The 50,864-nt window shown below is 67.5% G+C and carries 42 protein-coding genes, 1 rRNA gene and 3 pseudogenes (1 of these 46 running past the window's edge); 34 read left to right on the top strand and 12 right to left on the bottom strand.

What is annotated here, in order from left to right; translation table 11 throughout:
* The first annotated feature begins 8 nt into the window (after positions 1–8).
* The 4 genes and pseudogenes from rrf (at position 9) to NRB20_RS37475 (ending at position 3,961) form a co-directional block, all read left to right on the top strand.
* A 5S ribosomal RNA gene (rrf, locus tag NRB20_RS03920) occupies positions 9–125 on the top strand.
* Between the two features lie 1,011 nt (positions 126–1,136).
* Positions 1,137–2,144 (top strand): annotated as a pseudogene (locus tag NRB20_RS03910) (hypothetical protein); the annotation flags it as partial.
* A 476-nt stretch (positions 2,145–2,620) separates the two neighbouring features.
* Positions 2,621–3,514 carry an HAD-IIA family hydrolase gene (locus tag NRB20_RS03905; RefSeq protein ID WP_319944422.1) on the top strand — a complete coding sequence of 298 codons (894 nt, stop codon included), beginning with the start codon at positions 2,621–2,623 and terminating at the stop codon, positions 3,512–3,514.
* A gap of 303 nt (positions 3,515–3,817) precedes the next feature.
* Positions 3,818–3,961: a hypothetical protein gene (locus NRB20_RS37475; protein ID WP_194289710.1), complete on the top strand. Its 144-nt coding sequence runs from the start codon at positions 3,818–3,820 to the stop codon at positions 3,959–3,961.
* 122 nt (positions 3,962–4,083) lie between these two features.
* Here NRB20_RS37475 and NRB20_RS03900 read toward each other — a convergent pair whose 3' ends face one another.
* Positions 4,084–4,746 carry a YdcF family protein gene (locus tag NRB20_RS03900; protein WP_227833126.1) on the bottom strand — a complete coding sequence of 221 codons (663 nt, stop codon included), beginning with the start codon at positions 4,744–4,746 and terminating at the stop codon, positions 4,084–4,086.
* A 104-nt stretch (positions 4,747–4,850) separates the two neighbouring features.
* On the bottom strand, positions 4,851–5,627 hold the full coding sequence (locus tag NRB20_RS03895) for an alpha/beta fold hydrolase (RefSeq protein ID WP_153407696.1): 777 nt from the start codon (positions 5,625–5,627) through the stop codon (positions 4,851–4,853).
* 48 nt (positions 5,628–5,675) lie between these two features.
* Here NRB20_RS03895 and NRB20_RS03890 point away from each other — a divergent pair, with 48 nt between their 5' ends.
* The 4 genes from NRB20_RS03890 to recN are packed head-to-tail and all read left to right on the top strand — an operon-like array spanning position 5,676 to position 9,531.
* The gene (locus tag NRB20_RS03890) at positions 5,676–5,963 is read left to right on the top strand and encodes a hypothetical protein (protein WP_227833125.1); all 288 of its coding nucleotides are present in this window, start codon (positions 5,676–5,678) and stop codon (positions 5,961–5,963) included.
* Between the two features lies 1 nt (position 5,964).
* Positions 5,965–6,789 carry a TlyA family RNA methyltransferase gene (locus NRB20_RS03885; RefSeq protein WP_319944421.1) on the top strand — a complete coding sequence of 275 codons (825 nt, stop codon included), beginning with the start codon at positions 5,965–5,967 and terminating at the stop codon, positions 6,787–6,789.
* Positions 6,786–7,772, top strand: a complete 987-nt coding sequence (locus NRB20_RS03880; protein WP_319944420.1) for an NAD kinase — start codon at positions 6,786–6,788, stop codon at positions 7,770–7,772. Before NRB20_RS03885 ends, NRB20_RS03880 begins: the two co-directional genes overlap by 4 nt.
* Positions 7,750–9,531, top strand: coding sequence for a DNA repair protein RecN (gene recN, locus NRB20_RS03875; protein WP_319944419.1), 1,782 nt, complete (start codon positions 7,750–7,752; stop codon positions 9,529–9,531). The genes NRB20_RS03880 and recN overlap by 23 nt, the downstream gene beginning before the upstream one ends.
* Before the next feature lie 7 nt (positions 9,532–9,538).
* Here recN and NRB20_RS03870 read toward each other — a convergent pair whose 3' ends face one another.
* Positions 9,539–9,961: an SRPBCC family protein gene (locus NRB20_RS03870; protein WP_153407695.1), complete on the bottom strand. Its 423-nt coding sequence runs from the start codon at positions 9,959–9,961 to the stop codon at positions 9,539–9,541.
* 229 nt (positions 9,962–10,190) lie between these two features.
* On the opposite strand from NRB20_RS03870, the gene steA reads away from it, so the two are divergent.
* The 11 genes from steA to der all read left to right on the top strand — a co-directional run bounded on the left by steA (position 10,191) and on the right by der (position 22,755).
* On the top strand, positions 10,191–11,411 hold the full coding sequence (gene steA / locus NRB20_RS03865; RefSeq protein WP_153407694.1) for a putative cytokinetic ring protein SteA: 1,221 nt from the start codon (positions 10,191–10,193) through the stop codon (positions 11,409–11,411).
* 10 nt (positions 11,412–11,421) lie between these two features.
* Complete coding sequence (locus NRB20_RS03860) at positions 11,422–12,345, top strand: copper transporter (protein ID WP_319944418.1); 924 nt, start codon at positions 11,422–11,424, stop codon at positions 12,343–12,345.
* A 197-nt stretch (positions 12,346–12,542) separates the two neighbouring features.
* On the top strand, positions 12,543–14,270 hold the full coding sequence (locus tag NRB20_RS03855; RefSeq protein WP_319944417.1) for a CTP synthase: 1,728 nt from the start codon (positions 12,543–12,545) through the stop codon (positions 14,268–14,270).
* A complete protein-coding gene (locus NRB20_RS03850; protein WP_319944416.1) occupies positions 14,267–14,944 on the top strand; it encodes an NUDIX hydrolase in 678 nt (225 codons plus the stop codon). The genes NRB20_RS03855 and NRB20_RS03850 overlap by 4 nt, the downstream gene beginning before the upstream one ends.
* 57 nt (positions 14,945–15,001) lie before the next feature.
* Entirely contained in the window at positions 15,002–15,928 is a 927-nt protein-coding gene (gene xerD, locus NRB20_RS03845) for a site-specific tyrosine recombinase XerD (RefSeq protein WP_319944415.1), read from the top strand.
* Between the two features lie 304 nt (positions 15,929–16,232).
* Positions 16,233–17,204 carry a ParA family protein gene (locus NRB20_RS03840; RefSeq protein WP_406603775.1) on the top strand — a complete coding sequence of 324 codons (972 nt, stop codon included), beginning with the start codon at positions 16,233–16,235 and terminating at the stop codon, positions 17,202–17,204.
* On the top strand, positions 17,201–18,124 hold the full coding sequence (locus NRB20_RS03835; RefSeq protein WP_406603774.1) for a segregation and condensation protein A: 924 nt from the start codon (positions 17,201–17,203) through the stop codon (positions 18,122–18,124). Before NRB20_RS03840 ends, NRB20_RS03835 begins: the two co-directional genes overlap by 4 nt.
* 2 nt (positions 18,125–18,126) lie before the next feature.
* On the top strand, positions 18,127–18,813 hold the full coding sequence (gene scpB / locus NRB20_RS03830; protein WP_319944441.1) for an SMC-Scp complex subunit ScpB: 687 nt from the start codon (positions 18,127–18,129) through the stop codon (positions 18,811–18,813).
* 959 nt (positions 18,814–19,772) lie between these two features.
* A complete protein-coding gene (locus tag NRB20_RS03825) occupies positions 19,773–20,585 on the top strand; it encodes a pseudouridine synthase (RefSeq protein ID WP_319944414.1) in 813 nt (270 codons plus the stop codon).
* An 11-nt stretch (positions 20,586–20,596) separates the two neighbouring features.
* A complete protein-coding gene (gene cmk, locus NRB20_RS03820) occupies positions 20,597–21,319 on the top strand; it encodes a (d)CMP kinase (RefSeq protein WP_406603773.1) in 723 nt (240 codons plus the stop codon).
* A complete protein-coding gene (der, locus tag NRB20_RS03815; protein ID WP_153407692.1) occupies positions 21,316–22,755 on the top strand; it encodes a ribosome biogenesis GTPase Der in 1,440 nt (479 codons plus the stop codon). The genes cmk and der overlap by 4 nt, the downstream gene beginning before the upstream one ends.
* Positions 22,756–23,485: 730 nt before the next feature.
* On the opposite strand, the gene NRB20_RS03810 is transcribed toward der, so the two are convergent.
* Positions 23,486–23,767 (bottom strand): YggT family protein, encoded by a 282-nt coding sequence (locus tag NRB20_RS03810; RefSeq protein WP_153407691.1) that lies wholly within the window; start codon positions 23,765–23,767, stop codon positions 23,486–23,488.
* A 169-nt stretch (positions 23,768–23,936) separates the two neighbouring features.
* A pseudogene (locus NRB20_RS03805) lies at positions 23,937–24,752 on the bottom strand (dolichyl-phosphate beta-glucosyltransferase); the annotation flags it as partial.
* Between the two features lie 368 nt (positions 24,753–25,120).
* Here NRB20_RS03805 and NRB20_RS03800 point away from each other — a divergent pair.
* Together NRB20_RS03800 and NRB20_RS03795 are read left to right on the top strand one after the other, a co-directional pair.
* Positions 25,121–26,623, top strand: coding sequence for a carboxylesterase/lipase family protein (locus NRB20_RS03800; RefSeq protein ID WP_319944413.1), 1,503 nt, complete (start codon positions 25,121–25,123; stop codon positions 26,621–26,623).
* Positions 26,624–26,719: 96 nt separating this feature from the next.
* The gene (locus tag NRB20_RS03795; protein WP_153407689.1) at positions 26,720–27,136 is read left to right on the top strand and encodes a protease inhibitor I42 family protein; all 417 of its coding nucleotides are present in this window, start codon (positions 26,720–26,722) and stop codon (positions 27,134–27,136) included.
* A 140-nt stretch (positions 27,137–27,276) separates the two neighbouring features.
* Here NRB20_RS03795 and NRB20_RS03790 read toward each other — a convergent pair whose 3' ends face one another.
* A complete protein-coding gene (locus NRB20_RS03790) occupies positions 27,277–29,292 on the bottom strand; it encodes a PKD domain-containing protein (RefSeq protein ID WP_227833124.1) in 2,016 nt (671 codons plus the stop codon).
* Positions 29,293–29,295: 3 nt separating this feature from the next.
* On the opposite strand from NRB20_RS03790, the gene NRB20_RS03785 reads away from it, so the two are divergent.
* The 4 genes from NRB20_RS03785 to NRB20_RS03770 all read left to right on the top strand — a co-directional run bounded on the left by NRB20_RS03785 (position 29,296) and on the right by NRB20_RS03770 (position 35,628).
* The gene (locus NRB20_RS03785; RefSeq protein ID WP_153407688.1) at positions 29,296–29,931 is read left to right on the top strand and encodes a TetR/AcrR family transcriptional regulator; all 636 of its coding nucleotides are present in this window, start codon (positions 29,296–29,298) and stop codon (positions 29,929–29,931) included.
* A 90-nt stretch (positions 29,932–30,021) separates the two neighbouring features.
* Positions 30,022–33,192, top strand: a complete 3,171-nt coding sequence (locus NRB20_RS03780; RefSeq protein WP_153407687.1) for an acetyl-CoA carboxylase family protein — start codon at positions 30,022–30,024, stop codon at positions 33,190–33,192.
* 245 nt (positions 33,193–33,437) lie between these two features.
* On the top strand, positions 33,438–34,040 hold the full coding sequence (locus NRB20_RS03775; protein WP_153407686.1) for a TetR/AcrR family transcriptional regulator: 603 nt from the start codon (positions 33,438–33,440) through the stop codon (positions 34,038–34,040).
* A 61-nt stretch (positions 34,041–34,101) separates the two neighbouring features.
* Positions 34,102–35,628, top strand: coding sequence for a cellulase family glycosylhydrolase (locus tag NRB20_RS03770; protein ID WP_153407685.1), 1,527 nt, complete (start codon positions 34,102–34,104; stop codon positions 35,626–35,628).
* Between the two features lie 200 nt (positions 35,629–35,828).
* Here the strand turns inward: NRB20_RS03770 and NRB20_RS03765 are convergent, their stop codons facing one another.
* The gene (locus NRB20_RS03765; RefSeq protein ID WP_227833123.1) at positions 35,829–36,533 is read right to left on the bottom strand and encodes an alpha/beta fold hydrolase; all 705 of its coding nucleotides are present in this window, start codon (positions 36,531–36,533) and stop codon (positions 35,829–35,831) included.
* Between the two features lie 87 nt (positions 36,534–36,620).
* The gene (locus NRB20_RS03760; protein ID WP_227833122.1) at positions 36,621–37,862 is read right to left on the bottom strand and encodes a cytochrome P450; all 1,242 of its coding nucleotides are present in this window, start codon (positions 37,860–37,862) and stop codon (positions 36,621–36,623) included.
* Positions 37,863–38,203: 341 nt separating this feature from the next.
* On the opposite strand from NRB20_RS03760, the gene NRB20_RS03755 reads away from it, so the two are divergent.
* The gene (locus NRB20_RS03755) at positions 38,204–39,031 is read left to right on the top strand and encodes a mycofactocin-coupled SDR family oxidoreductase (RefSeq protein WP_153407684.1); all 828 of its coding nucleotides are present in this window, start codon (positions 38,204–38,206) and stop codon (positions 39,029–39,031) included.
* Between the two features lie 12 nt (positions 39,032–39,043).
* Here the strand turns inward: NRB20_RS03755 and NRB20_RS03750 are convergent.
* Positions 39,044–40,971: pseudogene (locus tag NRB20_RS03750) on the bottom strand (MMPL family transporter).
* A 257-nt stretch (positions 40,972–41,228) separates the two neighbouring features.
* On the opposite strand from NRB20_RS03750, the gene NRB20_RS03745 reads away from it, so the two are divergent.
* The 3 genes from NRB20_RS03745 to NRB20_RS03735 all read left to right on the top strand — a co-directional run bounded on the left by NRB20_RS03745 (position 41,229) and on the right by NRB20_RS03735 (position 43,953).
* On the top strand, positions 41,229–41,717 hold the full coding sequence (locus tag NRB20_RS03745; RefSeq protein WP_319944412.1) for a MarR family winged helix-turn-helix transcriptional regulator: 489 nt from the start codon (positions 41,229–41,231) through the stop codon (positions 41,715–41,717).
* Positions 41,718–41,938: 221 nt separating this feature from the next.
* Positions 41,939–42,421 (top strand): DUF4232 domain-containing protein, encoded by a 483-nt coding sequence (locus tag NRB20_RS03740; RefSeq protein WP_406603780.1) that lies wholly within the window; start codon positions 41,939–41,941, stop codon positions 42,419–42,421.
* A gap of 176 nt (positions 42,422–42,597) precedes the next feature.
* On the top strand, positions 42,598–43,953 hold the full coding sequence (locus tag NRB20_RS03735) for an LLM class flavin-dependent oxidoreductase (RefSeq protein WP_319944411.1): 1,356 nt from the start codon (positions 42,598–42,600) through the stop codon (positions 43,951–43,953).
* A gap of 81 nt (positions 43,954–44,034) precedes the next feature.
* Here NRB20_RS03735 and NRB20_RS03730 read toward each other — a convergent pair whose 3' ends face one another.
* The 3 genes from NRB20_RS03730 to NRB20_RS03720 all read right to left on the bottom strand — a co-directional run bounded on the left by NRB20_RS03730 (position 44,035) and on the right by NRB20_RS03720 (position 45,635).
* On the bottom strand, positions 44,035–44,826 hold the full coding sequence (locus tag NRB20_RS03730; protein WP_153407680.1) for a helix-turn-helix domain-containing protein: 792 nt from the start codon (positions 44,824–44,826) through the stop codon (positions 44,035–44,037).
* 34 nt (positions 44,827–44,860) lie between these two features.
* Positions 44,861–45,220: a nuclear transport factor 2 family protein gene (locus NRB20_RS03725; protein ID WP_153407679.1), complete on the bottom strand. Its 360-nt coding sequence runs from the start codon at positions 45,218–45,220 to the stop codon at positions 44,861–44,863.
* Positions 45,221–45,344: 124 nt separating this feature from the next.
* Complete coding sequence (locus NRB20_RS03720; RefSeq protein ID WP_153407678.1) at positions 45,345–45,635, bottom strand: hypothetical protein; 291 nt, start codon at positions 45,633–45,635, stop codon at positions 45,345–45,347.
* Positions 45,636–46,297: 662 nt separating this feature from the next.
* Between NRB20_RS03720 and NRB20_RS37470 the strand changes: the two genes are divergently transcribed.
* The 5 genes from NRB20_RS37470 to NRB20_RS03695 form a co-directional block, all read left to right on the top strand.
* Positions 46,298–46,720: a GNAT family N-acetyltransferase gene (locus NRB20_RS37470; protein ID WP_194289707.1), complete on the top strand. Its 423-nt coding sequence runs from the start codon at positions 46,298–46,300 to the stop codon at positions 46,718–46,720.
* A gap of 9 nt (positions 46,721–46,729) precedes the next feature.
* Positions 46,730–47,548, top strand: a complete 819-nt coding sequence (locus tag NRB20_RS03710) for a hypothetical protein (RefSeq protein ID WP_153407676.1) — start codon at positions 46,730–46,732, stop codon at positions 47,546–47,548.
* 274 nt (positions 47,549–47,822) lie between these two features.
* Entirely contained in the window at positions 47,823–48,284 is a 462-nt protein-coding gene (locus NRB20_RS03705) for a GNAT family N-acetyltransferase (RefSeq protein WP_194289706.1), read from the top strand.
* An 18-nt stretch (positions 48,285–48,302) separates the two neighbouring features.
* Complete coding sequence (locus NRB20_RS03700) at positions 48,303–49,124, top strand: hypothetical protein (RefSeq protein ID WP_153407674.1); 822 nt, start codon at positions 48,303–48,305, stop codon at positions 49,122–49,124.
* Positions 49,125–49,252: 128 nt separating this feature from the next.
* On the top strand, positions 49,253–50,864 hold the 5' portion of the coding sequence (locus NRB20_RS03695) for an SCO2524 family protein (RefSeq protein ID WP_319944410.1). It continues 275 nt past the right edge of the window; 1,612 of the gene's 1,887 nt are visible here — the first part of the coding sequence; it begins with the start codon at positions 49,253–49,255; its stop codon lies off the right edge, out of view.

Genomic DNA, 50,864 nt, shown 5'->3' with positions numbered 1-50,864 from the left:
CATAGAGTTACGGCGGCTATAGCGGTGGGGAAACGCCCGGTCCCATTCCGAACCCGGAAGCTAAGGCCACCTGCGCCGATGGTACTGCACTCGACAGGGTGTGGGAGAGTAGGACACCGCCGGAACATCCTTTGCGAGAAGGGGACCCAGTCTTGGGTCCCCTTCTTTGCGTTTGCAACCCTGTGCCGCGTGGTCGGGGTGTCACCCGTACATGATTCAATTTGAACCGTGCGGGTCGCTTCCGCAGGTCGCACGTCGGTCCGTGCGCCGCGGCCGGGTACGAGCAGAGTTCGGAGAAAGGGACCACCGTGTCGGAGCAGAACGACGGTCGTAAACCGTTCCGCCGCAATGGCGGTGGCCAGGGAGCCGACGGTGAGCGGCGCGACGAAGGCCGGTCGTACCCGCCACGCGAGGGCCGCGACGACGCCGGGCGCGGTGACGATCGTCGGTCCGGCGGCGGATTCCGGCGTTCGGGTTCCGATCGCGGCGACTCCGGCCGCACCGGCTCCGATCGTCCGTACGACCAGAATCGCGGTGGCTTCCGCGATCGCACCGGCGGTGCGGATCGCGGTAATTCAGGCGGTCGAGACGGTGGCGATCGTAGCGGCTTCCGGCGCAGCGGACCGGACCAGGACGATCGTGGTGGTTTCCGCCGTGGTGGTTCGGATCGTGGCGACCGGGGTGGTTTTCGCCGCGGTGGATCCGATTCCGATGACCGTGGTGGTTTCCGTCGCGGTGGATCCGATTCCAACGATCGCGGTGGTTCCCGGCGGGGCGATTCCGATTCCAACGATCGTGGTGGCTTCCGACGTAACGATTCCGACGACCGTGGTGGCTTCCGACGTAACGATTCCGATGATCGCGGTGGTTTTCGTCGTGGCGGTTCCGATCGCGGTGACCAAGGCGGTTTCCGGCGGGGTGGTTCCGATCGTGGCGATCAAAGTGGTTTTCGCCGTGGGGATTCGGGTTCCGATGATCGGGGTGGCGACTTCCGGCGGGGATCCGATCGCGAGGGGCGGAGCGATCGCGGGGGCTTCGGTCGGGGCGGGGATCAGCGTGATTCCGGTCGGCCGGGTGGAGGTGGGCGTGATGATCGTCGGGACCGGGATCGTTCGGCTGGTGGCTATCGCGGTGGTTCCGGGCGCGATGACGCGCGGCGTCCCGACCGGCAGGGTGGGGGGCCGCGCCGGGAGGGTGACCGGCCGGGTAGTTACGACCGTGGGCCCGGGCGGGGTGATCGTCGGGGACCTGCGCGTTCCTTCGAGGATGATCGTGGGCGGCCGGAGTCGCGGCGCGATTCGGATCGGCCGCAGGGCGGCGACCGTGGACGTGGGCAGGGTGGTGGCTTCCGCCGCGACGATGAGGGCGGCCAGCGGCCCGGTGCGGACCGGGGGTTCGGCTCGGATCGTCGTCGCGGTGGGGAAGGCGCGCAGTCCGTCTCGGGTGGGCGCAGTGCCGATCGTCGGCCGCCGCGTCCGGAGGAGCCGGTGCTCCCCGAGGACGTGCAGGCCAGTGACCTGGATTCGGGGGTTCGGCGCGATCTGCTGAGTCTCGACAAGGGCAATGCCGAGACCGTCGCCCGTCATCTCGTGATGGCCGCGCGGCTGATCGAGGACGAACCGGAGCTGGCGCTCGAACATGCTCGTGCGGCGCGGCAGCGTGCCGGGCGGATCGCGGTGGTTCGGGAGACCGCCGGTGTGATCGCGTATCACGCGGGTGAATGGGCCGAGGCGCTGTCGGAACTGCGTACCGCGCGCCGGATGTCCGGTGGTGCCGGTCTGCTCGCGGTGATGGCCGATTGCGAACGCGGCCTCGGCCGGCCGGAGCGGGCGATCGAACTCGGCCGCAGCGACGAGGCTCAGCAGTTGACGGCCGACGAGGCGACCGAACTGCGGATCGTGGTCGCCGGTGCCCGGATGGACCTGGGCCAGTTCGACCAGGCCGTGGTGACCTTGCAGACCCCGGAACTGGACCCGGCCCGCATCGGCCCTGCCTCGGCCCGGCTGTTCTACGCGTACGCCGAGGCGCTGTTGGCCGCCGACCGCGCGGACGAGGCCCTGAAGTGGTTCCTGAACGCCGCCTCTGCGGATGTCGAGGGCGATACCGACGCGGAGGAACGCGCCGAAGAGCTTGCCGCCGCGGAATACGAGGATGACGAAGGCGAGATCGTCCCGGGCGGCGTCGGCCGCGACAGTGACGAGGATTCCACGGCGAAACCCGACGAATCCACGGCGAAACCCGCCGAGGACGACGACCACCACTGAATCCCGCGAATACAACGCCGTTCCCGTGAACAGGTAGCGGCGTCGAGCAACTGATGAGACCCTCCTTGGTGCCTTGGTGCCTTGGTGCCTTGGTGCCTTGGTGCCTTGGTGCCTTGGTGCCTTGGTGCCTTGGTGCCTTGGTGCCTTGGTGCCTTGGTGCCTCGGTCGTGTTGCGTTGTGCGACGGCGGCGAGGATTCGGGTGGGATCGCATTTGTAGTGCTGCCGTGAGGTTGGGGCGGTATGAGTTGTTCGGGGGTTGTTCGGGCTCGCGCGTGTGTGGACGAAGTAGGCTCGGGCGGTCCGGGTGACGGTCCGGCGCGGGCGTATCGGTGTGGATGAAGGTGGTGCGAGTTTCGTGACGAGGCTGCGGGATCGGTTCGACGCGCTGCTGCTGGATCTGGACGGGACGTTGTATCGGGGACATGCGGTGATTCCCGGTGCGCCCGAGGCGCTTTCGGGAGCGGAGTCGGCGCAGGCGCTGATGTATGTCACGAACAACGCGAGCCGGTCGGCGGCGGCGGTGGCCGCGCATCTGAGCGAGTTGGGGTTCGGCGCCGCCGCGGATCAGGTGGTGACCAGTGCCCAGGCCGCAGCTCATCTGCTGGCCGATCGGCTGCCGCGGGGAGCGAGCGTGCTCGTCGTGGGCGCGGATGATCTGGCCGCGGAGGTCGATCATGTCGGGTTGCGTCCGATGCGACGGTTCGATGGGGAAGTGCCCGCCGCGGTCGTGCAGGGGTATTCGCCGCAGATCGCGTGGCCGGATCTGGCCGAGGCCGCGTATGCGGTGCGGTCCGGTGCGCTGTGGGTCGCCGCGAACACCGATGCGACATTGCCCACAGAGCGCGGTCTGGCTCCGGGAAACGGTGCGTTGGTGGCCGCGCTGCGGACCGCCACCGACACCGAGCCGATCGTCGCGGGTAAGCCGTACGCGCCCCTGGTGGAGGATGCCCTCACTCGCGCGGGCACGCGGTCGGCTCTGATGGTCGGTGATCGTCTCGACACCGATATCGATGGCGCGCTGTGCGTGGGCCTGGAATCGTTGCTCGTCCTCACCGGCGTCAGCACTCTCGCCGATCTCGGCGCGCGGTCCGCCGACGGTCTCCCGACGTATGTGTCCGATAGCTTGGATGCGCTGAATTATCCTGTGCTACAGGATGATCCGGTTCGATATGGCGATGGCGACCTGGCCGTCCGGCTCGACGAAAGCCTGCGCCGTAATCCCGGCAGGGCCATCCCGATCGTCCCGTAATCCGCACGCCCGAAAACCGCGGCGTCACCGTAGCTCCAGAGGATCCACGACCCGCAGAGCGGACACGCTCTTTGCGATCACGCGACGGAGGTGTTCGACGCGTCCGAATCCTTGGTGCGGTCCGATGCGCGTGGGCTTCACCGGCCGACCGATACCGGCCCTCGTGCCGGTTCTCGATCGACGTAATTCACCCGTGACCAACGATAAACAGACGACGACCTGGGGAACATGTTTCGGTTTTCACGTCTGTCCATGTACAGTTAATCTTCTGTTCAACTACGCAGAAGGAAATGAGGGTCGATCATGGCCTACATCAGTTTTGTCAGCGACTCGGTGCGGCGCCTGCGTGCCCGCTACATCCTCACTCGTGAGGAACGGCGGAATCTGCATTTGGCGAACAGCCCGCTCGCGGTGATCAGTGCCTCCATCGGCAGCCCGGTGCGTTAGCGGCATTCGGCACCGGCGATGAGTTTCTCGGGTGTTCTCCGTCCGCCACATGCGGATGGACACTCGAGGAGCCATCGCCTTTTTCTGTTTCCGGGGAGTGCGCCCGATATCGTGCGGGCGGTTCAGGACAGGCGGGGATCGGCTCGCTGGAGGTCGAGTTCGCCCAGGACGCGGACCACGATGCGGCCCGCCCGGCGGCGGGCTATGGCGGCGAGTTCGTGCGCGGCGGTCGGGGTCTTGAGCCACCACGCTTCGAACGGGCGGTAGTCGTCCGCGGGGATCAGGCGGGCGGCGAGGTCGGGGCGCTGCAGATGTAGGTAGCGGCGGGCGCGGGCGGCGTGCATGGGGGAGGAGACGATGGTGACGCGGTCGGCGTGCTCGATCAGCGGAATCGTGAATTCGATGTTCTGCCAGGTGTTTTCGGCTTCGGTCTCGGTGCGGATGGATTCGGCCGGGATGCCGAGATGCTCGCGCGCGTACCGGGCCATCACCTCGGCCTCGACCCACGGGCCGACGACGGCCGCGCCGGAGAAGATCACGAGCGCGCCGGGTGTCATCGACCGCGCCGCGATCCGGCAGCGCCAGCGTTGTAGCGGGTGGGTGGAGCCGTCGGCGCGGGCCGGGAATCCCAGCACCACGAGCGCGTGGGTGCCGTGTCCACTGTCGGGTTGAGCGCCGAGGTATCGGCGTGTGGCACTGCGGTGCATCCACTCCGATCCGCTGACGATCGCCGCCCCGAGCGCGATGGCCCACCCCGCGACAGCGCCCACTCCCTTGGTTCGCATGGGGCCATTGTGCCAACAACGTGTGCCCGCGCGGCTCATCCTGGCGACGTCGCGCCGGTGTAGCGGGGAGCCGCATCAGCGCGGGCGGTGTCTCGGGCCGGTTGTCAGCCGCGTTCGATACGTGCGAGCCACTCGGTGAGGAGTGCGCGCAGCAGCTCTGGTTGTTCGTGGGGCAGGGCGTGTCCCGCGGCGTCGAGGACGGCGAGCGATGCGTGGGGGTAGTGGTCGAGCAGGTCGGTGGCTGCGGCGTATCCGACGGTCGAGTCGAGCCGCCCCGCCACGATTACCGTCGGACCCGGGTAGGCAGGCTCGCGGTCGACGGCCAGGGCCCACTGCCGGCCGATTCGTTCGAACGCCGTCTCGTCGACGAGCGCGGCGGCCGGGGCGATGTGACGCTCGTATCGTTCGAGCATCTCCGGGGTTTGAATGACGAAGTAGCCGCGGAAGATGTCGTCGCCGATCTCGCCCGATCCGGCGACGACCCGGTGTTCCGGAATGTCACGCAGTGCCGTCAGCAACGGGCAGACGAGTGCCAGACCGAGAACCCGCGCCGGTCGCTTCGCGGCCATGGCCCGCGCGTAGTACGCGCCCGCCGAATGGCCGACGAGCAGGTACGCGGTTTCGCCGAACATCTCGTCGGCGAAGCGGAGCAGCGTGTCGAGGACGTCGTCGGCGCAACGCATCGTCTCGGGAGCGATCGTCCGGCCCATTCCGGGGAGGTCGGGATAAATCCGCCGCAGCCCGGCGACGTCCTCGAGAATCGGTTCGAAGCACGCCTCGACCTCGTGATGGTCCACCCGAGCTCCGTGCAGTATCAGCGCGGGGCGACCGGTCCCGTGTTCCACGTAATGGACGCTCACCCGGCCCGCCTGGATCCGCATCTTCGGAGGCTACCGCCCGGGAGGTGGTGCGGTAGCGTTGTCGGCACCATGACTACGCCGATGTCGCCTATGCCGGGCCCGAACGGGCCCCGTCCGGGGGTTCCGTTGCCCGGTCATCATCTGTCGGGGGCCGATCCGGCGGGTTTCGCCGATCCCGCGGTGGTGCGTGCGCGGATCGATGAGCTGATGTTCGAACTGCGGGCCGGAACGCGGGAAACCGGTTCTGCCGCAGCGGAATCGGCGGGGGCCGGGGCGGAGATCACGCGGCGCGCGCGCATTCTGGAGCAGGCGCACGATGTGCTGGTCCAGGCTCTGACGACGGTGGACAAGATCTGAGGTGGCCAAGCGGGCTCGGGTGGACGCGGAACTGGTTCGCCGTGGATTGGCACGTTCGCGGGAGCATGCGGTCGAGTTGATCGGTGCGGGGCGGGTGTTGATCAACGGCGCGGTGGCATCGAAACCGGCGACGGCCGTGGAGACGGGGACGCCGCTGCTGGTGCGGGAGGAACCGGACGAGGTGCGGTGGGCCTCGCGTGGCGCGCACAAGTTGCTCGGCGCGCTCGAGGCGTTCGAACCGGGCGGTTTGAGCGTCGCGGGGCGACGCTGCCTCGACGCTGGTGCGTCGACCGGTGGATTCACCGATGTGCTCCTGAGCCGGGGTGCGCGGGAGGTGGCCGCGGTGGACGTCGGTTACGGACAGTTGGTGTGGCGCTTGCAGACCGACGAGCGGGTGCGGGTGTTCGACCGCACCAACGTGCGCGCCCTCACCCCGGACGCGATCGACGGGCCCGTCGAACTGGTCGTCGCGGATCTGTCGTTCATCTCGTTGGGTCTGGTACTGCCCGCGCTGGCGCAGTGCTGTCTGCCGGGCGCGGACCTGCTGCCGATGGTCAAGCCACAGTTCGAGGTCGGTAAGGACCGAGTAGGCTCCGGCGGTGTGGTGCGGGACCCCGCGTTGCGCGCCGAATCGGTGCGGGAGGTGGCCGCGGCGGCCGCCGGACTCGGGCTGCGCACTCGCGGTGTGGTGGCCAGCCCGCTGCCCGGACCGTCCGGCAATGTCGAGTACTTCCTGTGGTTGCGCCGGGAGGACGGCGAAACAGGCGATACAGAGGTGGATGTGACTGCGCTGGTGCAGCGCGCGGTGGAGGAGGGCCCACAGTGAACCGGGAGATTCTGCTGGTCGCGCATCCCGGCCGTGCCGAACTCACCGAGACCGCGCATCGGGTGGCGAAGATCTTCTCCGACGCGGGGATCGGGTTGCGGGTGCTGGCCGACGAGGCGTACAGCACGCGCCTGGACTGCGACGAGACCGGTGAGCCGGACGGCTACCCGGTGCGGGCGGTGCCGCACGGGCCCGACGCGGCGGTGGGCTGCGAGATGGTGCTGGCCCTCGGCGGCGACGGGACCTTCCTGCGCGCGGCGGAGATGGCGCGTCCGGCGCGGGTGCCGGTGCTGGGAATCAACCTGGGCCGCATCGGATTTCTCACCGAGGCCGAGGCCGAGCACATCGACGAGGCGCTCGCGCAGGTGGTGCACGGCGATTACCGCCTCGAGCAGCGGATGACGATAGATGTCAGTGTCCGCGTCGATGATGTGGTGGTGGAGCGCGGCTGGGCCCTGAACGAGGCCAGTATCGAGAACGCCGTCCGGATGGGCGTGCTGGAACTGGTGCTGGAGGTCGACGGGCGTCCGGTCTCGCAATTCGGGTGCGACGGGGTGCTGATCGCGACCCCGACCGGATCCACGGCCTACGCCTTCTCCGCCGGCGGCCCGGTGGTGTGGCCGGAACTCGAGGCGCTGCTGGTGATTCCGAGCAATGCGCACGCGTTGTTCGCCCGCCCGCTGGTGACCAGCCCGGAGTCCCGGATCGCGGTGGAAACCGTTGCGACAGGACATGATGCGGTGGTATTCCTGGACGGCCGCCGCACCCTGGCGCTGCCGCGCGGCGCGCGTTTCGAGGCAGTGCGCGGGGATGAGCCGGTGCGGTGGGTGCGGCTGGATTCCGCGCCGTTCACCGACCGGATGGTGCGCAAATTCCAGTTGCCGGTGACAGGATGGCGAGGACGGCGGCCGGAGCGCACCCGCTCGGGCGAAAGCGAACACCGCCGAACGGAGAGCACGAGTGCTGACAGAGATACGGATTGACGGTCTCGGCGTCATATCCACCGCCACAGCGCAATTCCACGCGGGGTTGACCTGTCTGACCGGTGAGACCGGCGCGGGTAAGACGATGGTGGTGACGAGCCTGCATCTGCTCAGCGGTGCGCGCGCGGATGCCGGACGGGTGCGCCGGGGTGCGACCCGGGCGGTCGTGGAGGGCCGGTTCACCGTCGAGGAGGTGCACGACGCCGCCCGCGACGAGGTCGAGAAGGTGCTGGAATCGACCGGGGCACAACGCGATGACGACGACAGCGTCATCGCGGTCCGCACGGTCGGCAGCGACGGACGTTCGCGCGCGCATCTGGGTGGGCGCAGCGTGCCCGCGGCGGTGCTGGGGGATTTCACCGCGCCGCTGTTGACGGTGCACGGTCAGAACGATCAGTTGCGGTTGCAGCGGCCCGATCAGCAGTTGCAGGCGTTGGATCAGTTCGCGGGCGATTCGGTCGCGAACCTGCTGCGCAAGTACCGGCTGGCGCGCCGCACCTGGTTGCAGGCCCGGAACGAGCTGCTCGAACGCACCGCGCGCAGTCGTGAACTCGCGCTCGAGGCCGATCGGCTGAAGCATTCGCTGGACGAGATCGACGCGCTGGCACCGGAATCCGGTGAGGACGAGCGCATCGTCGCGGAGGTGCGCCGGCTGTCGGATCTGGATTCGCTGCGCGAGGCCGCGGTCGGGGCGCACGACGCTCTGGCCGGCCCGGACGACGCGCCCGGCGAGAGTTCGGGCGTGCTGGAGTTGCTGGGCGCGGCCCGCGCGCGGCTGGAGTCCGCGCAGGATCCGGCGCTGAGCGATCTGGCCCCGCGCCTGGGTGACGCGATCTCGGTCGTGGTGGATCTGACCACCGAACTCAGCGGTTACCTGTCCGATCTGCCGTCGGATCCGAACGCGCTGGATTCGCTGCTGAACCGGCAGGCCGAATTGAAAACGCTGACAAGGAAATACGCGCCCGATATCGACGGCGTGCTGGCGTGGGCGGCGGACGCGCGCGGGCGGCTGGATTCGCTGGACGTGTCCGAGGGCGCGTTGGCGACGTTGGCCAAGGAGGTCGAGGCCGCGGCCGACGAGGTGCGCGAGGCCGCGCGCAAACTCACCGCCGCGCGCGGCAAGTCGGCGAAGAAGCTGGCCGCCGCGGTGAGCACCGAACTGGGCGGGCTGGCGATGGGCCGGGCGAAACTCGAGGTGCAGGTGCGTCAGATGCCCGCCGGTGCGCAGGATTCCGCGCCGCTCACGGTGGGCGGCAAGGAATTACACGCCGGGTCCAGCGGTGTGGACGAGGTGGAGTTCCGGTTGTCGGCGCATTCGGGGGCGCAGTCGTTGCCGTTGAGCCGCAGTGCTTCCGGGGGTGAGCTGTCCCGGGTGATGCTGGCGCTGGAGGTGGTGCTGGCCCGGTCCGAACACGGCAGCACCATGGTTTTCGACGAGGTCGACGCGGGTGTGGGTGGACGTGCCGCGGTGGAGATCGGCCGTCGTCTGGCGCGGTTGGCACGCACCCATCAGGTGATCGTGGTGACCCACCTGCCGCAGGTGGCCGCGTTCGCGGACACCCATCTGGTGGTGGACAAGGTCGACGACGGCAAGGGCGTCAACAGCGGGGTGCGCGCGTTGACCGACGACGAGCGCGTCAAGGAACTGGCGCGCATGCTGGCCGGTCTCGACGACACCGAGACCGGCCGAGCTCACGCGGAGGAACTGCTGGCCACCGCCAACGCCGAAAAGCGGAGCGCGACACCGGCGGCCAGCTGAGGGGCGACTACTTCGCGACCGCTTTCTTGGCCGCGGACAGGAACGGGTTGATCAGGCCGCGCAGGGCGAGTTCGGTGATGCGGTCCGGGACCGGGATCTTCGGCTCGGACTCCATGCGGTAGCTGACCAGGGTGCCGCCGGGGGCGTCGGCGAAGGTGATGACGCCGATGTGGCGGCGGACCGGGGCGCCGGCGACGACCTTGTACTCCATGCGCTCACCGGGAACCAGTGCGGTGGTCTCCTCGGTGATGCCGACGCCGCCGAGGCCGACCAGGAACTGCGCGCCGACGCCGGTGCGATCGGTGTCGCCGGGCTTCTTCAATGTGAACCGGATCGGCAGATGGCCGTTGAGGCTGTCGCGTTCGGTGAAGAGTTTGTAGACGACGTCGCGGGGCGCGGCGATCACCGTGTCGATCGTGGTGCTGGCCATGGGCGGAATCTCCTCGAGATGCTGGGCGGGCGCGGCGGCGCGGCATATTTTCTGTGACAACGAGTCTCAGTCATGTGCCGCGCACACAGCATATCCATACCGGATCGTCCGGGATCATTCCGGATCTCGCGGGCATGCGAAGTGTCATTGGCGTCGCGGTAACGAATGTGATAGTGAATGCGGCGCGCCTCCACCAATGGTTGAGAGTTTGCGGTCAGTATCGGTTGCCATGAAGATGCTGGCGCTGTTGTCGAAGAACAACGAACTGCTGCCGGGCCGCACCGGTCTGGCGCGCGTCGACCGCAACACCCGGCGTCTGCTCAAACGAGTGGGACCCGGCGATGTGGTGGTGCTCGACGAGATGGACCTGGACCGGCTCACCGCCGACCGGCTCGTCGAGGCGGGAGTAACGGCGGTGATCAACGCCTCGCCGTCGATCTCCGGACGCTATCCGAATCTGGGACCGGAGGTGTTGGTCGCCAACGGAATCGTGTTGCTGGACGCGGTCTCCAACGACGTCTTCGCCAAGATCAAGGACGGAGCGCGGGTCCGCATCGATGGCGGCGTCGTCTACGCCGACCGGCTCACCCGCAAGGAACCCGAGGTGCTGGTCGAGGGGATCGAACTCACCGAATCCAGTATCGGCGAACGCATGATCGCCGCGCGCAACGGCCTGGCCGATCATCTGGAGGCGTTCTCGGGCAACACGATCGAATTCATCCGTACCGAGAGTGCGCTGCTGATCGACGGTTTCGGCGTCCCGGAACTGAGTCTGGACATGCGCAACCGGCACGTCGTGGTGGTGGCCGACGGCCCGGATCACCGCGACGATCTGCGGGCGCTCAAACCGTTCATCAAGGAGTACGCGCCGATCCTGGTCGGCGTCGGGCGCGGCGCGGACACCCTGGCGCGCTGCGGTTACCGGCCCGATCTGATCGTCGGCGATCCGGAGGAGATCACCGCCACCACCCTCAAATCCGGCGCCGAGGTGATCCTGCCCGCCGACACCGACGGACACGCCAAGGGTCTGGACCGCATCCAGGATCTGGGCATCGGCGCGACCACGTTCCCGTCCTCGGGATCGGCGGCGGATCTGGCGCTGCTGCTGGCCGACCATCACGGCGCGGCGCTGATCATCACCTGCGGCGCGGCCGCCTCGCTGGACGACTTCTTCGATCGCAGCCGCCGCGAATCCAATCCGGCGACCTTCCTGACCCGGCTCAAAACCGGTCCGAAATTGATGGACGCCAAGGCCGTGGCCACGCTCTATCGGCGCAGCGCCTCGGGGTGGGCGGTGGCGCTGGTGGTGCTCGCGGCCCTGGTCGCGCTCATCGTCGCGGTGCTGGCCTCGCATCTGGGCGGGGAGGCGCTGAACTGGGCGGCGTCGGTGTGGCATCAGGCCCGGGGCGTCGCGCACGACCTATCGAACTTGCTGCATCGGCAACGCTGAAGGGGGACAAGTGATTTCGTTACGTCAGCATGCCGTCTCGATCGCGGGGATCTTCCTCGCACTGGCGATCGGGATGGTGTTCGGTTCGCATTCGGGGGTGCTGACCGCGCTGCGCCCGGATCACGGACAGCAGGCCAAGCTGGACACGTTGACCACGCAGAACGCCCGGCTCGGTGGTCAACTCACCGCCTCGGACGCCTTCCTGGCCGGTGCGCAGGGACGGCTGCTCGGCGGGACGCTCGCCGGGCACAGCGTCTTGCTGTTCACCACGCCCGATGCCGATCACGGTGACGTCGAGGCGGTCGGCAAGGCGCTGACCAGCGCGGGTGCGAAGGTCACCGGCACCATCGCGCTGACCAATCCGTTCGTCGACTCCGGTCAGGGCGATCGGCTGCGCACCGCGGTGACGAATATGATCCCCGCCGGGGCACAGTTGCAGACCGCCTCGGTCGATCAGGGCAGCCTGGCCGGTGATCTGCTCGGGCTGGCGCTGCTCACCGATCCCGCCGACGGGCATCTGCGCGCCACCGCCCAGGAACGCTCGTTGATCCTGAACACCCTGCGCAGCGGCGGTTTCCTCACCTTCGGTGACGTGCAGCCCGCCCAACTGGCCGTCGTGGTGACCGGTGACGGCGCGCAGGCCGCGCAGGACGACCGGGGTTCGATCATCGCGAAATTCGCGGGCGCATTGCGGGGACGGGGCGCGGGTACGGTGCTGGCGGGCCGGGCCGGATCCGCCGACGACTCGGGCCCGATCGCGGTGGTGCGCTCGGACGGACCGCTGGCCGGTTCGGTGACCACGGTCGACAACGTCGATCACGAAATCGGCCGGGTGACAACGGCTCTCGGCCTGAGTGAACAGCTCAAGGGCCTGACCGGGCGGTACGGCACCGGCGCCCGGGCCAGTTCGCTGACCGTCGCCGCGCTGCCGTAGCCGCGGACCCGCGGCGGTGCCGGTGATCACATATGGGGTACGGGCACATTCGCAGCAGTGTTTCGCGTCCGGGGTCGGGATGCTGCTGGGGAGGTTCGCGACGGGTCGGCGGCATGCGGAATCACCGGCCAGCCACTACCCGGCTACTGCGCGTGGCATTCGATTCACGGGCCTTTTCCGTGTTAACGTGAAGACCCGTGGTGCAATCACGGATTCCGTCGCGAACGGCTACCAAACACATCTTCGTCAGTGGTGGCGTCGCCTCCTCACTCGGTAAGGGCCTGACGGCTTCCAGCCTCGGCCAGCTGCTCACCTCGCGCGGTCTGCGGGTGACGATGCAGAAGCTCGATCCGTATCTCAATGTCGATCCCGGCACCATGAACCCGTTCCAGCACGGCGAGGTGTTCGTGACCGAGGACGGCGCGGAGACCGACCTGGACGTCGGCCACTACGAGCGTTTCCTGGACCGGAACCTGACCCAGGACGCGAATGTCACCACCGGACAGGTGTATTCGTCGGTCATCGCCAAGGAGCGGCGCGGGGAGTACCTCGGCGACACCGTGCAGGTCATCCCGCACATCACCGACGAGATCAAATCCCGCATCCTGGCGATGAGCGCTCCGGATCGCGAGGGCAACATCCCCGATGTGGTGATCACCGAGATCGGCGGCACGGTCGGGGATATCGAATCGCAGCCGTTTCTCGAGGCCGCGCGGCAGATCCGGCACGAGGTCGGTCGGGACCACTGCTTCTTCCTGCACGTCACGCTGGTGCCGTATCTGGCGCCCTCGGGCGAGCTCAAGACCAAGCCGACCCAGCATTCGGTCGCCGCGCTGCGCAATATCGGCATCCAGCCCGACGCGCTGGTGCTGCGGTGCGATCGGGAGGTGCCGCAGGGGCTGAAGAACAAGATCGCGCTGATGTGCGACGTCGAGGTGGACGCGTGCATCTCCACCCCGGACGCGCCCTCGATCTACGACATTCCGCGGGTGCTGCACCGCGAGGGCCTGGACGCGTATGTGGTGCGGCGGCTGGGGCTGCCGTTCCGCGACGTGGACTGGACCGTGTGGGGTGATCTGCTCGAGCGCGTGCACAACCCGCGCGAGCAGGTGACCGTCGCGCTGGTCGGCAAGTACGTCGATCTGCCCGACGCCTACCTGTCGGTCACCGAGGCGCTGCGCGCGGGCGGGTTCGCGCGCAAGGCGAAGGTGAACATCCGCTGGGTGCAGTCCGACGAGTGCGAGACCCCCGCGGGCGCGCAGGCGCATCTGGGTGATGTGGACGCGGTGCTGATCCCGGGCGGTTTCGGTATTCGCGGTATCGAGGGCAAGGTCGGCGCGATCCGGTACGCGCGCACCCGCGGCATTCCGCTGCTGGGGTTGTGTCTGGGTTTGCAGTGCGTGGTGATCGAGGCCGCGCGCGCGGTCGGGCTCACCGATGCCAACTCCGCCGAATTCGAGCCGGACACCACGCATCCGGTGATCTCCACGATGGCCGATCAGGAGCAGGCCGTGGCCGGTGAGGCCGATCTGGGCGGCACCATGCGGCTGGGCGCGTATCCCGCGATCCTGGAACAGGGTTCGGTGGTGGCGCAGGCGTACGGGCAGGCCGAGGTGTCCGAGCGGCACCGGCACCGGTACGAGGTGAACAATGCCTACCGCGCCAAGATCGCCGAGGGCGGACTGCGTTTCAGCGGCACCTCCCCGGACGGGCATCTGGTCGAATTCGTCGAACTGCCCGCGGATCAGCATCCGTTCTTCGTGGCCACCCAGGCCCATCCCGAACTCAAGAGTCGTCCCACGCGCCCGCATCCGCTGTTCGCCGCGCTGATCGGGGCGGCGCTGAAATACAAAGCGGCCGAACGTCTTCCGGTGCAGATCGAGGGCGATGTGGAACTCGACGACGCCGAGAGCGTGTCCCGGTGAGTGATTCCGAACAGGCCGCAGCGGTGCCTGCGGCCGGTGCGCCGGGCAGTCACGAGTTCCGGACGGTGTCCAGCCGGATCGTGTATTCCGGCGCGATCCTGGCGTTGCGGCTGGATCAGGTCGAGATGCCCGGCGGGCGGGTCGCCGAACGCGAGGTGATCGAACATCACGGCGCGGTGGCCGTCGCGGCGCTGGACGAGAACGGTGATCTGGTTCTGATCAACCAGTACCGGCATCCGATCGGCCGCCGCCTGCTGGAACTGCCCGCGGGGCTGCTCGACGAGCCGGGCGAGGATCCGCTCGCCGCGGCCCGGCGGGAACTGGCCGAGGAGACCGGGCTGGGCGCGCGGACCTGGGCGGTCCTGGTCGATGTCGCGTTGTCGCCGGGGTTCACCGACGAGTCGCTGCGGGTGTATCTGGCGACCGACCTGTACGACACCGACCGGCCCGAACCGGAGTTGGAGGAGGCCGATCTGCAACTGGTCCGGATGTCCGTCGAGGACGCGGTGCGGGCGGCGCTGGCCGGTGAGATCGTCAACGCGACGGCGGTGGCGGGTGTGCTGGCGTTGTCGACCGCGCGGTCCACGGGTATCGAGCTGCGCCCGGCCGATGCGCCGTGGCCCGGTATGCCGACCAGATTCCTGGATCGCAAGGCCGCCGCCGGGAACGCCTGAGCCCGCGGGCGCGTTTCGGGCGGCGCGGATGTCGGACCCTGCTGCAATGATGTGGGCGTGTTGCAGCGGGAGATCGACGCGTATCTCGACCATCTGGCGGTCGAGCGCGGGGCCGCGCGCAACACGCTCAGCGCCTACCGGCGTGACCTGGGCCGATATCGGGAGTTCCTGACCCACAGGGGAATTACCGGCCTGGCCGAGGTGCGTGAGAGCGATATCGGCGATTTCACGGTGTCGCTGCGCGCCGGTGCGCACGGATATCCGCCGCTGGCCGCGAGTTCCGCGGCGCGGGGGCTGGTCGCGGTGCGCGGGTTGCATCGGTTCGCCGCGGCGGAGGGCATCACCGCCGGGGATGTCGCGCACGCGGTGAAACCACCCGCGCCCGCTCGTCGGCTGCCCAAAGCCCTTCCCTACGACCAGGTTTCGCGGTTGCTGGAGGCGTCCGGCGGTGCGGGCGCGGCCGACGGCGGGCCGCGCGGGCTGCGGGATCGGGCGTTGCTCGAGCTGCTGTATTCGACCGGTGCGCGGATCTCCGAGGCGATCGATCTGGATGTCGACGATATCGACGCCGCCGCCCGCGCGATCGTGTTGCGCGGCAAGGGCGGTAAACAGCGCATCGTCCCGATCGGCCGTCCCGCCCTGGCCGCGGTCGATGCCTACCTGGTGCGCGGCCGTCCCGCGCTCACCTCGCGCGGCACCGGAAATCCGGCGCTGTTCTGTAATGCGCGCGGCGGCAGACTCTCTCGGCAGAGCGCCTGGCAGGTGCTGCGTGACGCCGCCGAACGCGCGGGCATCCTCGCGGCGGTCTCCCCGCACACCCTGCGGCACTCGTTCGCCACCCACCTGCTCGACGGCGGCGCGGATGTCCGTGTCGTACAGGAACTTCTGGGCCACGCCTCGGTCACCACCACTCAGATCTACACCCTGGTCACCGTCAACACGCTGCACGAAGTCTGGGCCACCGCGCACCCGCGCGCCCGCTGACGCTGTCGCTCGTCGGCCGCGCCGACCTCGGCAATCACACCGACTTGTCGCCGAAACCGGTGATTTCCCAAGAAACATCGGTAACTTCGCAGGGAGCGGCCCCGACGGCCGTAGGCTCGTGACACCAACCGTCCGATGCCATCGGTGCACTCGAATGTGCGGCCGTTGGGGACGCGTGTCCGACCGTAGGGGAGGGGCTACGAGGCGGTAGCGTCTACAGATGTGCTCGACGCGGCACACCCTGATGAAGATCGGCCCCGCAACGCTGGGCGGGGCAATGCAGGACTTGTGAGGAGCAGCGGATATGACGACAGCGGGTGCGGGCGAACCGCATAGGCGAGCTGCGAGCGACCCGCTTCCATCCAACCGATCAGGATCGCGGATAGAGCATGCGGCCCGAACATTGTGGGAGGCGAAGGATATCGTGGCGGACGGCACGGAAGTGGGACCGACCGGACGCCCGTTGCGCGACATACCGGAGCCGCCCCCGGTGTCCCGCCACGGAGACGCGCTGGTCGTCGCGATGTGTAACCAGAAGGGTGGCGTCGGCAAGACCACCTCGACCATCAATCTCGGTGCCGCGCTGGCCGAATACGGCCGCAAGGTACTGCTGGTGGATCTGGATCCGCAGGGCGCGCTGTCCGCGGGGCTGGGGGTCGCGCACCACGATCTGGACCTGACCGTGCACAACCTGCTCGTCGGTGGCCGCGCCGGTGTCGACGACGTGCTGATGAACACCAAGGTCGAGGGGATGGATCTGCTACCCAGCAACATCGATCTGTCCGCCGCGGAGATCCAGCTGGTCAACGAGGTCGGCCGCGAGCAGACGCTGGGCCGCGCGCTCGCGCCGCTGACCGACCGCTACGACTACGTGCTCATCGATTGTCAGCCGTCGCTGGGTCTGCTCACGGTCAACGCGCTGGCCTGCGCGGACGGTGTCATCATTCCGATGGAGTGCGAATACTTCTCGCTGCGTGGCCTGGCCCTGCTCACCGACACCGTGGACAAGGTGCGGGACCGGCTGAACCAGCGATTGACCCTGTACGGCATCGTGGTGACCATGTTCGATGCGCGGTTGCTGCACTCGCGGCAGGTGATGGCCCGAGTGGTCGAGGTCTTCGGAGATCTGGTGTACGACACGGTGATCAACCGGACCGTGCGCTTCCCGGACGCGAGCGTGGCCGGTGAACCGATCACCACCTGGGCGCCGAAATCCGGTGGCGCGGAAGCGTATCGGGCGATGGCACGGGAAGTCATCCACCGGTCGGGCCGGTGAGCGAAGAACCGCCCACTGTTACGGATCCACCCGCTCCCGTCGCGACGGACACCCCGAGCCCTGAAAACGCCGGGGCCACCGACAATCCGGACAGAACCAACGTTTTCCACCTGCGCCTGACCAACTTCGAAGGCCCCTTCGATCTGCTGTTGCAGCTGATCAGCCAGCGGCGGCTCGATGTCACCGAGGTCGCGCTGCACCGGGTCACCGACGAATTCATCGCGTACACCAAGGCGCTGACCTCCACGCTGAATCAGGACCAGACTTTACGCGCGGACAAGATCCTCGATCTGACCACCGATTTCCTGGTCGTCGCCGCGACCCTGCTGGATCTCAAGGCCGCGCGGTTGCTGCCCTCGGGTGAGGTGAGCGACGCCGAGGATCTGGAACTGCTCGAGGCCCGCGATCTGCTGTTCGCGCGACTGTTGCAGTATCGGGCGTTCAAGCAGGTCGCGGAGTTGCTGGGGGAGTTGGAGGCCGCGGCGCTGCGGCGTTATCCGCGGGCGGTGTCGCTGGAGGATCGCTACCTGCAACTGCTGCCGGAGGTTACGCTGGGGGTCGACGCCTCCGGTTTCGCCGATATCGCCGCGACGGCGTTCCGGCCACGTCCGGTGCCGAAGGTGGGTCTGGACCATCTGCACGCCCACTCGATCTCGGTCGCCGAACAGGCCGCGCTGGTGCTGGAGATGTTGCGGGCACGCGGAGCGGGCAACTGGACCACGTTCCACGAGATCTGCGTCGACTGCGAGGTCCCGGTGCAGATCGTCGCGAGATTCCTGGCGCTGCTGGAGCTGTATCGAGGCAAGACGATCGAATTCGACCAGCCCGATCCGCTGGGACCACTGGCGGTCAGCTGGATCGGCGAGGTGGACGGTGCGCAGGCCGCACCGACGGTGACGATTGAAGAGGATTACGGGTGACGGTGACAGCGGATACCGACGCGGTCGACGGCGGCGACGCGGTCGAGGACGATCTCGGTGCGCGGCCCCTCGGCGAGGACGAATTCCGTTCGGCGCTCGAGGCGATGCTGCTGGTCGTGGACGCACCGGCACCGGCCGAACTGCTCGCCTCCGCGATCGGTGACAGTGAGAATCGCGTCACGCGCACACTGCGGGAGATGTCGGCGGAACTGACCGCCCGGGGCAGCGGAATGGACCTGCGATATGCCGCTGACGGCTGGCGATACTACACACGGACCGAATACGCGCCCTATGTCGAACGCATGCTGCTGGACGGCGCGCGCTCGAAACTGACGCGCGCGGCTTTGGAAACTCTGGCCGTCATCGCCTATCGTCAACCGGTTACGCGAGCACGGGTCAGCGCCGTGCGCGGGGTGAACGTCGACGGTGTTATTCGCACACTGGTCGCGCGCGGGCTCATCGCCGAGGCCGGGACCGATACCGACACCAACGGCACCCTGTACGTCACGACCGAACTGTTTCTGGAACGGATCGGGCTCGCGTCGCTGGCGGATCTCCCGCCGTTGGCACCCCTGCTGCCGGGTGTCGACCTGATCGATGAGATCAACGAGAGCCTGGACACCGACCCCCGGTACACCAGGCTGAAGAAACCCGCCGAGTCGGACATCGACCTCGGCTCCGAGGATTGACAGGGCACATGAATACACCCGCTCGCCGAGATGGCACACCGGATCGTAGAAAGAACACCGACTCACCGCGTGGTGGCGGCGCCCGTGGGCGCGATGACCGCGGCGGATACTCCAAGGGACGCGGCGAAGGCCGTTCGGACCGTGGGGGATACGCCGCCGAGCGTGGTTCGGGACGTGGGGGATATTCGCAGGACCGCGGGAGTGGCCGCGGCGGATATTCGGATGATCGTGGCGCTGGTCGCGGCGGATATTCGTCCGAGCGCGACGGTTCCTCGCAGGATCGTCGGCGTGAGGGGTACTCGTCGGATCGCGAGCGCGGGGGCAACTCGCAGGATCGGCGCGGTTACTTCTCGGGTCGGGGCTCCGATCGGGGTGGCTACTCCTCGGATCGCAAGTCCGGTCGTGGTGAGTACTCGTCTGATCGTGGTTCCGATCGCGGTGGCTACTCGTCCGATCGCAAGTCCGATCGCGGCGGGTACTCGTCTGATCGCAGGTCCGATCGCGGTGGATACTCGCAGGATCGCGGGACCGGCCGTGGTGGCTATTCTTCCGATCGTGGGCCCGGTCGGGGTGGAGCCTCGCAAGGGCGTGGCGGCTACTCGTCGGATCGTGGATCCGATCGGGGTGGGTACTCGCAGGATCGTCGTTCGGATCGTGGCGGGTATTCGTCGGATCGTGGCGCTGGTCGTGGTGGTTACTCGTCCGATCGTGGTTCCGGTCGTGGAGGCTATCCGGCCGATCGCGGCAACGGCGGACGTGGTGAGCACGGCGATCGTCGTGGGTCCTCGCAGGATCGTTCCGGTGGTGGGTACTCCCAGGGACGCGGGGGTTCCGCGCAGGGGCGTCCGGCCGGGGGACGTGGCGGATCTTCCGGTGAGCGTGGGGGATTCGCGGGTCGCCCGCAGCAGTCCGCGCCCAATCGCAAACCGAAACCGACTCCGCAGCGCAGGCAGCCGACCGTGCTCAGCTTCGCCAAACCCGCGCGGCACCAGAACGTCGAGGGCGAACCGCAGGAGGGGCCCAAGAAGCTGCCGTGGGGTGAGGGCGAGCGGTTGCAGAAGGTGCTGGCCAAGGCCGGCGTCGCCTCGCGACGGGTCGCGGAGGAGCTGATCGAACAGGGCCGCATCGAGGTCGACGGGGTGATCGTGCGCGAACAGGGGCTGCGCATCGATCCCGATACGGCGGTGGTGCGCGTGGACGGTGTGCGCATCGTGGTGCGCGACGAACAGGTCTATCTGGCGCTGAACAAGCCCAAGGGTTTCCAGTCGACCATGTCGGATGAATTCAACCGGCCGTGTATCGGCGATATCGTCGCCGAACGGGTCATGGCCGGACAGCGGCTGTTCCACGTCGGACGCCTGGACGCCGACACCGAGGGGCTGCTGCTGCTCACCAACGACGGCGATCTGGCGCACCGGCTGATGCACCCCTCGTTCGAGGTGTCCAAGACGTATCTGGCGACCGTCGAGGGTGAGGTGCCGCGCGAGATCGGCAAACGCTTGCGCAAGGGCGTCGAGCTCGACGACGGTCCGGCCTCGGTCGACGACTTCCAGGTGCTCGAGGTCGGCGATGGTCGTTCGCTGGTGAAAGTTGTTCTGCACGAAGGCCGTAAGCACATCGTGCGGCGGTTGCTGGCCGCGGTCGACCACCCGGTCACCGCGCTGGTGCGCACACGGATCGGCCCGGTCGCGATCGGCGACCAACGTCCCGGCACGCTGCGGGTGCTCGGACGCGACGAAATCGGCAAGCTCTACGAGGCGGTGGACCTGTGAACGGTGTGAAGATGTCGATCGAGATTCCCGAGCGCATGTCGGGTTCGGAGTCGCTGGTCATCGCGATGGACGGGCCCTCGGGCACCGGCAAGTCGAGCGTGTCCCGGCTGCTGGCCACCCGGCTGGGTGCGCGGTATCTGGACACCGGAGCGATGTACCGGGTCGCGACCCTGCACGCGTTGCGCGCCGGGGTCGAGCTGACCGATCCGGCGGCGATCGCGGTGGCGGTGAAGGATCTGCCGCTGGGCATCGGCACCGATCCGAGTCACGAGGTCATCGAGCTGGACTACGCGGACGTGTCGGGGGAGATCCGCGGCGACGCGGTCACCAAGGCGGTCTCCGCGGTGTCGGCGGTGCCCGAGGTGCGTGAGCAGTTGGTCGCGTTGCAGCGCGAGATCGCCGCTGCCGCAGGGCGAATCGTGGTCGAGGGCCGCGATATCGGCACCGTCGTGCTGCCCGGCGCGGACGCCAAGATCTATCTGACGGCCTCCGCCCCGGCCCGCGCCCACCGGCGCAATCAGCAGAACATCGCCGAGGGTCGCGGCGACGATTACGAGGCCGTACTGGCCGATGTGCAGCGCCGCGACACCCTGGATTCCACCCGTGCGGTCTCCCCGCTGCGCCCGGCCTCGGACGCGGTCATCGTGGACACCAGCGAGCTGACCCGCGAACAGGTCATCGACGAGCTGTTCCAGGTTGTGGCGCAACAGATTTCCTCGGGAGCAGGGCGATGACCTATCCGGACGCCGGTGCCGTCGGCTATGCCGCCGACGGGGTGTGGAGTGACGAAACCGATTGGGAGATCAGCGATCTCGACGGTGCGGACGAGGGCGGCGAATATGTGCCGATGCCGACCGTGGCCGTCGTCGGCCGCCCGAACGTCGGTAAATCGACCCTGGTGAACCGCATTCTGGGTCGTCGCGAGGCCGTGGTGGAGGACGTTCCGGGCGTCACCCGGGACCGCGTCTCGTACGAGGCGACCTGGGCCGGGCGGCGATTCCTGGTGCAGGACACCGGCGGTTGGGAGCCCGACGCCAAGGGATTGCAGCAGTCGGTGGCGCGGCAGGCCGAACTGGCCATGCGGACCGCCGACGCGATCCTGCTCGTGGTCGATGTGACCACCGGCGCGACCGCCACCGACGAGGCGGCGGTGCGGGTGCTGCGGCGCTCCAAGACTCCCGTCGTGCTCGTGGTGAACAAGGTCGACGGCGAGAAGCTCGAGGCGGAGGCGGCCACGCTGTGGTCGCTCGGACTCGGTGAGCCGCACCTGGTCAGCGCGGCGCACGGCCGCGGGACCGGTGATCTGCTGGACGTGGTGCTCGAGGCGCTGCCCGAGACGCCGCGCGAGGACGTCGGTGCGCTCGGTTCCGGGCCGCGTCGGGTGGCGCTGGTCGGCAAGCCCAATGTGGGCAAGTCGAGTCTGCTGAACAAGTTGTCCGGCGACGAGCGTTCGGTGGTGCACGATGTGGCGGGCACGACCGTGGATCCGGTCGACTCGCTGGTCGAATTGGGCGGTAAGCCTTGGCGTTTCGTGGATACCGCAGGTTTGCGGCGCAAGGTGTCCAATGCCAGCGGCACCGAGTTCTACGCCTCGCTGCGCACCAAATCGGCGATCGAGGCCGCGGAGGTGGCGGTCATGCTGATCGACGCCTCGCAGCCGATCACCGAGCAGGATCTGCGGGTGATCAGCATGGTCGCCGAGACCGGGCGGGCGCTGGTGCTGGCCTACAACAAGTGGGATCTGGTCGACGAGGACCGGCGCGAGCAGCTCGAGCGCGAGATCGACCGGGAAATGGTGCAGGTGCCGTGGGCACAGCGGGTCAACATCTCCGCGCACACCGGTCGCGCGGTGCAGAAACTCGTGCCCGCCATGGAGACCGCGCTCGAATCCTGGGACAAGCGCATCCCCACGGGCCGGTTGAACACCTGGCTCAAGGAGGTCGTCGCGGCCACGCCGCCGCCGATGCGTGGCGGTCGGCTGCCGCGCGTGCTGTTCGTGACCCAGGCGACCACGCGTCCGCCGACGTTCGTCCTGTTCACCACCGGATTCCTGGAGGCCGGTTACCGCCGGTTCCTGGAGCGCAGGCTGCGTGAGGAGTTCGGTTTCGACGGTTCGCCCGTGCGGGTTTCGGTCCGGGTGCGGGAGAAGCGCGACCGCAGGAAGAAGTAGGCACGCGGGAAGACACTGATCCGGAACCGGTGGGCGGCAATCGCTCACCGGTTCCGTCGTATCGGCGCACCTCTTGTCGGGATACGCACCCGCTGCCCGAGAAGAGGGGACACGTATTCGGCGGGCTTTGCCGCAGGGGCCGTTTCGAGCGTTGACCCGACCTGCGTCGAGGTGCGAGCGCTGCGGGCACTGAGCGGCGGTGGTCGTGTCGGGATGCGGTGGTGGGCATGTTGGTGCGGCTGTCGAGGCGAATCTCTCACTGTTCGAACATGTTTCGGCACAGGTGGTTTCGGGCCGGGAAGTCTGGGACATGTCCAGTGTGGAACGTGTGCAGATTGGAACATGCTCATACTCAACTATGCGCATTGATTGATTCCAGCCCGGAATTTCCAGCAGGGGCAATCGGGGCGATCGTGCGGTGGGAGGAAGAGCGCACGGATGAGGGCTGGGCGGGATGGGCGGTTTCGCGGACAGGGCGGGGCAGGCCGGGGTACTTTCAAACCGCTTGTTGCACAGTCGAATAAGGGATTCTCATATGTGGAGTATTGCGGCCGTTGCCGTGGTCAGCGCGGTGGTCATCGGCGTCGCATTCGTGAAATCGTTTCCGTAGCGACCGAATAACGCCGGGACAGAGCCGAATACGCCGGGGACCGGCGGACCGCTCGCGGGGCGAGCGGTATTCGGCTGGGCGGCTGGGGATTTCGTAGATCCGCTGGTCGGGGCGGGTGAGTCAGAGGCTGAACGCGATCGTGCGCAGGATGATCGCCGCGATGAACACCAGTGTGAACGCCAGGTCGATCGACATGCCGCCGGCACGGATCGGCGGGAGGACGCGGCGTACCGGCGCGATGACCGGCTCGGTGCAGGAATGCGCGATCCGCCGCCCCTTCACCAGCCATTCCGCGGTCGGTGAGGTGCTGAGCATCTGGATCCAGTCCAGTACCACGCGTACGAGCATCACCAGGATGAACAGCGACAGCACATACCCGATGAGCATTCCGATGAGGGCCATGACGAACTCCTTCGTGATCGCGGGCCTGCTTACCGGTGTCAACGCCCGGCATCGGCGGAAAGTGTCCGCTTTGCACTGTTCTCAGACGACTATCAGACTCGCACGGCAGGTGTGATCGTGTCGAGGCCGTCTGCCCGGCAGCGGGTGGTCAGGCCGCGGCCAGGGTCAGCGGGAGGCGGGCGGTGAGGGGTTTGCGTTCGAGTTCGACGCGCAGATCCGCGATCGGCAGCGCGTGCGTGGCGAAGGCGCGCCGCAGCCGCCACACGCCTTGCAGATCCTTGCGCGCGGTGTCGACGATGTCGACGCGGCTGTCCGGATCGTCGACCCAGTCCACCGGCACCTCGTGGATGCGCAGACCGCACCGCTGCGCGAGTATCAGCAGTTCGGTGTCGAAGAACCACTCGCCGTCCTGCACGACCGGCAGCAGCACCTGCGCGATATCGGTGCGCATCGCCTTGAAACCGCATTGGGCATCGGAGAAGTGCGCGCGCAGAGCGGCTTTCAGGATCAGGTTGTAACTGCGGGAGATGAATTCGCGCTTGGGCCCGCGCACCACCCGCGACGCGGGATCCAGCCGGGTGCCGATCGCGATGTCCGAATGTCCCGAGACCAGCGGGGCCACCAGCGGCAGCAGGCCGTTCAGATCGGTGGACAGGTCCACGTCCATGTAGGCGACGACCGCCGCGTCCGAGGCCAGCCACGCCGCGCGCAGGGCCCGGCCGCGGCCCTTGCGATCCAGGTGCATGACCTGGACGTTGTCGAAGTCCGCGGCCAGCGCGTTGGCCACCGCGAGGGTGCCGTCGGTGCTCGCGTTGTCGGCGATGGTGATGCGCGCCGAGAACGGGAAACTCTCGAGGTGGGACAGCAGCCGCCACACGCAGCTGCCGAGGCTGTGCTCCTCGTTGTAGACCGGGATCACCACGTCCAGAGTGGGCGCGTGCGGGGCGGTTCCGGTGCGGTCCGTGACCTGCGGGGCAATCGTCATTTCGCTCATGACCACAAGATTCGTCCACTCCGCTAGTGCGGGGCTTGGCGGCCGCTGTGAGGTCACTGTGGGCCGAATCGCCGCGTGGCGGGCGTCGAACCGGGAGCCGGACGTCGCTCAGGGACCGAGGAGGAATTCGAGCAGGCGTTGACTCTCGAACAGGAGCATGAACAAGCCGTAGTAAATCGGGAGCACTGGAGCATTGTGCCCGTCGAGGGCCCATACCGTGCAATGAACCGGGATCGCACCTGATCGATGCGTGGCGCCGGGCGTGTGCTCCCATGGACCGCAGGATCCGAAATCGGAACGTTTCATTCACTCGGCGGATTTCGGCGAGGCAGAATGTCGGCAACTTCAGGAGGTTCGCTGTGGAAACCATCGTGTCCGTGACGGGCGGCAAGGTTCGCGGGGTCACCCGGGACGGGATCGACACTTTCCTGGGTATTCCGTACGCGGCCGCGCCGATCGGACCCGCGCGGTTCGAACTGCCTGCGCGCGTAGCGGACTGGGATGGCGTGCGCGATGCGGTCGAATACGGCGCGACGTGTGCGCAGTCGCCGTATCCCGCGCCCATCCACGCGTTGCTGGGCAGCGACGGCATTCCCGGTGACGAGTACCTGAACGTGAACGTCTGGACTCCTGAGACGGGCGGGTCGGGCCTACCGGTCATGGTGTGGATTCACGGCGGTGCGTTCGTACGCGGCTCCAACGCGCGGCCGATCTACGACGGCGGCTCGTTCGCTCGTGACGGTGTGGTGACCGTCTCGATCAACTACCGGCTCGGCGTCTCCGGCTTCGCGGCGATTCCGGGCGCGCCGCTCAATCGGGGTCTGCACGATCAGGTGTTCGCGCTGCGCTGGGTGCGGGAGAACATCGCGGCGTTCGGCGGAGATCCCGGCAATGTCACCGTCTTCGGGGAATCCGCGGGCGGTATGAGCATCGCCGCGCTGATCGCCTCGCCGCTGACCGACGGGCTGTTCCGGCGCGCGATCATCCAGAGCGGCAACGGAATCGGGATCGCGAAGGCCGAGGACGCCAGGTTGGTGGCCGGGGTGATCGCGGACAAGGCCGGGATCGAGCCGACCCCGGCCGCGTTCGGCGAGTTCGGGCCCGATCGGTTGCGGGCCGCGCAGGACGCGATGGCGCTGGAGTTGATGCAGGATCCCGATCCGGCGCGGTGGGGTGAGAGCGTCATCAGTCACGGGCTGGGTGTGATGAGCCTGTTCCCGGTGATCGACGGTGAGCTGATCGAGGATCTGTCCAGCGCGGTGCTGGCCGCGCGGCCCGAGCGGGCGGTGCCGTTGCTGATCGGCTGCACCGCAGAGGAGTTCCGGTTCTTCACCGTGCCCGCCGGGCTGGCCGCGGGGATCAGCGAGGAGGTGCTGCCGCTGGTGCTGCCGCGGTACGGGCTGGATCCTGCGCTGGCGCAGATCTATTCGGCCAATCGGCCAGGGGCCTCGGCGGCGGACGTGTTCAACGCGATCGTCACCGATGTGGCATTCCGGGAGGATTCGGTGCGCATCGCCGAATCCGTCGCGGCCGCGGGGCAACCGACCTACATGTACGAATTCGGCTGGCGGTCGGGTATCGCGGGACTGGGTGCCTGCCATGTGCTGGAGGTGCCGTTCGTCTTCGACCGGCTCGACGCGGCAACGAGGCTGACCGGGCCGAATCCGCCGCAGGCCCTGGCGGATCGGGTGCATCGGGCCTGGGTGGATTTCGCCACGCACGGCGATCCGGGCTGGGCTCGGTTCAGCACGGATCATCGCGCGGTGCAGGTCTTCGACGATCCGGACTCCGCGGTGGCGGTGGATCCGCGTGCCGACGAGCTCGCCGCGGTGCGGGCCTGGCGCGAGGCCCAGCTGAGCTGACGGAACCGGCTGCCGGGGAACGCATTTCGCAGCCGGGACACAGGTTGGCCCGGGAACGCCGGTAAGGTGAGCGCCTCACAGTGTGAAAGGAATGCGGTGCGTACATCTTTGCGGATGGTTGTCCTCGGTCTGGCCCTCGCGGCCGGCGGTGCGAATGTGGTGGCGGTGGCCGATGCCATCCCCACCGCCTCGCCGGTGGACGAACCGGTCATCGTCGGAACCGATGGGAACGGGCAGAGTCGCTCGCTGTCGGTCGGGCAGGAGCTGGCGGTGGCGTTGCCGGACAACCCGTCCTCGGGCTACGTCTGGAAGCTGAGTCCGATCGATCGGGGTGTGCTGCGTCAGGAGGGCGCGCCGCAGTTCCGCACCACCAACCCGATTCCCGGTGCGGCCGGTACCAGCGTGTGGACCTTCACCGCCGCCGGGCACGGGCACACCACGGTGCGTCTGGTCTCGGTGCGTCCGGGCTCGGCGCCCGCGCAGACCTTCACCGAGAACATCACGGTCGGCTAGTCTTCCATTGCTGAATTCCATTGTGTGATAATGGGATTCGATGGCAACGAGACAGGCCCGATGTCATCGGGCCGTGCCGGGTGTCGATGGGTGAACACCCGGCACGGTCGGGGGGAACGCGTCGAACGACGAGGATCGCCTCAGGTGACGATGATGCGGACCCGGGCCAGGTTCTCGATGCGGGCGTAGGGGCTCGCCGGGTCGCCGTCGGGGTGGGCTGCGACGCGGGCGGTCACGAAATGTGTTCCGGGGGTGGTGAATACGTGATCGCGTTCGACGGTGATCGTGGTGTGCGGGGTGAATTCGCTGGTTTCGGTGAAGGCGCCGGAGCCGTCGAAATCCCAGGCGAGGCCGACGATCGTGCCCGCGTCGGGCGGGACCTGCGCGGTCGCCTGTAGCCGGACGCGTTGTCCGGCGGTGATCTCGGCGCGGTCGGTGCCCTCGGCGGTGAGCGACACCACGGGCTGGACGCCGAGTCGCTCGGGGGCCTGCGCCGGTACCAGCACCTGGCCGTCCTCGACGGTGTAGCGCGTGCTGGCCGCGGGTGCCGCTCCGGTCTCGACCCATGCGCTGAGCTGCCGCAATGCCTGATGCAGTACGCCGAGGTAGGTGACGGCGCGGGTGGGATGTTCCTGGCGTTCGTCGTCGCCGTGCAGGGCGTGATCGACGTACCAGAGCCGGAAGTGGTCGTCGATGCGATCGCCGAGGTGGTCACGGACCCGGTCGCGGTACCAGTCGGCCTGCCACGGGAACGCCTCGCGATCCAGCAGACACGAGACGACGATCATCCTGCCCGTGAATTTCCCGGTCGGCACGTGTCCGGAGGCGGCGCTGGTGAACAGCGGGCCCAGCAGCAGGGCGCGCTGGGGCGGGATCGGATTCCCGTCGTGGTCGCGGAACTGGTCCCACACCCGGTAGGTGGCGTCGGGGACCTGGTGGCGGTGGTAGGTCTGGGCGGCCAGGAAGGCGCTGTTGTCGATCTCGACGGTGTCGCCCGGGGCCAGGCGGGACAGTGCGCCGTCGCGGTCGGGGGTGTCGAGAAGTGCTGTGTCGCCGTGGATTTCGGTGATCGTGACGCGGGTTCCGGCGGCGTCGCCGGTGAGCACGGTCAGATCCGCGCCGTGCAGTTTCTCGGCGTCCGGAATGCCGGGGATGTCGACCGCCACCACGGCGTCGTCGTCGGCTCCGGGACCCTTGAAAGCGTTGTCGACGCCGCCGTGCGGGGTGCCCGCGGCGTGCTGTACGGGCAGGCCGCGGGCGATGGCCTGCTTGCGGGTGAGGGTTCCGGTGGTGTTGCCGCGATGGTGCAGGCGGTCGCGGTGCACGGAGCTCGCGGGGTCCGCGCCCGGATAGCCAGGGGTGGTCCAGAAGTCTTCGCGGTAGGTCGGATCGACCGCCATCACGTGTGGGTACAGGGTGCCGAAGGCGTGAAATCCCATGGTGCGGTGGCCGAACCAGGATCGGGTCGGGAAACCCATCCGGGTGACCTCGGTGAGGGCTGCGCGCTCGGATTCGGTGAGGTCGGCGTCGAGCGGTGTGCGGGAACCGGCGTCGGCGGCGTCGGCGATGTGGTCCAGGCGGTCGCGCAGGACGCGCTGGGCGTGCATGCGCACCGAGAAGACGTTCGGGATGGCCATCGGACTGCCGATGACGTACGGCACGAATCCGTCCCAGACGCCCTCGGTGCTCTCCGCGCCGCCGATGGTCCGGTACGCGCCGCCGCTGCCGCCGTAGGCGTAGCCGTAGGGGCGGTGGTCGCCGTAGATCCGCGCGGCGATCGTGCGGGAGTGTTGTGCGGCAGCGGCATTGGCGCGGTAGGCGGTGATGGTCGAGTCCGCCGCGTCGCCCGGGATCGCGGCGCTGCCGCCGCCGTTGGTCTCCACGAAGTACGCGCCGCTGTCGAAGGCGAAGCCGATCTTGTCCTCGCGTCCGGTCGCGCCCTGGGCGAGGTGTTCGCTGTCGGGGACCGGGGTGATGTGCTGGAAGAACCGGCCCCGATAGGTCTGCGCGGGTGGGAAGTACAGCGAGAAGCGGGTGTCGGTGCCGGTGAAGCCGCCGTGGACGTAGCGGTGCGGTACGGGGGGAGTCGCGATGCTCGTCGATATCGGTGTAGGGCGTGGCGAAGGGTGGGTCGATGTCCGGGGCCATGGTGTCACAGCATGCCGAGTACACCCGGGACCAGCCGCGGAACCTACGCCAGGACCGCCGAGCGACGTAGCACGATCGCCCGCGCGGTGCTGGACCTGGTACTGGAGAAGGGGCACGGCGGGGTGACCACGGCCGAGACTGCCGCGCACGCGCGGATCAGCGAGGCGACGGTCCTGTATCACTTCCCGACCCGCGACCATCTGCTGGTGGCGGCGTTGCGGCTGGCGTTCGACGAGGACGACGCGCGGCTGTCCACCGGACGGCCCGACCTGGACCCGAAAGCGTTGCGCCGCTACGTGACCGGCGGTGATCGGCAGGTCGCGCTGCTGTACACGATGCTCGCCGGGCAGATCGGCACACCCGGTCATCCGGCGCGGGAGTTCTTCGCCGAGCACTACGCGCAGGCGCTCGAACGCTGGACGGCGATCATCGTCGCGCGGCAGGACGCGGGTCTGGCGCATCCGGGAGTGGATGCGGGCGAGGCGGCGCGGGGGTTCCTGGCGGCCTGGACCGGACTGCGCACGCAGTGGCAGATCGATCCGTCCTTCGATCTGGGGGAGTCGGTGCTCACCGCGTTCCGGCGGCTGACCGGTGAGAATGTCGTGGAGTTGCGGCGGGTGCTGTTGGATCCGGGCAGTGGTTTGTGAGTTGTGTTGCCCGGCAGCGGATTCGGATCCCCGCCATACGGACGATCACCCCGGGCGGCGGGTCCGGGGTGGGGATGCTTTGCTGAGAGCATGCGTGTTGCGGTGGCCAACAGGGGCGAGGTCGCGGTCCGGATCGTGCGGACCGCCCGGGAGTGCGGATATTCGACGCTGGTGATGCACACCGCCGAGGAGTCCGCCGGACTGCCCGTGCGGCTCGCCGACGCGGCCGTCGCCCTGCCCGGCCGCGGGGCCGCGGCCTATCTGGACATCGGCGCGGTGGTGTCGGCGGCCGGTGCGGCCGGGACGCTCGTGCATCCCGGATACGGATTCCTCAGCGAGAGCGCCGATTTCGCCGCCGCGTGCGCGAAGGCCGGACTCGTCTTCGTGGGTCCCTCGCCGGAGGTGCTGCGGATCTTCGGGGACAAGGTCGCCGCGCGGGCCGCCGCCGCTGCGATCGGGGTGCATGTGCTGCCCGCGACCTCCGCCGAGGCCGGGCTCGACGGGATCGCCGCACTGCTGGCGGCACATCCGGACGGGGTGATGATCAAGGCGGTCGCCGGTGGTGGTGGCCGCGGGATGCGTGCGGTGCGCGATTCCGGTGAACTCGTCGAGGCGTATCGGCGGTGCCGGGCCGAGGCGTTGGCCGGATTCGGTGACGACGCGGTGTATGCCGAGGCGCTGGTGAGCGGTGTGCGGCATGTGGAGGTGCAGATCGTCGCCGACGGGCGGCACGCGGTCGCGCTGGGGGATCGGGATTGCAGTGTGCAGCGGCGTCGGCAGAAGGTGCTCGAGATCGCGCCCGCGCCGAATCTGCCTGCGGCGCTGCGGGAAAGGCTGCATCGGGACGCGGTGTCGATCGCGGAGTCGGTCGGTTGTCGCGGGGTGGTCACGGTCGAATTCCTGGTGCGCGGTGACGAGGCGTGGTTCCTCGAGGTGAATCCGCGGTTGCAGGTGGAACATACGGTCACCGAGGAGGTGAGCGGGGTCGATCTGGTCGCGATCGGGTTCCGGCTCGCGCTCGGGGAGTCGCTGGCCGAGCTGGAGTTGCCGGTGGGCGGGCCGCGCGGGTTCGCGGTGCAGGCTCGAGTGAATGCCGAAATCATCGGTGCAAGTGGGGATCTGCTGCCCAGTACCGGGACACTGACGCAGTTCGGCGCGCCCACCGGTGTGGGGGTGCGGGTGGATACCGCGGCGTATTCGGGGATGCGGCAGAGCGCGCGGTTCGATTCGCTGCTGGCCAAGGTCATCGCTCGGGGGGCATCGTATTCCGGTGCGCTGCAACGGTGCTCGGACGCGCTCGCGGAGATGGTCGTGGTCGGTGTGGATACCAATGCGGCGGTGGTGCGTGCCGCGCTGGACGAGTTGCCTCGCGACGAGTCGGTGGACACCTCGTGGTTCGAGCGGAATATCTCTCGATTGCTTTCTCGCGCAGCCGATTACGCGCCACCACCGCAGGCGCACGCCGAGGTGACGGTTGCCGCGGCGGTCGAGCTCGAACAGGACGAGCAGGCGTTGCGCAGTCCGATGGGCGCGACCGTGGTGAGCCTGGCCGCGCCCGGTTCGGTACTGCCCGCCGGTGCGGAAGTAGTTGTGCTCGAGGCGATGAAGATGCAGCACGTGGTGCGCGCGGAGACCTCGCTGCGGGTGTCGCGGCAGCTGGTCGCGCCCGGGGACGTCGTCGATCCGCACGCGGTGTTGCTGACCTGGGCCGAGGCCGATCACGACGGTGCGGATATCGCTGTCGCGGTGGTGGATCCCGACGCCGAACGGGCCGATCTGACCGAAGTCCGCGCCCGGCACGAGATTACCCGCGACGCTTCGCGTCCCTCCGCGGTTGCCAAGCGGCACAAGCTGAATCGGCGCACGACCCGGGAGAACATCGCCGATCTGGTGGACGCGGACAGCTTCGTGGAGTACGGCGCGCTCACCATCGCCGCGCAACGAGCCCGGCGCAGTGCCGAGGACCTCATCGCCAATACCCCGGCCGACGGTCTGGTCGCCGGTGTCGCCACCGTCGACGCGGCCCGGTTCGGCGTGGACCGGTCGCGGGTGGTGGTGATGTCCTACGACTACACCGTGCTGGCGGGCACCCAGGGCGTGCGCAATCACGCCAAAACCGATCGCATGCTGCATCTCGCGCACGAACAGCGGCTGCCGGTGGTGTTCTTCACCGAGGGCGGTGGCGGGCGGCCCGGCGATACCGATCACGGCGGCATCTCGATGCTGGATGTGACCACGTTCCGGGTGATGGGTGAGTTGTCCGGGAAGGTGCCGCTGATCGGCATCGTGTCCGGGCGCTGTTTCGCCGGGAACGCCGCGCTGCTGGGGATGTGCGATGTCGTGATCGCCACGCCGGACGCCAATATCGGTATGGGCGGCCCTGCCATGATCGAGGGCGGCGGGCTCGGGGTGTACAGGCCGGAGGACATCGGGCCGATCGAGGTGCAGCGGCGCAACGGGGTCGTGCATCTGGTCGCCGCCGACGAGGCCGAGGCGGTGGATCTGGCGCGTCGGTATCTGGCGTATTTCCAAGGGGCCGTGGATGATTGGGAGGCACCCGATCCCCGGACCGCGCGGCATGTGGTTCCGGAGAACCGGTTGCGCGCCTTCGAGATCCGCGCCGCGATCGAGGCGGTCGCCGACCCGGGTTCGGTTCTGGAACTGCGTCGCGATTGGGGTGTTGGGGTGGTGACCGCGCTGGTTCGTGTCGAGGGACGTCCGTTCGGACTGATCGCCAACGACTGTCATCATCTCGGCGGTGCGATCGATGCGCCTGCCGCGGACAAGCTCGGCGCATTCCTGCGGTTGTGTCAGGCCCATGGTCTGCCGATCGTGTCCCTGTGCGACACACCGGGTTTCATGGTCGGACCAGAGGCCGAGAAGGACGCCACCGTCACCCGTTTCAGCCGCCTGTTCATCGACGCCGCCGCCCTGACCGTCCCGTTCGGCACCGTCATCGTCCGCAAGGGCTACGGCCTGGGCGCACAAGCCATGGCCGCGGGCTCCTTCCGTGCCCCGCGCTTCGTGATCGCCTGGCCCACAGGCGAAATCGGCGGCATGGGTCTGGAAGGCGCGGTCCGTCTCGGCTTCGCCAAGGAGCTGGCCGCGATCGAAGACCCCGCCGCCCGCCGGTCCGCGTTCGACCATCTGGTAGCCGCGGCCTACGACAGCGGCAAGGCCCTGACCGCGGCCACCGCCGGTGAACTCGACGACGTCATCGACCCGGCCGATACTCGCCGCTGGATCGCCACCCTGCGCTGAGCGGCGGGAAGGTTCGCTGCCGCCGCGGGCCGCGCCGGAGTGGTGTTCGGGGTGTTCGCCACACGGGTTGTCCAGCCGACGCTGAGAGTCCGGCCAGGTCCGGCGCGCCGGATCACCTGTGTGACAGGCAGTTTCGTCGATCTTCCGAGCGTGCGGGCGCTGAATCGGAAGGGGTTCCCTCGGAGGCGGGAAGCGTCTATCATCGCTACCTACTAAATACTTAGTAAGTATCGGAGGGATGCGGGATGAGCGGGTCCGCGGGTGTGGTGGGGCGGGTGCGGCGGGAGGATCGGCGGGCGCAGATTCTGGGGGAGGCGATCGGGATCATCGGGCGGCGGGGGTACTACGGGTTCAGTGTGCAGGAGTTGGCCGATGGGTGCGGGCTGACCGTGGCGGGGGTGCTGCATCATGTGGGGACCAAGGAGAAGTTGCTGGTCGCGTTGTTGGAGGAGCGGGATCGGCGCGATACCGAGGCGGTGATCGAGCAGCTCGAACAGGAGTTGGGGCGAGCGCCGACACCGGGGGACGCGCGGCGGGCGCTGCGTACCGTGGTGGCGCGCAACGTGACTCAGCCGGAGATCGTTCGACTGCACACGATGCTGCGGAGTGAGTCGCTGTATCGGGAGCATCCGGCGCACGACTATTTCCGTGAGCGTGAGGCGCGGGTGCTGGACGCGTTCACTCGGCTGGTCGAGGGGGTCGGCTCGGCGACCGAACCGCGGTCGGTCGCACGACATCTGCTCGCCACCATGACCGGGTTGGAGGAGCAGTGGCTGCGGGATCCCGACGATATCGATCTGGTCGCCGAGTGGGATCGGGCCGTGGCACGCATCCTGGCCGATCGGTGAACGGGTTCGCCGGAGCCGGAATTCCGAGTGTTCCGTGATCGCATTTTGTGAAGGAGAATGTATGCGATTCAACGACTTTCGTCCCGAGAGCAGGGGCGTTTCCCGGCGAAGGGGATTGCGGCGGCCCTGGGTGGTGGCGCTGCTGTTGATGGTGCTCGCGGTCGCTACCGTGTCGCCGAGCGCGGCGGCGGACTCCCCGCGGCCACCCGCTCGGGCGGGCAAGTGGCTGATCGATGGTCAAGGTCGGGCCATCTCGGTGCACGGGGTGAATCTGGTGCGTAAGACCGCGCCCTATTACCCGGCCAATTTCGGTGAGTCGGATGCGGCGCTGCTGGCGAGCGAGGGATTCGACGCTGCCCGCATCGGATTCATCTGGGAGGCAGTGGAACCGCGGCCCGGGGTGTACGACGACGCCTACATCCGGCGGATCGTCGCGCTCAACGATCTGCTGGCCGCGCACGGTATTCGCACCCTGGTGGATTTCCATCAGGACAGTTGGAGTCGTTCGGCGGGGATCTCCCAGCTCGGCAACAGCACCGGCGATGGTGCGCCGCAGTGGGCGACCCTCGGTACCGATCCGCACAACGCCCAGGACGACTTCCAGGCATTCTGGAACGACAAACCCGCCGCCGACGGAATCGGTATCCAAACCCATTTCGTCCACGCATGGCAGCATGTGATCCGGATGCTGAATTCCGGTGCGGGACGGGCGAATATCGTCGGAGTGGACCCGTTCAACGAGCCGTATGCGGGCAGTGGGTATTCGTGCCAGGCGTTCCTGGCTTCGTGCCCGGCGTTCGAACAGGGTGCGCTGGCGCAGTTCTATCAGCGGGTGATCGCCGCGTTGCGCGCGACGGGCGACACGCATGTGATCTTCCCCGAATCCGATCCGAATGCCGATGGCAGCACAGCCCTTCCGGCACTGCGGGATTCGGCCGTGGGACACAACTTCCACATCTACTGTTTCCCGGTGCTCGGCGCTGGAATCGTCGGCGTGCCGACGCCGCCGGGATTCGACGCGGTCTGCCCGCCGCAGGAGAATCAGGCCGTCGCGGTGAGCGCCGCACGCGCAGACCGCATCGAAGCGCCGGGTTTCCTGTCCGAATTCGGTGCGAGCGATGTGAACACCGACAACGCCCGGCTCATCGATCTGGCCGATGAACATTTCTGGTCCTGGACGTACTGGGCGTATTACGTCTACCACCCGCAGGATCCGGCGAACTCCGACACCCAGGGCCTGCTGGTCGACGAGAGCAAACCGGGCTCACCGGCCAATGCCAAACAGGCCAAACTCGACGCCCTGGCCGTGCCGTGGGCGCGGGCGGTCGCGGGGACGCCGTCGAAGTACCACTTCGATCGTGCCGATTCCACGATGAGCCTTACGTATTCGACCGCTGCTCCGGCGGGAGCACATCTCGCGTCCGGGGCTCGGACGGAGATCTTCGTGCCCGCTCGGCATTATCCGGGTGGATACAACGTCCGGGTGGATGGGGGAACCGTGGTTTCCGCGCCCGGTGCGCGCATCGTGCAGATTGCCGCGAATCCTGGTGCGGTACACAATGTTTCGGTGACTATCGCACGTCGCTGATCGTTGTTCGGCGGTATCGGTGAATCTGTTCGCCGATACCGCCGCTGTGAGCGTCGAGGTCCGCGCGGTCGACCATCTGCGTGTCGGGCGAAATCTGTTTCCGCGCATGAGATTTCGAAGGTATGTCGTCAGTGATCGGTCTGCCTGTCCTGTCGGCCGATGTATCCGCAGCAACCGAAAACCCCAGTGCGCGTGATGAATCAGAGCCAGGTGAGCAGTGTGCGCACGGCATCGGCGACCGCGGCCGGATCTTCGTGGACGGGCGTGTGGCCGGTGTCCAGGAGGCGGAATTCCGCGTTGGGCAGGGCGGTAGCGAGGTCGCGGCCGTGGTCGGGGTCGCGGGCGCGGTCGTGGCGGCCGTGTATCACCATGGCGGGCTGGGTGATTCGGGGTAGGTCGGCGGTCAGGTCGAGGTCGCGCTGACTGGTCAGGACGTCCAGGACAGCCTGGCGGTCAACGGTCGCGGCCCAGCGCAGCAACTCGGCGCGCACCTCGGGTTCGGGCGGGGTGTGGAACGAACGATCCAGGACCGCCGCGCGCAGGTCCTCGCCCCAGTCGTCGCGGACACGGGCGATGATGGCCTCGACGTCACCGTGGCCGCGCATCTGCGCACCGGTATCGATCAGGATCAGTCCGCGCACGACCGACGGGTGGGTGGCCGCGAGATGCAGGGTGATCGCGCCGCCGGTGGAATGACCGCAGACCAGTACCGGTCCGCCGTGGGTGCGCTCGATGTGACGCGCGATTCTGCCGGAGATCGCCGGAATGTCCCACGGGCCCGGCTCGGTCAGCCAGGAATACCGATCCACCCGCGGCCGCCCCGCCAACTCGTGGTCCAGCAGATCGAACACCGTGGGGGAGCACAGTGTCCCGGGTACCGCCACCATGGTCACCGCATCGCTCATGGCCGCGAAGTTTACCGACCTCGGCGCACGCGACCGCGCGCCTCGGCCGTTCTCACTCGGAAAGCCTTGCCGCCCAGCCTGGTCCGATCAGGGCAGATGGAGCGGCGGGCAGGCGGGGAAGGTCACCGGCAGATCGGTGAGCGTGCGGTGCAGCGCGCCCGGACGCCAGGTCAGGGCGTGGGCCGGAACCGCCAGCCGGAGATCGGGCAGGGCGTCGAGCAGTTGATCGATCGCGGCTTCGGCGATCGGATACGCGATGTGCCGGGCCGGGCAGCTGTGCGGCCCGACACCCCAGGCCAGGTGCGAACGGTTTCCGGTGTGGTAGCCGCCGCCGATGTCCGGATCGTTGTTGCATCCGGCCAGGCTGATCACCACCGGCTGATGCGCGGGCAGCCAGACGCCGTCGATGAGAACGGGATGACGCGGATAGGTGACGCTGGCATTGGGCAGCGGCGGATCCTCGAACAGCGCCAGGTCCAGGGCGTCGCGGGTGAGCAGCGCGCCGCCGAGCAGACCGTCGCTGAAGCGCTCGTCGGTCATCATCAGGCGCAGCGCGTTGATCACCAGGCTCTGCAGCGGGCCCATGCCCACGCCGTAGATGGCGAGCACCTGGTGCAGCATCTCCAGGTCGTCGAAGCGCGCGGGGTGCTGGGCCATCCGGGTGGTGATGTCGTCGCCGGGGTGATTCTGCTTGAGCCGCACCAGTTCCTGCACCGCCTCGGCGAACAGCCGGTTGCCCTCCTCGGCGTCGGCGTCGGCGTCGAAGACCGCGGCGGTGGCCGCGGCCGCCTTCCGGCTGATCTCCGGCGGACAACCCAGCAGCTTGTTGACGATCTCGAAGCACAGCGGTGTGGCGTACTGGCTGACCAGATCGGCCGAACCGTCCGAGCAGAACGAGTTGATCAGCGCCACGGCCGTCCGCTCGACGAAACCGTGCAGCGCGTTGACGTTCACCGCGTCCAATGCGGCGGTGGTGGCGGCCCGGTAACGCGCGTGCTCGGCACCGGCGGTGCGGGGTGCGGCCGGCCGGTACTGCAACACCGGGAGCACCGGGCAGTCGGCCGGAACGTGCTGCTGCCACATCCGCGGATCGGACGGAAAATGCTCGGGGTCGTTGAGAATTCGCAATGCGGCCCGGTAACCGACGACCAGCGTCGCCGGAATACCCGGAGCCAATTCCACCGGAACCAGCGAACCGTGCCGCTGCCGCATCTCGCGGTACGCGCGGTGCGGATCGGCGCTGAATTCCTCGGAGTACAGACTCACCCGCTGGGCGTCGAACTGCATGGGCGGCGCGACCCGCGGCGCGGGATCGATCGGTGTGGACAAGAGACGTAACTCCAGGAATCGGTCGGCAATCTCACAGCGCAGGCTGTCCGGCGGGCCCGGTGCCCCCGGCGGATAGTAGCCCCAACATAGCTCCATGTCCGATCTCGAGCATCCGGAAGATCATCGGGCCGAACGTGTTTGCGCAGGTTGGCAATCGATTATCTTGGGGCCGTGCGAAACCGGTGACGTCGGGACCGGAATGCGCGGCGGCCGCGCGGACAACGCCGATCACCGCCCGGCCGCCCCCGCCCTGTCGGCGGAAGTCTCGACGTCGAATCCGGACATGTCATACCGTGGAGTCTGTCGGCAACCATGAACATGTCGTGCGGAGGTGGATAGTCATGGGCAAGCTTGACGGCAGAGTAGCGTTCATCACGGGTGCGGGGCGGGGTCAAGGACGCAGTCACGCAATACGTTTCGCCCGCGAGGGCGCGGACATCATCGCGATCGATACGACCAGGAAGGTGGACAGCGTCCCGTATCGGCTCTCCGATGCCGACGATCTGGCCGAGACGGTGCGCGCGGTCGAGGCCACCGGACGTCGGATCGTCGCCCGGGACGCGGACGTCCGCGATTTCCCGGCGCTGGACGCGGCGGTGCGCGAGGGGGTGGATGCGTTCGGCCGCTTGGACATTGTCGTGGCCAACGCGGGTATCTCCAGTCCCGCACCGACATTGGAGATGAGCGAGCAGACCTGGCAGGACATGATCGACATCAACCTGACCGGCGTCTGGAAATCGTTGAAAGCCGCTGTCCCGCACGTCATCAGCAGTGGACGCGGCGGTGCGGTGGTGATCACCAGTTCGTTGGCGGCGATGCACGCGAACGAGAACACCGCGCACTATTCGGCATCCAAGGCCGGTCTGGTCATGCTGATGAAGGTGATGGCCAAAGAGCTTGCGCCACAAGACATCCGGGTCAACACCGTACATCCGACCACCGTGGCCACCGAGATGATCCTCAACGACGCCACCTACCACCTGTTCCGGCCGGACCTGGAACATCCCGACCGCGCCGATTTCGAGGAGGCCGCGCGCACCCTGAACCGGCTGCCGGTCGCGGCGCTGGAACCCGAGGACATCACCGACACCGTGCTGCACCTGGTCTCGGACGACGCGAAATTCGTCACCGGCACAGCACAATTGATCGATGCCGGTGGTGCGCTGTGACCTGCGCCGGGCTCAGGCGGATGTCCCGGTGAGTTCGCGGTCGGCGGTGTCGTCCGCCGGGGCCCACAGTGCTCCCGGCCACCAGATTCGCCTGCCGATCAGGGCGAACAGTGCGGGGATGGCGACGGTGCGCACGATGAACGTGTCGAGCAGGATGCCGACGCCGACCACGATGCCCAGTTGGGTCAGGGTGATCAGCGGGAGGATGCCCAGCACCGCGAAGACCGCCGCCAGCACGATTCCGGCGCTGGTGATCACACCGCCGGTGGCGGCGACCGCGCGCACGATTCCGTCGGTCACCCCGTGCCCCGGGGTCTCCTCGCGGGCGCGGGTGACCAGGAAGATCTGTAGTCCACGCCCAGCGCCACCAGGAACAGGAACAGGAACGCGAACAGCGGCACATTGGTGTCCAGTGCCGGGAAGCCGAAAACGTATGTGCTGAGCAGACTTCCGATACCGAGCGCGGCCAGGGCGCTGATCACGGTGACCGCCACGAGCAGCAGTGCGGCCGGGATCGCGCGCAGCAGCACCAGCAGGACCAGCAGCACGACCGCGAGGATGAGCGGCATGATCAGATACTGATCGCGGTGGGCGGCGTCGCGGGTGTCCAGGGCGACCGCGTCCGAGCCGCCGACCAGCGCCCGAGCATCCGGGATCGCGGCGAGTTCGGTGCGCAGCCGGGTCACGGTGGCGAAGGCCGGATCCGAGGAGGGGGCCGCGTCCAGCACCACCGACCAGCGGGTCAGGCCGTTCGCCGAGACTCCGGCCGGTGTCGCACGCACCACACCTGCCGTGGAATTCAGCACTTGCCGCACTCGCGCCGCGGATCCGGTGGCGGCCAGCACGATCGTGGGATCGCTTGCGCCGGAGGAGAAGTGCTCGCTCACTGCGTGCAGGCCGTCGACCGATTCGGCGTGCACGCGGAACTGCTCGGACTGCGCGAGGCCGACATGGGTGAACGGCAGCGCGGCGGCGCAGGCGGCCGCGACGATCAGGAAGCCGCACACCACGATTCGGGGCCGTCGCACCACCGTGTCGGCCACGGTGTGCCAGGCGCCGGAGGTCGCGGTGTCGTGGCCGTCGACGCGAGGGGTGAAGGGCCAGAACACCTTTCGACCACACAGCGCCAATGCCGGGGGTAGTGCGATCAGGACGAACAGCATGGCGATCAGCAGCCCCAGCGCCCCGAACGCGCCCAGGCCGCGAGTGTTGGGCAGCAGGCCCAGCAGCAGCGTCAGCAGGGCCAGTACGACGGTCACATTGCTGGCCAGTACCGCGGGCCCGGCCCGGCGCACCGCGATCCGCAGTGCCGCACGGTGATCCGCGGTGCGATACAGCTCGTCGCGGTAGCGGGACACCAGCAGCAGCGCGTAGTTCGTGCCCGCGCCGAAGACCAGCACGCTGGTGATGCCCGAGGTCGAGCCGTCGAACGTCAGGCCGGTCAGCTGGGCCAGGGCGTTTCCGGCCGCGGCCGCGACCCGATCGGCGACCGCGACGACCGCCAGCGGGATCAGCCACAGCACCGGCGAGCGGTAGGTGCCGATCAGCAGCACCATCACCACCAGGGCGGTGACCGCGAGCAGCAGTGCGTTCGCGCCGGAGAAGGAATCGGCGATATCCGCGCCGAACGCCGGGCCGCCGGTGATCCACAGGCGTAGATCGGCCGGTGCGCCCTCGCGTACCGCCGTGCGCAACTGGCCGATCCGGTCGGTCAGCGCGAATCCGTTCAGGCTCGCCGGAATCGATACCTGACCGACTGCGGCCCGCTGATCCGGTGACACCGTCAGGCCCGGTCCGGCGGTGCCCGCGTGCATGCGGGACAGGGCCGCATCGGCGTGTGCTCGGTCGTCGGCGGTCAGTGCGGCGTCGTCGGCGCGGGTGACGATCAGCACCGCCGCGGTGGAGTCGCCGCCCGGGAATTCCCGCAGCAACCGCCGCACCTGTGCGGATTCGGCGTTGTCCGGCAACGAGTTCGGCGCCGAACTGCTCGAACCGCCGCCCGCCGGCCCGAGCGCCACACCCGCGACGAGTACCGCGCCCAGTAGGGCGAGCCAGCCGCGACGGCCGGAGACGAGCTGCGCGTACCGATCCCATACTGTCACGCCGAAACTATTTCAGAAACTGAAACAACACGCAAAGTCGGCCCCCGCGGCCCATTACGCTGGTTGCGCACGCCGACGAGAGATGGGAGACCGAGGTGGCCGAGGACGCGACCGATGCGACACGCGCGGAGCTCGAGGCGGGCATCGCGCGGGACATCCGGGCGCTCACCGCGGTGTCGGACCAGATCTCCCACCTGTTCGCCCACTCGAACAATCTGCGCCCCAACGACTTCCGAGCACTCATGCACATCGCCACCGCCGACGCGGAGGGCACGCCGCTCACTGCGGGCGGACTCGGCGCACTACTGGGCCTCTCACCGGCCGCGATCACCTACCTCATCGAGCGGCTGATCGAATCCGGCAATATCGAACGCGAACCCGACCACCTCGACAAACGTCGCGTCCTGCTGCGCTACAGCGCCCACGGCATGACGGTAGCCGCCGGATTCTTCACCCCCATCAGCCACCGCACCCGAATCGCCCTGGCCGACGTGCCCGATGCGGATCTGCGAACCACCCGCCGAGTGCTGGCCGCGGTCGTCGGTGCGCTGCGTGACCACAGCGCTGCGACGGGCCGGGAGTGACAAGGAACTACTCGTCGGGTGCGGGCGACGCGCGATGGGCTCGACTCGCCGGAGCGGATCGCCCGGTATGGCGGATCGTGATAGACAGGATGCGGCACGCACGTCCCGGCGCAGTGCTGGCCGGTGGGTGCTGCCACCTCCCCGGGACTCGGAAGCTCTTGGGGTGGAACGTCATTCGAGAGGAGCGCAGGATGAGGACGGGTAACGCGGTCGGTCGGACGATGGTTGCGGCGGGTGCCCTGGTGGCGGCCGTCTCGACCGGGATCGTCCCGGCGGCGATCAGCTCGGCCGGGCTACCGGCGTGTGCCGCAAGCCAATTCGATCTGCGCATCCAGAAGCCGAAGGTGGACGATCCGCAGCGTCCGCACCAATTCGACGTGGTGCTGTCCAACAGGGGCGGCGCGTGCACCACCAAGGGTTTCCCGGGCGTGGATCTGACCGGCCCCAACGACCCGACCCACGGTGCGACGTATTCCCTTCCCCGGCAATCGGTTTCCGCGCAGCCGCTGACCATCCAGCCCAAGCATGCGGTCACCGCCATCCTCACCTACCAGCCCGGTAACTGGGTCCCCACCACTCTCGTGGTCACACCCCCGGACACCACCACCCAGTTGCGCGTGCCGTGGCCCGCGGGCGTCGGCGTCACCCGGCAGGACGGCGCGACCCACCCCGGCACCTACATCGGACCGCTGTTCCCGCTGTGACCCGGACCCGGTGACTCCATCGGGTTCGGATCGGCTCGATCACAACCGTTGCCTGCCGGTTGCTCGGCTTCGATCATGGAGGCCGAGCGCACCGGTGGCCGACGCCGCGTGCGGGCATCGCGTCGATCGGGACGCGATGCGGGCGGGCGCGGATTCGACGGTTGGGATATGGGCAAGTGACACGTGAACTGCATCTGGCGGGCTTTCTGATCGCGTCGAATGTGACCCATTCGCACGCGGCGTGGCGGCATCCCGGTTCCACGACAGACTATTTCGGACCGGACTACTACCGTCGCGTGGCGCAGACGCTCGAGCGCGGGAAGTTCGACTTCCTGTTCTTCGCGGACCTGCTCGCCACGCCGGTGCGTTTCGGCGACGACATCCGCGTCCCGATCGAGCGTGGCACGCAGGCCGCCGCCACCATCGATCCGTCGCTGGTGGCCGCGAGCCTGGCGAATGTCACCGAGAATCTCGGGCTGGCAATCACCAAGTCCACCACCTACTTTCACCCCTATGAGGTCGCCCGGATCTTCGGGACGCTGGATCATCTGACCCGCGGCCGGATCGGCTGGAACGTGGTGACCTCCCTGAATCAGGCCGAGGCACACAACTTCGGCGTCCAGGAACATCTCGGACACGACGAACGGTATGCGCGGGCGCAGGAATTCCTCGAGGTCGCCTTCAAACTCTGGGGCAGCTGGGAACGCGATGCGCTGGTGCAGGACAAGGCATCCGGGCGATTCGCCGACCCGGACAAGGTGCACACCGTCGACCACGCGGGCGAATGGTTCGCCACGCGCGGCCCGCTGACGGTGCCGCATTCGCCGCAGCGTCGGCCGGTCGTCATCCAGGCCGGATCCTCGCCCACCGGAAGGGATTTCGCGGCCCGCTGGGCCGAGGCGATCTTCGAGATCGACCCGACTCCCGAAGGGCGCAGAGCCTATTACGACGACATCAAGTCCCGGGCCTCGAACGCCGGTCGCAATCCCGACGACGTCAAGATCTTCCCGGCGTTCGTGCCGTTCATCGGGGAGACCGAGGCGATCGCGAAGGAGAAACAGGCGTATCACAACGAGTTGGCCGATCCGATCTCCGGACTCATCACGTTGTCGGTGCACACCGACCACGATTTCTCGCAGTACGACCTGGACGCGCCCGTCGAGGAGGTCACCGTGCCGGGTACGCAGGGGCTGTTCGAGGTGGCGCATCGGTTGAGCGTCAAGAACGATCTGACCCTGCGCGATGTCGGGAAGCTCTACGCCCAGGGGGTGCTGCTGCCGCAGTTCGTGGGGACTCCGGAGCAGATCGCCGACCGGATCGAGGAGAGTTTCCACGGCGGTGAGGCCGACGGGTTCATCGTCTCCGCGGCGCAGGCTCCCGGAACTTTCGACGAGTTCGTGGATCAGGTGGTGCCCGAACTCCAGCGTCGTGGCCTGTTCCGGACCGAGTACACCGGGAATACCCTGCGTGACCACCTCGGTCTCGGTGAGGCGTCGCTGACTCCGGCACCTCGCACGGCGACTGTCGCCTGACGGGTCGGTCGAGCCCGGTGCATCCGGCTCGGTCGCCGAGCCGGATCTTGTCCGCCGATGAAGGGGCACGTCCACGTCGATTCAGCTGTGCTGCTGAGCGGTCAGGAATGCGGTGGTCTCCGGGTCGGCGGGCAGGAAGGTTTCCAGGGCCAGTTCGGAGACGGTGATATCGGTGGGGGTGTTGAAGGTGGCGATGAGGGAGATGAATGCCAGTGTGCGACCGTCGATTTCGAGCAGCAGCGGTAGGGCGGGAGCGGCGGTGATCGGGGCGAGCTCCGCACCGCAGTGCCGTGGTGGGGGATAGGCTTCGACCTCGTCGTAGAGCGCGCGCAGCGGCGTCGAACGGGTCAGTGCCAGTTGACGTTGCATCTGGTGCAGCAGATGCGCGCGCCACTGGGAGTAGTTGCGGATACGCGGCGCCATACCGCGCGGATGCAGGGTCAGGCGCATGGCGTTGGGCGACTCCAGGAGTTCGGGGTCGACACCCGAAAGCATCAGCCGCACACCGCGATTGGCCGCCACGACATCGTATCCGCCGTCCAGGATCAACGCCGGAAACGGTTCGTGCGCGCCGACCAGACGCTCCAGATCGGTACGTAGTTCACGCAATCGCGGGTCCTGCAGCGAGGTCTCCGGGAAGTCCGGCGCGTATCCGGCGGCGATCAGCAGCGTATTGCGTTCGCGCACCGGAACATCCAGCTGATCGGCCAGTCGCAGCACCATCTCCCGGCTGGGCCGCGACCGCCCGGTCTCGATGAAACTGATGTGCCGTGCCGAGGAGTCGGCCGCGAGCGCGAGCTCCAACTGGCTCAACCGTCTCCGATTGCGCCACTCACGCAACAGCGGACCGACTCTCGGCGGGGCAGCGGTCATCAGGTGACCGTACCGTGCGGCAGGGCTCACCCGATCAGGCCGGGACACGATCGAGGAAGCCCAGCACGCTGCTGATCCGCCCGTCGGTGTCCAGCACGACCACATCCGACCCCGCCACCGGCGCGCTACCGTCGGGCGCGATCAGCTCCCAACCGAATCGCGCGACGTCGTGGTGCCCGTCCACGACCCCGAGCGGCCGGAACACGAACCCCGGAAACTGTTCGTGCACACCGGCAATGGCCGCGACCAACTGCTCGTGCCCGCGGACCTCGGTCAACGGATCGGTGTAGGCCCCGTCCTCGATCCACGCCTTCGCCACCGCGTCGGCCAGTTCCGCCCCCGTGGCGTTCCACGCCGCGAAATAACGCTGGGCCGCATCGTCGTAGCTGCTCATCTCGAATTCTCCTTCTGCGAGGCTGTGAACCGAACGAACACAACCCTGCCCGAGCAGACGAGGCAGCGCGATTACGCCGCAGGTAATGCCGCAACCCGAAGACATCGCCCGAACCGGCGATCCACTACGCCGGCACACACTCCAGCAGATCCGGGTCGTAATACCGCGCCCGCGCCCGCTCACACGAATCCCGGTCCGGATACGGCCCCGGATCGAAATCCCGGTTCGGCGAAGCGGATCCGGACCCGATCGCCCCCGCGATCCCCCCGACCACCCCCGGCACGATCGGCGCCAACTGCGAAACCCCGGCCACCCCCTCCGCACCCGAAACCCCCTCTGCCGCAACGGACCAGACCACCACCCCGGCCAGCACCACCCCGACCGCGACCGGCAACTTCGAACGTCGGTATCCCATGACAAGTCCTCTCGGTGAAGCGGCGAACCACACGTTTCGGTAGAACACGTGCGATGCTCCCGCACCACCCCGGGACCGGTCCCGCACCGCTGTTACGGAATCCCCCAACGGATTACCGGCACGCGGCCACTACAGCGGCTATGAATCAGCTACTTCCGAAGAACGGAAACCACCCCGGCCACCACCAGTGATGATGCCACCCGTGATCCCATCCACCATGCCCCCAACCGCCATGGCCCCACATATCCGGCCACATGTCGATCACTCCAGACCAATCGTCTTCGCGCGCCCAATCGAGCAGCGTGCCCCGACACCTCAATAGTAGTCGCGACCTGCGGATCTGCCGAGAATTCACAGCATCTTCCCACCGATGGCGCGACCACGGTCGAGCTGGCTGGTGGAGTGTGTACGTCCAGTAGTGCGGAGAAATGCGGTACCGGTGGTGCGAATGTGCTGGACAGCGCGATTGTAGGTGGTTCGAATCGGGCAGATCAATCTGTGCGGTGTGCGTTCGCATGGTCGAATTATGTTTTGGTACAATAGATTTAGTATATGCGATGCTGGGTTGTGCTACGCGAGGCGGGCTATGCTGCGGTATACGACTTGGCGGGGAAGTCGATGGACAGTATGGGTGGCGGGAACCGGTCTATCGACGGGTCGACTTGGAGGACCTGGCCGCCATCGCTGCGCTCGAGGTCGAGATCTTTCCGGACAAGCCGCATCTGCACGTCATGTTGCGGCAGCTGTTCGAACTACACGGCGAGCACTGGCTGGTGGTCGAACTTGATGGCATGCTGATCGGGTATGCGCTGGCGCTGGTCAGAGACGCCCGGTCGCTGCTGTTCACCTACGGAGTGCTCGGGCCGTTTCGGAACCATGGTTTCGGTCGCGCGTTACTGGACCACTCCATGCGATGCTGCTTCGAGGCCGGTGCGCAAGAGATGGTGTTGACCGTGCGGCCGGACAATCAGCCCGCGTTCAACATATTCAAGTCGGCGAACTTCCAGTCCGTCGCCTACGACGACCATTACTTCGGCCAGGGCGAACCCCGTCGAGTCATGAAACGCCGACTCGGGCACGGGTAGACTCTGCGCATGGGGGAGGACTCGATATTCATCACCTCGGTATCGGATCGGATCTACCGGCGCACAGCGGATTACGCGCGCCGGATGACCACGCACGAGATAAGCGAGTCCGAACTGCTGGACTGGCTCAAGCGATACGCCGCGACGGTGCGGAAGATCCTGTCCGAGAACATCGTTCAGTTACCGTCCAGCCAATCGGGCAATCTGCTGTTCGAGGACATGTACGCGACCGCATCGCGATCGACGCCGGACGAATCGGCCGCGGTGACGCTGGGCAAGCGGCTCGCCGCACTGGTGGCGGCGGAGGCCGAGTTCGGCGGACCGCTGCGCCTGAGTGAACTACAGACCGTGCACCTGGTGGAGGTCTACGAGGAACTGGGTGCGCTGTTCGTCGGCCTCCCGCTACTCGCGGTGCTCGCCTATCAGCGGGCGAACATGACGCACCGGATCACCGAGGACATCGATGGTCAGGACCGTACCGGTCTCGCACTGGCCAGGGCGCGTACCCGCGCGGCACGCGGCTGGGCGCGCGTGATCGGCGTGTTCTCGGATGCCTTGTGCGGGTACGGATATCGGCCGTTCCGGTTGCTCGGATGGGTGATCGTGCAACTGGTGGTGTTCGTCGGCGTCGGCTTGTTGGTGGTGGACGGCAAGGTCGGCGAGACGGTCTACATGTCGATGACGAGCTTCCTGAATCCGGCGGGTCTGGGCGATGTCGTACCCCAGGGCGGCGGCGCCGAAGTGCTGTTCGGGGTGGAGCCGTGGTTCGGCACGATCTCGATGTCGGTGTTCTTCGCACTGCTGGTTCGCAAATGGTTCCGGATGTAGTCGACCGGTCTGGTTCGTCCGTGTTCACATGGTGTGCGGGTGGGATGGTTCCCCATGCGCAGTCCATCCGAAAGCGATAGTTCGTAGGCCCGCCGTGCCTCCTGTGACATGCGGTTGGTGTGGGAGCATGGAGGGATTGCACGCCGGGTAGAGTGCTGCTTCGGCCCGGTGGGCCGGGTCCCACAGTGTAGTGGCCGCAGTCGAGTGTGTGGTCGGTGTGGGGCGGGAGTTCTGCGCTGGAATCGGACGGTTTATGCCCCGGAGTAGGGAGCTGATGAACACCACGCACGTGCTGACGGCCGTGTATCGCAAGCCCAGGCTCGATGATCTCGACCGGATCATGGCCATCGAGGGGGAGGTCTTCCCCGAGACTCCGCTGTACTACATCATGCGTCAGCTGTTCGATGTGCACAGAACCGACTGGCTGGTAGCCGAATTGGACGGCATCGTGATCGGCTATGCGTTGATCATGGCGTACGAGAAGCGCGCACTACTGTCGACCTTCGCCGTGATCGAACAGCAGCAGGGGAGAGGCTACGGCCGTGAGTTGCTCACTCGCGCAATGCAACACTGCCGGGACAAGGGGCTCGACATCATGTGGCTGACCGTGCGACCGGCCAACAAACATGCCATGAGGATGTTCATGAAAGCCGGGTTCACCGTGGTGAACGAGGACGACAACTACTTCGGCCCGGGAGTTGCGCGAAAAGTCATGGAGTGCAAGCTGCTGAGGTGAGTGCATAGACTCGCGTTCATGGCCGATGATCCTCCGTGGCTCACATCGATCTCGATCTGGATCGAAAGGCAGGCAAGAGATTACGCGTCGAAGGCGAACCGGCCCGATGCCGATGAGCAGGAACTGCTGGAAACCTTCGAAGGGTACGTCGACGACCTGCTCGGTGAGTTCGATCCGCCCCGTGCACGCCGCCGCGCCGGGGTTCCGGTGTTCGCGGGCCTGTACCGCATCGCCGAGAAACCACCGGCCGATGAACAGGGCTGGCGAGTACCGAGCGTTGTGCTCGCGGCTCTGATCGCCGCCGAGCTGGAGTTTCGCGGCCCGCTTCGGCTGACCGCTCGGCAGAATTTGCTGTTGGCAACCGAGTATGAGCGACGAGGTGCCCAACTGCGCGAGTTCAGGCTTCCCAGGCACGCGGCTCTGGCTTATCAGCGCGCGGTGGCGCTGTACCGGATCGCCGAGGACGTCGACGCCGCCGATCGCTGCGGTCTGCAGTTGGCTCGAGCACGAACCAGCGCACTTCCGTCCGGAGCACTACGGCTTGTCCGAGATCTCTCAGATGCCTTGTGCGGGTATGGATATCGGCCCTTCCTGTTGCTTTTCTGGGTAATCGTGCAACTGGCCGTGTTCACAGCGATCGGAATCGGAATTGTCGGGACCCATGCGTACGCCGACACCTTGTACATGTCGGTGACGAGCTTCCTGAACCCGGCGGGCCTCGGCGACGTTCAAACGCTGGGCAGGGATACCGAGGCGCTGTTCGCGATCGAAACGTGGTTCGGCTCGGTCTCGATGTCGGTTTTCTTCGCGCTGCTGGTACGCAAGTGGTTTCGGATGTGACCGTAGGTGGGGTGAAAGTCAGGCCGGATGTGAAGTGTCCCCAGTAGGTCGATTGGATGCGGTTACTCTGGGCATGTATCAATCTGTCTGCGTATCACTCTGTTTGCACGGACTGTGCGCGATGAGCGGTGAAGGGGCTGCAGTCGATGAGGATCCGGCCACGGCGACAGATCCTGAATGTGTGGAGTTCGCTGCTGGCATCGTGTTACCGGGACGGCGTGTGGATCTGGGGTGGCCGGGCAGGCTCGAATTCCATCAGCGATGCCGAGCAACTCCTGTGCATCCTGTACCCGGCTACCCAGATCGAGAGCTTCGCGCTACATGACCCCGACCAGGTGGCTGACGACGTTCGAGAGGCGTTGAGCCCGTTGGGACGTCGCATCGGGATGCGGGTGTTGGATGTGTTGGACGACTATCTGCAACGGTACGAGCGCGATGGTCGGCCGATCTTCTCCGCAGACTCCTATTTGCGGTGCTTCCCTGGAGCGGAGCCGACAGAGTCGCAGCGGGCACTCGATGTTGTCGACTCGTATTCGAGGTCGCTTACATTGTGCCTGGCCGGATTACAGTTCCTCGGCTCTCTGCGCGGGGTTGGCGCTAGGCAGGCCGAGTGGCTGGAGGGGACCATCGAGCCGGTGCAGGAGCGCCTCAACCGGCGATTGACTGCGGCCATGGTCGGACTCGTGCGGAGCTTCGTGGTTCGGTCCGTGGACCCGGCTACCCCAGATGGTCAGGTGATGCTCAGTATGCTCAACCAGACGGAATCCGCGCCCGAGGCGGTAGTCGCAGCAGGCGCCCGCAAACTCGAGCGAGTGCGCAGTCGCTTGCGCCGAGACGTCACGCTGACCAAGACGCCGGACAGCGACCTCGAAGATAAGGGGCTGCTGTTCGAATGCGGTTGGAGCTGGGGGGTAGTGCGTGATGCACAGGAAATCGACTTCGTCGACATTCCGCTGTCCTCGTCGAAAGGACACGCTGCCGGACGCCCTTATCTGTACTTCACGATCGCGGCGCTCGACGGCATCAACGACCTCACTCAGCCGCGTACCAGGGAACTCGATCTGCTCGATGTGGAACAACGTCGACTGGCCGACGCACTGCAATTGCGCTGGGATCTCGCGCAGCGTTACTGGTCGACGATGGCTCGATTCGGGAGTGGTCGGTGGCCGCTCGAAGACATTCCCTGGCGCACGGCCGATGGCGAGGAGTCGGACTACTTCAGTCTCTGTGTATCCGCACTATTGATCCAGGACCTGGTGGCCCGGGTTGTGAGCGATGACGACCTGACCAGGGCCACACCGATTTTCGACCAGCTGGCTCGCCGAGGCCGAGTCACCAGTCGATTGACTGCGCACGACTCGGCGCGGAGCTTGCATGTCCCGGGCGTTGCACTGCCGTTGGAGGGCAGTGAAATTGTCGACGACGGTCCGAGACTGTACTGGTTCGTTTCCGACTACGCGCCGATGTTGTTGAAGAGAACCCTGCAGGCAGCGCAATTGTCCGGAACGCTCACCACGCGCGATCGGTTGCTTGAACTCGCACAGAAGACGATGGATCATCTGGAACGGCGAGCCTTTCAGGAAGGACCCGCTAAAGGTCTGTGGGACGACGCGGATCGATATTTCGCTGCAGAGTCCACGAATAATGATTCGGCAGCATACCCATTCGAAGAGAGCGACGCGCCGTCCTGGTACTTCACCGAGCGGATCATCGAATGTCTGGTCGTGGCAGAAAGAGCGT

Source organism: Nocardia macrotermitis (assembly GCF_009604405.1).
Lineage (GTDB): Bacteria > Actinomycetota > Actinomycetes > Mycobacteriales > Mycobacteriaceae > Nocardia > Nocardia macrotermitis.
Note: the sequence above shows the minus strand (reverse complement) of the source record. Positions and strands in the feature narration are given on the sequence as shown.

Excerpts from the sequence above, each read along its gene's own strand:
- NRB20_RS03785 (WP_153407688.1), top strand. The coding sequence starts at position 29,296 with ATGCCGAGTACACCCGGGACCAGCCGCGGAACCTACGCCAGGACCGCC.
- NRB20_RS03770 (WP_153407685.1), top strand. The coding sequence starts at position 34,102 with ATGCGATTCAACGACTTTCGTCCCGAGAGCAGGGGCGTTTCCCGGCGA.
- NRB20_RS03730 (WP_153407680.1), bottom strand. The coding sequence starts at position 44,826 with ATGACCGCTGCCCCGCCGAGAGTCGGTCCGCTGTTGCGTGAGTGGCGC.
- NRB20_RS03725 (WP_153407679.1), bottom strand. The coding sequence starts at position 45,220 with ATGAGCAGCTACGACGATGCGGCCCAGCGTTATTTCGCGGCGTGGAAC.
- NRB20_RS03705 (WP_194289706.1), top strand. The coding sequence starts at position 47,823 with ATGAACACCACGCACGTGCTGACGGCCGTGTATCGCAAGCCCAGGCTC.
- NRB20_RS03840 (WP_406603775.1), top strand. The coding sequence starts at position 16,233 with ATGACGACAGCGGGTGCGGGCGAACCGCATAGGCGAGCTGCGAGCGAC.
- NRB20_RS03710 (WP_153407676.1), top strand. The coding sequence starts at position 46,730 with ATGGGGGAGGACTCGATATTCATCACCTCGGTATCGGATCGGATCTAC.
- NRB20_RS03755 (WP_153407684.1), top strand. The coding sequence starts at position 38,204 with ATGGGCAAGCTTGACGGCAGAGTAGCGTTCATCACGGGTGCGGGGCGG.
- NRB20_RS37475 (WP_194289710.1), top strand. The coding sequence starts at position 3,818 with ATGGCCTACATCAGTTTTGTCAGCGACTCGGTGCGGCGCCTGCGTGCC.
- NRB20_RS03780 (WP_153407687.1), top strand. The coding sequence starts at position 30,022 with ATGCGTGTTGCGGTGGCCAACAGGGGCGAGGTCGCGGTCCGGATCGTG.
- steA (WP_153407694.1), top strand. The coding sequence starts at position 10,191 with ATGAAGATGCTGGCGCTGTTGTCGAAGAACAACGAACTGCTGCCGGGC.
- NRB20_RS03700 (WP_153407674.1), top strand. The coding sequence starts at position 48,303 with ATGGCCGATGATCCTCCGTGGCTCACATCGATCTCGATCTGGATCGAA.
- NRB20_RS03890 (WP_227833125.1), top strand. The coding sequence starts at position 5,676 with ATGACTACGCCGATGTCGCCTATGCCGGGCCCGAACGGGCCCCGTCCG.
- NRB20_RS03895 (WP_153407696.1), bottom strand. The coding sequence starts at position 5,627 with ATGCGGATCCAGGCGGGCCGGGTGAGCGTCCATTACGTGGAACACGGG.
- NRB20_RS03810 (WP_153407691.1), bottom strand. The coding sequence starts at position 23,767 with ATGGCCCTCATCGGAATGCTCATCGGGTATGTGCTGTCGCTGTTCATC.
- NRB20_RS03870 (WP_153407695.1), bottom strand. The coding sequence starts at position 9,961 with ATGGCCAGCACCACGATCGACACGGTGATCGCCGCGCCCCGCGACGTC.
- der (WP_153407692.1), top strand. The coding sequence starts at position 21,316 with ATGACCTATCCGGACGCCGGTGCCGTCGGCTATGCCGCCGACGGGGTG.
- NRB20_RS03775 (WP_153407686.1), top strand. The coding sequence starts at position 33,438 with ATGAGCGGGTCCGCGGGTGTGGTGGGGCGGGTGCGGCGGGAGGATCGG.
- NRB20_RS03720 (WP_153407678.1), bottom strand. The coding sequence starts at position 45,635 with ATGGGATACCGACGTTCGAAGTTGCCGGTCGCGGTCGGGGTGGTGCTG.
- NRB20_RS03765 (WP_227833123.1), bottom strand. The coding sequence starts at position 36,533 with ATGAGCGATGCGGTGACCATGGTGGCGGTACCCGGGACACTGTGCTCC.
- cmk (WP_406603773.1), top strand. The coding sequence starts at position 20,597 with ATGTCGATCGAGATTCCCGAGCGCATGTCGGGTTCGGAGTCGCTGGTC.
- NRB20_RS03900 (WP_227833126.1), bottom strand. The coding sequence starts at position 4,746 with ATGCGAACCAAGGGAGTGGGCGCTGTCGCGGGGTGGGCCATCGCGCTC.
- NRB20_RS03740 (WP_406603780.1), top strand. The coding sequence starts at position 41,939 with ATGGTTGCGGCGGGTGCCCTGGTGGCGGCCGTCTCGACCGGGATCGTC.